Origin of the sequence: Plantactinospora mayteni (assembly GCF_016862935.1) — a bacterium.
GTDB classification, from domain to species: Bacteria; Actinomycetota; Actinomycetes; order Mycobacteriales; family Micromonosporaceae; genus Plantactinospora; species Plantactinospora mayteni.
Genome location: NZ_BONX01000020.1, coordinates 1 through 57,671, shown reverse-complemented (window position 1 = coordinate 57,671; position 57,671 = coordinate 1). Strand labels below are relative to the sequence as shown.

The following is a 57,671-nucleotide window of genomic DNA, read 5'->3' as shown; positions in this document are numbered from 1 at the left end:
TGCCTGATCGACCTGTCGAGCGGGCGCGAGGTGGCCCGGGTCGCCGCCACCGCCGTCTACTTCGCGGAGATCACCGACGACGAGATCGCCGCGTACGTCGCGACGGGTGAGCCGTTGCAGGTGGCGGGCGCGTTCACCATCGACGGGCTGGGTGGCCCGTTCGTCGACCGGCTGGACGGCGATCCCGGTACGGTGATCGGGCTCTCCCTGCCGCTGTTCCGCACCCTGCTCGGCGAACTCGACCTGCGGATCACCGACCTCTGGGCCGACCCGACGACGCCGTCCGGCATCACTCCCGAGACCGCGGCGACAGCGGCGGCCGACCCACACTGACGAGAACCGCTACCGCCCGCCGCCAACCTGGCATAGCGTCGAGCAGTGCCGACGAAGTCGATCCCGCTCACCGAAGACCTGCACGCGTACGTCCTGGCGCACGGCTCCCCGCCGGACGCCCTGGCCCGGGAGCTGATCGACGAGACGGTCGCCCTGCTGCCGGCCGACGCCGAGATGCAGATCGCCCCGGAGCAGGCCGGGCTACTCACCTTCCTGACCCGGCTGGTGAACGCCCGGCAGGCGGTCGAGGTCGGCACGTTCACCGGGCTCTCCTCGTTGGCGATCGCCCGTGGCCTACCCGCCGACGGCCGGTTGACCTGCTTCGACATCTCGGAGGAGTACACGGCGGTCGCCCGCCGTTACTGGGCGCGGGCCGGGGTCGAGGACCGGATCGAGCTGCGGATCGGCCCGGCCGCCGAAACCCTGCGGAGCCTGCCGGTGGAGCCACACCTCGACTTCGCCTTCGTCGACGCCGACAAGCCGGGCTATCCGAGCTACTGGGCCGAGTTGGTGCCGAGGATGCGTACCGGTGGGTTGATCGTGGTGGACAACGTGCTGCGGGGCGGCCGGATCCTGGCCCCGCAGACCGTGGCCGACCGGGCGATCGCCGAGTTCAACGAGGCGGTACTCGATGACGAGCGGGTCGAACTGGTGATGTTGCCGATCGCCGACGGTCTCACCCTGGCCCGCCGCCGCTGATCGTCACCAGCACCGTCACCAGTACCGTCCGGGCAGCCGGGTGGAGCCGGCCCGCAAGCCGGCTCCACCCGTACCCGATGGGGAGCTAGCGGACGCTGCGGGCGAACTCGCGCGCGGCCCAGACCACGGCGAGCGCCGTGATCACCGCCATCACCGACAGTCCCTGCCAGACGGCGTCGTTGCCGAGGTCGCCGGCGAAGAGTGCCCGCGCACCGTCGACCGCCCAGGAGAACGGGTTCCAGTCGGCGATCCCCTGCAACCAGCCGGGCGCGAAGTTCAGCGGCAGCAGGATGCCGGAGAGCAGCAGGACCGGTTGGGCGATCGTGTTCATCAGCGGCGCCAGCGCGTCCTCGCTCTTCACCACCAGCGCGATCCCGTAGGACAGTGCCGAGGTCATCAGCGCGATCAGGGCCAGCATCAGGTATGCGAGCAGCAGGTCTCCGATGAAGACCGAGAGCCCGAAGGCCAGCGCCAGCACGGTGATGATGATCGCCTGGGCGATCAGGGACACCACGTCCCGCAGCGAGCGGCCGAGCAGCAGGGCGAGTCGGCTGACCGGGGTGACCCGGGACCGTTCGATCACCCCGGCCCGCAGCTCGGCGATCAGACCGAAGCCCTGGAAGAGCCCGCCGAAGATGGCGAGCAGCACCAGCAGGCCGGGTACGAAGATCCGGTACGCCTCGGCGTTGCTCGACGCCTGTAGCGCGGGCTTGAGCAGCGGGGCGAAGAGCAGCAGGTACATCACCGGCTGGAAGATGCCGACGAAGAGCCAGACGGGCTGGCGGACCAGCAGCAGGAACTGCCGCTGGAAGATCAACCATGTGTCGCGGGCGAATTTCATTCCACGTCTCCTGTTGGGGGTGCGGCGAGCGCGTAAGACTCGCGCGGCGAGCGGTCAGGACTCGCGCAGCGAGCGGCCGGTCTTGGTGAGGAACACGTCGTCGAGGCTGGGCCGGTGCAGCTCGATCGAGCTGAGCGCGATGCCGGCGCCGTCGAGCGCGCGGAGGATCTGGGGCATGTCCCGGGCCCCGTCGTTGACATAGAGCCGGAGCGCACCCTCGTCGGAGGTCTCCAGTTTGGTGACGTACGACTCGGTCTCCAGCACCTTGCCGGCGTCCTCGGCCGACCCCTCGATGGCGACCAGCACCACGTCGCCGGAGATCTCCCGCTTCAACTCCGCCGGAGTCCCCTCGGCGACCACCTCGCCGTGGTCCATGATGGCGATCCGGTCGCAGAGCGCGTCCGCCTCGTCGAGGTAGTGCGTGGTGATGAAGACGGTCATGCCCTCGGCGCGCAGCCGGCGGATCTCGTCCCACATGTGCGCCCGGCTCTGCGGGTCGAGGCCGGTGGTCGGCTCGTCCAGGAAGACGATCTTCGGCTCGTGGATGATGCCGAGCGCGATGTCGACCCGGCGCCGCTGACCGCCGGAGTACGTCTTGCACTTGCGGTCGGCGTACTCGGTGAGCTGGAACGCGTCCAGGGCGCGTACTGCCCGCCGCTGCGCCTCGGCCTTGCCGAGGCCGTACATCCGGGCGTGCAGTACCAGCTCCTCGCGGGCGGTGGACTCGTCCCAGGTGCTGCCGCCCTGGGCCACGTAACCGATCCGCCGCCGCACCTCAGCCGGATTGGTCCGCAGGTCGACGCCGGCGATGTTGGCCTCGCCACCGTCCGGTTCGATGAGTGTGGCGAGCATCCGCAGCGTGGTGGTCTTGCCCGCGCCGTTCGGGCCGAGGAAGCCGAAGATCTCCCCCTCGGCCACCACGAGGTCGACCCCGCGGACCGCGTCGACCGACTTCTTCTCTCTGCCCTGTCGGGAGCGGAACGACTTCCGCAACCCCTTCGTCTCGATCATGCCTGCTCCTGGTCAGCCGGACCGGCATCCCCGCCGGTCCCATCCCCCGGGGCACGCCAGAAGGCGCCCACCGCAACGCTTCCGGAAGGCTAACGCGATATAGCGCATCTAGTCAACGTTGATTATTACGCGTTGCTCGACGGCCATCCGCCGTGCACCGGTGGCTGCCCGGCGGCAGGCTCGGAGCCGGCCAACGGGTCGGCGTCGACGGACGGGGTGGTGTCGACGGGTGGCGACGGTGACCTGGCTGGGGCGGATCTCGCCGACGAATGTCCGCCGTACCAGGTGGCCTCGGCGGCCAACTCCCCGAACCGGGCCCATTCGACGTTCTCGGCGTACTCCTCCGGCAGGTACGACACCCCGGCGTCGATCAGGTCGGCGATCCGCTCGCACCAGCCGATCTCCCCCTCCGCCCGGGCGATCGACAACTGCCACATCCAGGCGACATGTACCGGCTTGCCCTCCTTCATCCAGCCGGACTCCACCGCCGCCCGCAGGCTGTCGTTGACCGCCCGCAGCAGTCGGGCCCGATTACGCAGCGCCGCCGACGCCTCGTCCCGGGGCAGCGCGGGCAGGAAGGAGAAGGCCGCGAAGAACGGGTCGACGACCTCGCCGAGGCTCCACCAGTTGCCCCTGAGCAGGCCCTGGAACTCGTCCTCACCCTTCGGCGTGATCCCGTACGTGACCCGGGCCGGACGGGATCCGACCTGCTCGGTGGCCACCTCCCGTAACAACCCCTCCTCGGTCAGCTTGCGCAGCGCGTGGTAGATCGAACCGGGCTGGACGTTCGCCCACTTGTCCGCACTCCAGCTCAGCAGCTCGCGACGTACGTCATAGCCGTGCACCGGTTGCATCCACCGGACCAGGCCGAGAATCATCATTCGGGTAGCCGACACACCCAGAAGAGTAATAGCCAAAATTGACTAGTGACCAACGCCCTCCGGTGGCAGGGCCGAGCAGTCGGGGTGACCGGTCCGCAGCCGGACCTGTGACCGGGAGCGACACCGCCGACGGCAGCGACCCGGAGGCGGGCCCCGAGCCGAGCCGCAGGCAAACGTTTGACAATGTCCCCTGGCAACGTCCCTGGCAGCCACCTTGGCGACCGGCGACGGTGGGGAGCGAATCGAGGAGGAGCAGCCGCGTGCGAAAGGTACTGATCGCCAACCGGGGCGAGATCGCGGTCCGGGTCGTCCGCGCCTGCCGGGACGCCGGACTGGCCAGCGTCGCCGTCTACGCCGACTCCGACCGGGACGCGCCGCACGCCACCCTCGCCGACGAGGCGTACGCGCTGGGTGGCGAGACCGCCACCGAGACGTACCTGCGGATCGACAAGCTGCTCGACGTGGCCGCCCGGTCGGGCGCTGACGCCGTACACCCGGGTTACGGGTTTCTCTCCGAGAACGCGGACTTCGCGGCGGCGGTGATCGACGCCGGCCTGACCTGGATCGGGCCGACGCCGCAGGCGATCCGCGACCTCGGTGACAAGGTCACCGCCCGGCATCTCGCGCAGCGGGCCGGCGCTCCCCTGGTGCCCGGCACCTCCGAGCCGGTGAGCGGGCCGGACGAGGTGCTTGCCTTCGCGGCCGAACACGGCCTGCCGGTGGCGATCAAGGCGGCGTTCGGCGGCGGGGGCCGGGGGCTCAAGGTGGCCCGGACGATGGCGGAGATCCCGGCGCTCTTCGAGTCGGCCACCCGGGAGGCGCTGGCCGCGTTCGGCCGGGGCGAGTGCTTCGTCGAGCGCTACCTGGACCGGCCCCGGCACGTCGAGGCGCAGGTCCTCGCCGACCAGCACGGCAACGTCGTGGTGGTCGGCACCCGGGACTGCTCGCTGCAACGCCGGCACCAGAAGCTCGTCGAGGAGGCGCCGGCCCCGTTCCTGACCGACGAGCAGCGGTCGGCGATCCACGCCAGCGCGAAGGCGATCTGCCGGGAGGCCGACTACCACGGTGCCGGCACGGTGGAATACCTGGTCGGCGCGGACGGCACCGTCTCCTTCCTGGAGGTGAACACACGGCTCCAGGTGGAGCACCCGGTGACCGAGGAGACCGCCGGCATCGACCTGGTCCGGGAGCAGTTCCGGATCGCGTCCGGCGAGAAGCTCCGGTTCGACACCGATCCCGTCCCACGCGGGCACTCGATCGAGTTCCGGATCAACGGGGAGGACCCGGGCCGGAACTTCCTGCCGGCACCGGGCACGGTGACCGCGCTGCGACTCCCCACCGGACCCGGCGTACGGGTGGACGCCGGCATCGCCGCCGGGGACGTGGTCGGCGGCAACTTCGACTCGCTGCTCGCAAAGGTGATCGTGACCGGGGAGACCCGTACCGAGGCGCTGGAACGCGCCCGTCGGGCCCTCGACGAGATGGTGGTGGACGGGATGGCCACCGCGCTGCCGTTCCACCGGCTCGTCGTCCGGGACCCGGCGTTCACCTCGGCGCCGTTCGCCGTGCACACCAGGTGGATCGAGACCGAGTTCGACAACACCGTACCGGCGTTCACCGGCGCCGCAGCGGCCGACGAGCCGGTCGGCGCCCGGGAGACCGTCGTGGTCGAGGTGGCCGGCAAGCGGCTGGAGGTGAGCCTCCCCGCCGGCTTCGGCGCGGGTACGGCCCCGGCCGCCGGCCCGGGTACCTCCGGTGCCGCCGCCCGGCGTCCGGCCCGTCGCACCAGCGGATCCGGTACGGCGGGCGGGGCCGCCGTAGGTGGAGACGCGCTGACCGCCCCGATGCAGGGCACCATCGTCAAGATCGCGGTTGCCGACGGCGACACGGTTGCCGAGGGCGACCTGATCGTCGTCATCGAGGCGATGAAGATGGAGCAGCCGCTGCACGCGCACAAGGCCGGTGTGGTGGGCCAACTGGCCGCCGAGGTCGGCGGAGTCCTCACCGCCGGCGCCGTCATCTGCGTCATCAACTGACCGACGTCTGCCTCATCACGTGACGGACGTCCAGGCGACCGGAGGTCGGTGAGCGGCGGGACTGTCGGGCCGGGTGGATCGTCCTCCGGCATGATGGCCAGGTGCGGTTCATCACCGGTGGGAAGCCCAGCCAGGACCTGACCTACAACGACGTCTTCCTGGCCCCGGTCCGGTCGGCCGTGGAGTCCCGGCTCGACGTCGACCTGGCCAGCAGCGACGGGACCGGCACCACGATCCCGATCGTGGTCTCCAACATGACGGCGGTGGCGGGCCGGCGGATGGCCGAGACGGTGGCCCGGCGCGGAGGGCTCACCGTACTGCCGCAGGACATCCCGATCGAGGTGGTCGCCGAGGTGATCGGCTGGGTCAAGCAGCGGCATCTGGTGCACGACACCGCGATCAGGCTCGGCCCGACCGACACCGTCGGAGACGCCATCCACCTGCTGCCGAAGCGCTCGCACGGCGCGGTGATCGTGGTCGACCCGGACGGCCGGCCGGTCGGCGTGGTGACCGAGGCCGACACGGTCGGGGTGGATCGGTTCGCGCAGTTGCGGCATGTGATGTCCACCGAACTGCACACCGTACCCGCCGAGGCCGATCCCCGGACCGGGTTCGACCGGCTGTCCCGGGGGCGCCGCCGGCTCGCCCCGGTGGTCGACGTCGAGGGCCGGCTGGTCGGGATACTGACCCGCCGGGGTGCGCTGCGGGCCACGCTGTACCGGCCGGCGCTGGACGGCAAGGGCCGGCTGCGGATCGCCGCCGCGATCGGCATCAACGGCGACGTCGCCGGCAAGGCCGCCGCGCTCTTCGAGGCCGGGGTGGACACCCTGGTGGTGGACACCGCGCACGGCCACCAGGAGCGGATGCTCCGGGCCCTGCGGGCGGTACGCCGCCTCGATCCGCCGGTACCGGTGGCCGCCGGCAACGTGGTCACCGCGGCCGGGGTACGGGATCTGGTCGAGGCGGGTGCGGACATCGTCAAGGTCGGGGTGGGGCCGGGGGCGATGTGCACCACCCGGATGATGACCGGGGTGGGCCGGCCGCAGTTCTCCGCGGTACTCGACTGTGCGGGCGCCGCCCGCGAGTTGGGCCGGCACGTCTGGGCCGACGGCGGGGTACGTCACCCGCGCGACGTCGCCCTGGCCCTGGCCGCCGGGGCGTCGAACGTGATGATCGGCACCTGGTTCGCCGGCACCTACGAGTCACCCGGTGACCTCTACACCGATGCCGACGGCCGGCGCTACAAGGAGAGCTTCGGCATGGCCTCGGCGCGGGCGGTCAGTGCGCGTACCGCCGAGGACAGCCCGTACGACCAGGCCCGGAAGGCGGTCTTCGAGGAGGGCATCTCCAGCGCGCGGATGTACCTCGACCCGGACCGGCCCGGCGTGGAGGACCTGATCGACGAGATCGTCGCCGGGGTACGCAGCGCGTGCACGTACGCGGGTGCGGCCGATCTCGCCGAGTTCCACGCCAACGCGGTGGTCGGGGTGCAGAGCGCCGCCGGCTACACCGAGGGGATGCCGCTGCCCACCAACTGGTGAGGTGACGGCAAACGCCACCACGTCATGTGAGGTGGCGGAACCCCCGGCGGCGGCTCAACCGGGTGACGCGAAGAGTCGACCGATCACCAGCCTGGCGGCGGCCTCCGGGTCGTCGCCGACCTGGTCGGGCCGGAGCGCCCCGCCGAGCCACAGGGTGGCGAAGCCGTGCACGATCGACCAGGCGGCCAGCTCGGTCCGGGCCGCCTCCGGGCCGACCGGTGCGGCCGGCAGTCCGGCCACTCCGGCCCGGAGTGCCGCCCGGGCCCGCTGCTGGGCGGCGGCGAGCCCGGCGTCGTCGCGGTGGAAGAGTTCCGGCCGGAACATCACCTCGAAGTGCGCCCGGTGCCGTACCGCGAACGTGACGTAGCCGACGCCGAGTTCGAGCAGGCTGCCGCCGGACTCCTGGCGGACCCGGGCCAGCGTGTCGGCGAGCGTCTCGAAGCCCTCGGTGGCGAACGCGGTGAGCAGCCCGGCCTTGTCGCCGAAGTGGTGTGCCGGGGCGGCGTGCGAGACGCCGGCCCGACGGGCCAGGTCGCGCAGGCTGAGCCCGGCCGGGCCGGACTCCTCGATCGCCGTCGCGGCGGCGGACAGCAACGCCCGCCGCAGGTCTCCGTGATGGTACGGCCGACCGGCGGCACTCTCCTCGCTCATGGCGATCAGCATATCTTGCCATCGACAAGATACCTGCCTGCCTGACGGACCTGACCGACCTCACCAACCCGACCGACATGACCGACCTGACCGGCTCAGGGCAGGAGTTCCGCCGAACGGTCGGCCACCACCCCGGCGATCAGGCCCAACGCGTCCCCCGCCGCCATCGGGTCGACCCCCCGGCCGTCCCGCAGCCGCAGCGCCACCTGCCCGGCCGCCACCTCCCGGGCGCCCAGCACCGCCGCGTACGGGACCCGGCGCTGGGCAGCGTCCCGGATCCGGGCACCGAGTGATCCGTCGACGACCAACTCCGCCCGCAGCCCGGCGAGTACGCAGTCCCGGCGGAACGCCTCCGCCGCCGCCACCTGCGCCGGCCCGACCGGGAGTACCCGTACCTGGACCGGGGCGTACCAGGCCGGGAAGGCTCCGGCGTGCACCTCGATCAGGTACGCGAAGAGCCGCTCCATGCTGCCGACCAGGCTCCGGTGCACCATCACCGGCCGCGCCCGCCGTCCCCGGCCGTCGGTGTAGGAGAGGTCGAACCGGGCCGGTTTGTCGAAGTCGAGCTGGATGGTGGCGAGGGTCGACTCCCGACCGGCCGCGTCCCGGACCTGGATGTCGATCTTCGGCCCGTAGAACGCCGCCTCCCCGGGTGCCTCGACGTACGGCAGGCCGCCCAGTGCCGCCCGGAGCAGCTCCTCGGCGCGCTGCCACTCCTCGTCGTCGCCGACGTACTTCTCGCCCGGTCCGCGCAGCGACAGCCGGAACCCCGCCGGGCGTACCCCGAGCGCGGCATGCGCCGCCCGGGTCAACTCCAGCACCTCGGCGACCTCGGCGCCGACCTGCTCGGGTGCGCAGAAGTTGTGCGCGTCGTTGAGCGAGATCGCCCGTACCCGGCTGAGCCCGCCGAGCACCCCGGACCGCTCCGGCCGGTACATCCCGCCCAGCTCGGCGATGCGCAGCGGCAGTTCCCGGTAGGACCGGCCCCGGGCCCGGTAGACCAGGGCGTGGTGCGGGCAGAGCGCCGGCCGGAGTACGAACTCGTCGTCGGCGGAGAGCCGCAGCACCGGGAACATGTCGTCGGCGAAGTAGCCGAGGTGCCCGGAGAGTTCGAACAGTTCGCGCTTGCCCAGCGGGGGCGAGTAGACGTGCTGGTAGCCGGCCCGGCGCTCCAGCTCGCGGACGTACTCCTCGACGGCGTGCCGGGCGGCGGCGCCGGCCGGCAGCCAGACCGGCAGGCCGGCCCCGGAGAGCGGGTCGGCGTGGAACAGCTCGAGTTCGCGCCCGAGCCTGCGGTGGTCGTGCATGTCAGCTCCCAGATCCGGTACGGCCCTGCGGCGGCTCCGCCCCGGGGACCGCGCCGATCTGGTACGCACGACGAAGCCCCGGAGCGGATCGCCCCGGGGCCAGTCGACGAGTTGGTCTGCGTCAGCGCGGCACGCCGGGGTGTCCCGGCGTCGTCGTCTTCCTCATCGCGCTGCACATGCCGGCCACCGTACTGCCGCCGGCCACCCGAGCGCACGCGGTTTCCACCCGGCCACGATCTGCTCGCCCGGCTCGGCCTCAGCGCAGTCGGGTGATGGTCACCTCGACGCCCTGCCCGGTGTTGGCCGGGCCCGCGTAGACGCCCTTGAGCGGCGGTACGTCGCCGTACTCCCGGCCCCGGCCGACCACCACGTGCCGCTCGCCGACCGGTATCCCGTTGGTGGGGTCGAAGGCCGTCCACCGGCCGACCCACCACTCCACCCAGGCGTGGCTCTGCCCGACCACGCTGTCCCCGATCGTGGCGTCGGGTGCCGGGTGCAGGTAGCCGGAGACGTACCGGGCCGGGATGCCGATGGTGCGCAGCAGCCCCACCACCAGGTGGCTGATGTCCTGGCAGACCCCCTTGCGCTGCCGCCAGGCATGTACGGCGTCGGTCTGCACGCCGGTGGTGCCGGAGGCGTACGCGACCTCGTCCCTGACCTGCTCGCAGAGCGCCAAGGCGGCGGCGTGCGGGGTCGGCCGGGCGGCCCGGACGGACTCGGCCAGCCCGGTCAGTTCCTCGTCCAGCGCGGTACGCGGGGTGGGCAGCAACAGTTCGTACCAGCGGTCCGCGCACTCCGGCCCGCGCAGGTCGGCCCAGCCCACCCCGTCGGTCGCCGTCAACTGGTCACCCGGGCCCAGCGTCTCCACCGTGGAGATGGCGGTGACCCGCAGCGTGTCGTGTGCGCTGTGCACGTCGAAGGCGGTCACCACGGTCCCCCAGTAGTCCTCGTACCGGTAGGTCCGGGCCGACGGCCACACCTCCACCCGCGCCTCCAGCACCGCCTGGCGGGCCTCGTTGCGCGGCGACATCCGCGCCTCGTTGTACGACGAGGCGACCGCGCCGGCATAGCTGAAGCCGGTCTGGTGCCGGATCTTCAACCGCCAACTGCCGACCGTCATCGCGTTCCCTCCCCGGCCCGCCGCACTGTTCCGTCGGTCCGCCCAAGCCCGAGCCCGAGCCCGATCACGCCACCGAGCCCGACCCCGATCACGCCACCGCCTCCGGCAGCCAGGCCACCGCCGAGGTCTGCCGGAAGTAGCGCCGGGAGACCGCGTCGTTCACCTGCGAGCAGGTGCGTTCCAGTCCGGCCAGCACCACGGCGAGGTCGCCGATCAGCTCGTCGGCGGCCCGGAACTCCAGGCCGGTCCGGGCCCGGCCGATGATCCGCTGCGCGTCGGTGGAGACCCCGGTCCGGCCGGGCTGCCCGGGACCGCCGGAGGGTTCCAGCTCGCGCAGGCACGCCTCGGCCCGGGAGAGCGCGGCGAAGACGGAGCGGGGAAAGAGCCGGTCGAGCAGCAGGAACTCGGCCGCGTACCGGTCGTCGAGCGAGCCACGATAGGTGCGCAGGAACGTCTCCCAGGCGCCGCAGGAGCGCAGCAGGGTCAGCCAGGACGGGATGCTGCCACCGGCCCGTACGTGCGTGGAGAGCAGTCGGGCGGTCATGTCGACCCGTTCGACGCTGCGGCCGAGTACCAGGAAGAGCCAGCCCTCGTCCCGGCTCATGGTGGCGTCGGTCAGCCCGGCCATCACCGCACAGCGCTCCCGGACCCACCGGAAGAACGCGTGTACGCCCTGCTGCTCGGCCCGGCGCCGGACCGCCGGCAGGCCATGCCAGGTCGAGTTGAGGCACTCCCACATGTCCGCCGAGATGGTCTCCCGGGCGCCTCGGGCGTTCTCCCGGGCGGCGGCCAGGGCACCGACCACGGAACTCGGGTTCTCCTCGTCGAGGCCGAGCACCCCGACCACCCGGTTGGCGGTGACCGGCTGCTCCAGCGGCCCGACCCCCATCACGGTGAGCAGGGAGCGGCAGGCGGTCGCCTCGTCCACCCACGGGTCGGCGACCATCCGGTGCAGGTGTACGTCGAGGATCCGGGCGGTGTCCTCGGCCCGCTCGACGTACCGGCCGATCCAGTAGAGCGACTCGGCGATCCGGCTCAGCACCGCGACCGCCCCGCTCCGGCCGCGGCCTCCCGGGCGGACTGCTGCTGTTGCTGCTGCTGCACGCTGACCAGTCCGGCGTCCGGTCCCGGGTCCGGACTACGCGGCACCGGCACGGTCGACGACACCGACGCGGCCGGGTCGGCCGGGTCGACTCCCGGGGTATCGATGCCGGAGGTGAGGTCCACCGGGCTGAGCCCGGACGGTGGCTCGGCGAGTATCCAGGTGTCCTTCGACCCGCCGCCCTGGCTGGAGTTGACCACCAGGGCGCCCTCCGGCAGCGCCACCCGGGTCAGCCCGCCCGGCAGCACCGTGACCCGCTGCCCGTCGTTGACCGCGAACGGCCGCAGGTCGACGTGCCGGGCCCGCAGCCGGTTGCCGACCAGGGTCGGCACCATGGAGAGCGCCACCTCGCGCTGGGCGATCCAGCCCCGTGGGTCGACGCTGATCCGGCGCCGCAGCTCGGCCAACTCCTCGTCGGTCGCCTGTGAGCCGATCACGATGCCCGCCCCGCCGGAGCCGTCGACCGGCTTCAGCACGAGTTCGTCGAGCCGGTCGAGGACGTGGTCGCGCACGTCCGGGTCCTCCAGCCGGTACGTCTCCACATTGGACAGGATCGGCTGCTCGGCCAGGTAGTAGCGGATCAGCTCGGGGACGTACGAGTAGAGCAGCTTGTCGTCCGCGACCCCGTTGCCGACCGCGTTGGCGATGGTGACCCGGCCGGCCCGGGCCGCGTTCAGCAGCCCGGCCACCCCGAGCACCGAGTCGGCCCGGAAGTGCACCGGGTCGAGGAACTCGTCGTCGATCCGCCGGTAGATGACGTCGACCCGCTGCTCACCGGCGGTGGTCCGCATGGCGACCTCGTTACCCACGCAGACGAGATCCCGACCCTCGACCAGCTCGACCCCCATCTCGCGGGCCAGCAGGGCGTGCTCGAAGTAGGCCGAGTTGTGCACGCCGGGGGTCAACACCACCACCGTGGGGTCGGTGATCCCGACCGGCGCCGCCGCGCGCAGGGCCCGCAACAACTGCCCCGGGTACGACTCCACCGGCTGGATCCGGGTCGCGGCGAAGACCTCCGGCAGTACGTGCGCCATCGCCCGGCGGTTCTCCATCACGTAGCTGACCCCGGACGGGACCCGGACGTTGTCCTCCAGCACCCGGAAGTCGCCCCGCTCGTCGCGGACCAGGTCGACTCCGGCGACGTGGATGCGTACCCCGTTGTGCGGGACGATCCCGGCGGCCTCGCGGTGGAAGTGCGCGCTGGTCACCACGACCCGACGCGGTACCACCCCATCGGCCAGCACCTGGCCGGCGCCGTAGATGTCGGCGAGGAACGCCTCCAGTGCCCGTACCCGCTGGGCGACTCCGGCCTCGACCACCCGCCACTCGCCGGCCGCGATGATCCGGGGCACGATGTCCAGCGGGAACGGCCGCTCGACGCCTTTGAGGGCGAAGGTGATCCCCTGGTCGAGGAAGGCCCGGGCGAGCACGTCGGCCCGGACCCGGAGTTCGACGCTGGACAGCGGTTGCAGGGTGGCGTGCAGCGCCTCGTACACGTCCCGTGGCATCCCGGGCGCGCCGAACATCTCGTCCCAGCCGGGGCCGAGGCGGTAGTCCTCGAACAAGTCCGCCATGACCTGACGTTACGCCGATCTCGTTGCGCCCGCGTAACACGGCGACACGACATGATCACCAGATCCCGACCGGACTCCAGGCCAACGGGGCCACCCGGACGCGGTACGGATAAGGTTGATCTCAGATCTGTCGATGCCATCACCGGTCGGTGGGCGTCGGCCCGCCCGGGTCGGGGTGCTGCCGGTCGGCGTTCCGGCCGAGGGCGACCAGTCGGAGCGTCTGCTCCCGCCGGCGCAACCCGACGAAGCCGAGGGCGAGCGCCACCAGCGGTACGAGGGCCAGCAGCACCCACTGGACCGGCGCCAGATAGACCGGATGTCCCATGTGCTGGTTGGAGTACTCCCAGCCGGCCAGCCCCAGCCGGACGGTGAGCAGTACGGCGGCGACCGGCGCCAGCAGCACCAGCAGGCGCCGCCGGACCGTCGCCGGAACACCCCAGACCGCGACGGCGACCACCAGCACGCCGACCGGCAGCAGGAGCGAAACCGCCCACTGGGCAACGGGATCGATCGGCCCGGGATAGCCCAGACGGTCGAGCAGTGCGGTGGTGGCCAGCATCAGCGCGGCGGTGCCACCGATCGTCAGCAGCCGGATCCGGCCGAGCACCGCCAGGGCCGCCCGGCGCGGCGCCGGCACGGTCAGCGCAGAGCACGCCGAGCAGTGTCTGGGCCGCCCCCTGGAGTACCGTCACCGGCTCTGTCTGGTAGCGGGCCGGAAGTGCGACGACTTCCAGCAGTACGGCCGGCCAGGCGAGGAATGGGGCCAGCCGGCGCGGGCCGATCGCCGCCGCCAGTACGGTCAGCGTCCAGAGCCCGGCCCGGATCCACAGTGCCCGGTCGGGATACCAGAGCGGAAGCTCCGGTGCCGGCCAGACCGACGCCCAGGCCACCTGCCGGAGCAGCGGGAGCACGTGCAGGCAGCAGAGCAGGATCGCCATCAGCAGGCCGGCGGTGGCCGCCGCTTCGGACCAACTCCGGTCGACCACGGCCCGGGCGGCGTACCCGAACCGGGTCCGGACGGCGGCCAGGGCGAGGTTCGCCGCGTCCGCCGGCGCCGGCCAGCGCTGACCGGGACGGGAGTCGGCGAGCAGCACCCCGAGCAGTTCCTCCTCGTACGTCCGGCGGTGTTCCCACGGATACCAGGCCAGCAGTCGCCGGTAGCGGCGCTCCAGGTCGGCGTGGTGTCGCGACTCCTCGCCGGTCATGCCGCGCCTCCCTCGGGGAGGACGACGCCACTGTTGCGCAGCCGCGCCGAGGCGGCCGTCGCGTTCCGGCGCAGTCGGACCACCTCGTCGGCGAGTCGCTGGGCACCGAGACCGGTGATCCGGTAGTAGCGCCGCAGCCGCGACTGCACGATCTCCTCCCGGTCCACCTCGACCAACCCCTCGGCGCGGAGCCGGTCGAGCACCGCGTAGAGGGTGCCGGCGCGCAGGTTCACCCGGCCTTCGGAGATCCCGCGTACGTCTTCGAGCACGCCGTAGCCGTGCTGCGGCTGCTCGGCGAGCGCGGTGAGGATGAGGAACGTCGGTTCCCGGAGCGCCTCTGTCATGACGAGAGCATATACCGATTACAGGTATATGACTGCCCCGAGCGTCCGACAGGTTCAATGCCGTGGTTCACCGATGCGGAAGGGCTCGCCTCATTAAGAGGGCCGCCGGCGCGGGACCCGCCGGCGGCCCGGTGGCGAACCGCTTCGACCACCGGGAACGGGGGACCCGACGGGATACGGTTCGCGCGCCGACAACGGTACGCCGACAGTCCGCGTACCACCGCCCCGCGTAGCTATCCGTACCACCGCGCGAAGCCGCCCCGAAGCACGCAGGGAGTACTACTCCAACCCGTGCAGCATCAACTGCCTGGCCGCCTCGGTGATCGACCCGGACAGCGACGGGTAGATGGTGAAGGTCATCGCCAACTGGTCGACGGTGAGATTGTTCTCCACCGCCATCGTGATCGGCAGGATCAGCTCGCTGGCGTTCGGCGCCACCACCACCCCGCCGACCACCTGCCCGCTGGCCGGCCGGCAGAACAGCTTCACGAAACCGTCCCGCACGTCCGCCATCTTGGCCCGGGCGTTGCCGGCCAGCGGCAGCATCACCTGGCGGGCCGGGACCTTGCCGGAGTCCACCTCGTTCTGCGACACCCCGACCGTGGCCAACTCGGGATCGGTGAAGACGTTGGCGGCGACGGTACGCAGCCGCAGCGGCGAGACCGCCTCGCCGAGCGCGTGCCACATGGCGATCCGGCCCTGCATGGCGGCCACACTGGCCAGCGGCAGTACCCCGGTGCAGTCACCGGCGGCGTAGATGCCGGGCACGTTGGTCCGGGAGACCCGGTCGGTGTTGACGTAGCCGCCCGGTGCCACCGTCACGCCGTACTCGGCCAGGCCGAGGTCGGCGGTGTTGGGGACCGAGCCGACCGCCATCAGCGCGTGCGAGCCGTTCACCACCCGGCCGTCGGCGAGTTCCACCTCGACCCCGTCGCCGGAGCGGCGGACCGCGTTCGCCCGGCTGTTGTTGAGGATCTCCATCCCCCGGGACCGGAAGACCTGCTCGATCGCCATCGCGGCGTCGGGGTCCTCGTGCGGCATCACCCGGTCGCGGCTGGAGACCAGGGTCACCTCGACCCCCATCGCCAGGTACGCGCTGGCGAACTCCGCGCCGGTGACGCCGGAGCCGACCACGATCAGCCGTTCCGGCAGTACGGGCAGGTCGTACACCTGGCGCCAGTCCAGGATCCGCTCACCGTCCGGGACCGCGCTGGGCAGTACCCTCGGGGTGGCTCCGGTGGCGATCAGCACGGTCGAGGCGTCCATCGAGTACGTGGAGTCACCGTCGGACGGGGTCACGAGTACCCGGTGGGTGTGACCGAGCGTGTCCTCGCCGAGCCGGGCCCGGCCGGAGACATAGGTCACGCCGGCCTTGATCAGTTTTGCCTGGATGTCGGCGGACTGGGCGAGCGCGAGCCGCTTGACCCGGCCGTAGACGGTCGGGGCGTCGACGGTGATCGCCTCCAGCCCGTCCGAGTGCACCCCGAACTCCTCGGTGTCCCGATATCCGGTCACCACCTCGGAACTGGCGATGAAAGTCTTCGACGGTACGCAGTCGTGCAGTACGCACGCCCCGCCCGCCCCGTCGGTCTCGACCACCGTCACGTCGGCGTCCAACTGGGCGGCGACCAGCGCCGCCTCGTAGCCGGCCGGCCCCCCGCCGATGATCACAATCCGGCTCACAGTGCTCGCCCTCCGTCGCTGCTTCCCGTGACAATCTTGTTCAGAACCCGTCCGACACGCACGGTCGTATTCTCCCCCACCCCTCCACCGGGCTATCGTCATCGCCGTGCGTCATTACGCCGCGTACGGCTCAAACCTCGATCCCGCCCGGATGCGTGCCTACTGCCCGCACTCACCCATGGTGGGTACCGGCTGGCTGGAAGGCTGGCGGCTCACCTTCGCCGGTGAGGGGGTGATCGGCTGGGAGGGCGCGGTCACCACCATCGTGGAGTCGCCCGGCGATCGGGTCTTCGTCGCACTCTACGACGTGCACTCCTGGGACGCCGCCCAACTCGACGAGGTCGAGGGGGTGGCCTCCGGCACGTACCGGAAGCTGCACGTCCGGGTGGTCACCCTGGACGGCGAGATCACCGCCTGGGTGTACGTCTTCGCCGGCTACGAGGGCGGCCTGCCGACCGCCTGGTACCTGTCGGAGATCGCCAACGCGGCGGAGAAGGCCGGCGCCCCCGACGACTACGTCGCCGAACTGCGCTCCCGCCCCACCGGCACCGCCTCGGCCTGACCCGTCCCGGGTCGGCCACCCCGGCACCGCTCGGCCCGTCCCGGGTCGGGTCGCTTCCGGTCGGGTCGGATCGGATCGGATCGGCTACTCCGGGACCGGGCAGGGGATCTCCACGGTCACCAGTGTCGGGCCGCCGACCGGGCTGTGCACGGTGAGCGTCCCGTCGAACGCGCCCAGCCGGCGCCGTACGCCGCGCAGCCCGCTGCCCCGGTCCGGGTCGGCGCCGCCCCGACCGTCGTCGGCGACCGTGACCCGCAGCGCCGTACCGGTGTGCGTGATGGCGATCTCGACCGTGCTCGCCCCGCCGTGCCGGCTGGCGTTGGCCAGCGCCTCCAGCGCGCAGAAGTACGCCGCCGACTCCACCGGCGGGTCGAGCCGGCCGGGCAGTTCCCCGGTCACCCGTACCGGGACCGGGCTGTCCAGCGCCACCGCCCGGAGCGCGTCCGGCAGGCCCCGCTCGGCGAGTACCGGTGGATGGATGCCCCGGACCAGGTCCCGCAGTTCGGTCAGCGCGGTCGCCGAGGCCGCCCGGGCCTGGGCCACCATCGCCTGCGCGGCCGGCGGATCCTCCTCGATCAGCCGCTCCACCCCGGCCAGGCTGAGCCCGACCGCGATCAGCCGGGCCTGTGCCCCGTCGTGCAGGTCCCGTTCGATCCGGCGCAGCTCGGCCGCCTGGGTGTCGACGGCGTCGGCCCGGGTCTCGGTGAGCTGCCGTACCCGCAGCGCCAGTCCGGCCGACCGGGTGGGGGTGAGCAGCAGCCGGTCGTACCGGAGGCGGAGCCGGAGCAGGGCCGGGGCGAGCAGCACGCCGAGGCCGGCCAGTGCCAGGCCGAGCAGTGCGCTGGTCCAGCCGGGTATCCCGGCGAGATCGGGCGCGACGTGCGTGACGCCGTACCAGATGTACCAGGGGGTGACCCACTCCCCGGTGAACAGGCCCAGCGGCACCGCCCAGGGCGCCCACCACAGTGGCTGCCCGACCAGCCCGAACAGGCCGATCGAGACGAGCGCGGCGGGGATCAGCCCGAGCACCCCGACCAGCGGGTTGGTGGCCATCCAGAGCTGGTCCCGCCAGAACGCCGGATCGCTGAAGAGCCACCCGTACTCCTGCACCCGGACCGCGGTGGCCCGGTCGGCGTACAGCGTGCGCCCGACCCGGTAGCGGCCGTCCTCCTCCGGCCGGGGCGGCTCGGGAAACGGCCGGTACGGCTCCGGGATCGCCACCCCGGCCCAGGTGCGGGCGTACCGGCGGTAGCGGCTCACCAGCGGCCGGGTCAGCCTCGACACCTGCGGCGACAGCCCGCCCCAGCCCACCAGCAGGGTCACCAGGTTGAGCAGGAAACCGCCGAACGCCGCGAAGCCGAGGCCGACCAGCCCGGCACCGTTCCAGGCGGTGCCCGACCGCCGGTTCGTCCAGCCGGCCAGCCCGGACCGGTGCCACCAGGACCGCTCGGGCGACTGGAGCAGCAACCGGGTCCACCGGGCGTGCAGCCGCAGCGTCAGCGGTGCGACCGCGAAACCGAGCACGACCAGCGCCAGCCCGACCGGCAGCGCCAGCGCCAGCGGCGGCGAGCCGACGACCGGGGCCGTCCCGTCGGCCAGCCCGAGCCCGCCGAGCCCGATCCCGGCACCGGCCAGCACCGGCGGGACCAGGGTGCCGAGACCGCCGGCGAACGGCGTCAGGTGCAGCCAGGCCCACTCGCGGAGCAGCGCCGGGTCGTCGCCGCGCCAGGACAGCTCCATCAGGTACGCCGGCAGCCGGGGCGAGCGGTAGAGCTCGTTCTCGTGGACGTACCAGCCGTCGGCCCGGCGCTGCGGCACCGGCGGTCCCGGGCGGTGCTCGACCGGTATCGGGATCCCGCCCCAACGCCCGGCCAGCCGCCGACCCAGATCGGCCAGCCGCTTGGCGGCCCGGGCCGCCGGCAGGTACGGCACCACCAGGGTCGCCGCCATCACCAGCAGTACGGACATCAGCAGGCCGAGCAGGCCCAGCCCGGTCTGGGCGAGGTTACGGACGAACGCGAGACCGTACCGGCGCGACATGCGTCCAGTCTGGCCGCCCGGCGCCCTCCGGCGGACTGTTGCCAGACGCCCGGCCGGGGTGTAGTTACCTGCACCCCGGCCGGGCAGGTGGACGCATTCCGGCCGCCCGCCGGAGTTCCTAGCGTTCTTCCCATGACAGTCATCGAGGTCAGCAACCTACAGAAGCGGTACGGCGACCAGGTCGCGGTCCGGGACGTCTCCTTCGAGGTACGGGCCGGAGAGATCTTCGGGATCGTCGGACCCAACGGCTCCGGCAAGACCACCACGGTCGAGTGCCTGACCGGGCTGCGCCGGGCCGACGGCGGGATGATCCGGGTACTCGGGCTGGACCCGGCCCGGGACCGCGCCGAGCTGCGCCGCCAGGTCGGCATCCAGCTCCAGGAGAGTCACCTGCCGGACCGGCTGAAGGTCTGGGAGGCGCTGGACCTCTACAGCTCGTTCTATCCGGAGCCGGCGGACTGGCGGGCACTGATGGCCGAGCTGGGACTGACCGCGAAGCGGAACACGGTGTTCGCCAAACTCTCCGGCGGGCAGAAGCAGCGGCTCTCCGTCGCGCTCGCCCTGGTCGGCAACCCCCGGATCGCGGTACTCGACGAGTTGACCACCGGGCTCGACCCGCAGGCCCGCCGGGACACCTGGCAGCTCGTCCGGGAGGTCCGGGACCGGGGCGTGACGGTCGTCCTGGTCACCCACTTCATGGACGAGGCCGAGCGGCTCTGCGACCGGCTGGCCGTGGTCCGGGCCGGTGAGGTGGTCGCGATCGACACCCCGGCCGAACTGGTGGCCCGGGCCGACGTGCCCGGCGTCGCGCGGCCCACCCTGGAGGACGCCGTCCTCGCCCTGACCGGCCCGACCGCCAGCACCCCGAACTGACCCCCCCGGCGTTGCCGCCACTGACCTCCGGCGTAGCCGCCACTGCCCCCCGGCATAGCCGCTGCCGACCCCGGCGTGCCCGCTACTGATCTCCGGCGTACCGCCCGAATCGAAGGATCGAGGAACCCTGATGAACGCCGCTACCCTGCCCGAAACCGTCGAGTCCGGCGCGGCCGGCCGGAGGCGCCGAGGCCGTACCGCCGGCCGGAGCACCGCCAGGCTGGTCGTCACCGAGGCGAAGCTCTTCGTCCGGGACCCGCTGGGCTCCTTCTTCGCGGTGATCTTTCCCGCCGCACTACTCCTGGTCCTCGGCAGCGCCATGCCGGGCTTCGACGAGCCGAGCGCCGACATCGGCGGCCGGAAGCCGGTCGAGTTCTACCTGCCGATCATCCTGGCCATGGCGATCGGCACCGTCGCCCTGGTCAGCCTGCTGAACGTGCTCGCCGCCGACCGCGAGAAGGGTGTACTGCGCCGGCTCTCCACCACCCCGGTCTCGCCGGTCCGGCTGCTGGTGGCGCAGTTGGCGGTCAACGTGGCCGCGCTGCTCGTCGGCTCCGCACTGGCACTGCTCGGCGGTTGGCTGGTCTTCGGGATCGAGGCCCGGCCGAACGTACCCGGACTGCTGGCCGCCTTCGTACTCGGCTCGGCCTCGATGGTGGCGCTGGCCCTGCTGCTCGCCGCCTTCACCCCGACGAGCCGGGCCGCGATGGGCATCGGCAGCCTGGTCTACTACCCGATGCTCTTCGCGGCCGGAGTCTGGACCCCCGGCCCGATGATGCCGGAGGCGGTACGCCGGGTCGCCGACTTCACCCCGCTCGGCGCCGCATCCCAGGCGCTCCAGGACACCTGGACCGGCGACTGGCCGCAGCCGCTGCACCTGGCGGTGCTGGTGGGCTGCACCGCGCTCTTCGGAGCCCTGGCCGCGAAGCTGTTCCGCTGGTCCTGATCCCCGGGACGGGCTGCGGTTCAGCACCGAAGCCACAGCCGCGGCCCTCGCCCTGGAGGTGCTGGCCCGGGCCGACGGGATCGACCCGGTGCGCGCCGTGGTTCCGCCACAGTTGGCCGGAACCACGGCGGCAGTGCGCGACCGCCCGGACAGGGCGGGCTGGTCAGTCCAGGTTGGGCGGTGACATCCGGACGCTGGTCGCCGCGGCGCCGAGCAGGTTGACCAGTTCCACCCGCTCCGCCGCTTCGAGTACCCCGTACGCCTGGGCCACGATCCGGTCGGTCACCGACTCGACCCAGAGCCGCCGCCGGACCAGCGGCCCCACCGGCGGGTACGGCGGCGACCAGCCGTACGTCACCGCACCGGACTCGCCCTCGGGACCGGCGAGGATGATCTCCATCGCCGTCATGCCGGCCGCGCGTACCGCCATCAGGCTGGCGCCGGAGTAGTACTCGTAGAGCAGGTGCAGCAGTACGGCCGCCCGGGCGGCCGGGGCGGCGTCCGCCGGTACCGGCATGCCCCGCCAGGCCGCGAAGAGCGGCATCCCGGTGGCGTCGGCCGCCGCCACGACCGGCTCGACCAACTCGACCAGCCGGGCGAGTGGCGGGAAGCCGGCCAGGTAGTCGATTCCCCAGCGGCAGCACTCGGCCCGGCTGACCTCGGCCACCGCACTCGGGGTGGCCACCCGGGCGGCGGCCTCCCAGCCGTCGGCGACCGCGTCCGGCGAGAGGATGCCGATCGCGGCGGCCACGGTCTCGGTCCGTACGTCGCCGAGAACCGCACCGCGACCGGTCACCAGGAACGCCCAGCCCGAGATGCCCATCTGACGCGCCCGGCGCAACGTGCGGGGACACTCGATGAAGCCGCTGCCCAACTTCTGCACGGCCGGCCTGGCCGCGCCGGCGGCCTGCTCGGGGGTCAACGACACTGCCTTCCGGTCTGCGTTCCGGGTTCCGCCCGCGTCACCCGGTTGAGTCTGCCTCGCGGACCGGCATTTCGGCAGTCCCGACGGCCAGCCGCGCCGGAACGACCCGCCGGGCGCGGAACGACCCGCTGGGCACGGAGGGCTGCCGCTGGCGTGGACCGGCCGGCCGTACGCCCGTGGCGGGGCCGGCACCGGGTCAGGGCGTGTCGTCGCCGTCCTCCGCCGTCGCCTCGACGGCCGCCTGCACCTCGCCGGCCCGGCGCCGGGCGGCGACCGCGCCCCGCTCGGCGGCTCTGCGGGCCAGTTTGCGCCGCCCGGACTCCTGTTCGGCGGCGGTCCGCCGCCGCTCCAGTTCGGCAAGTTCGGACTCGATCGCGGTCAGCGCCGTGGCGGCGTCCCGCTCGGCCGCCACCGCCGCCGCCAACTCCGCCTCGGCCCGCTCCTGCCGGCTACGCGCCTCGGCCAGCGCCCGGTCCAGGGTACGACGACGGGCGGCCCGGGCGGACTCCTCGGCCCGGGCGGCCCGGGCTGCCGCCCGGGCGGCGGTCGAGGTGCCCTGCTGCCCCGCCGTGGCACCCGCTCGGGCCGCCCCGCCTCCGGTACGCCGATCCCGCGCCCGACCCGCCGCGCCGGTCCGGGCCTCCCGGCCCGCCGCCGTGGACTCCTCGACGGCCTCCTCCACCAGCTCGTCGACGGCGTCCTCGGCCAGTTCGTCGGTCTCCGGGCCGCCGACGATCAGTCGGAGCTGCGGCCGGGGTACCTCGCCGAAGCCGGCGTAGCTCGTCGCCCGGACCAGCCGGCCGGACCGGGCCTGCTCGGCGACCTCGACGTCGGCCAGCGCGGCGTTCAACGTCGCCTCCACCTCGGCCAGCGGCAGCTTCCCGGCGGCCAGTCGGGGATCCTCCTCCTCAGCGAGCGCCCGGGCCTGGCCGACCAGCGCGCCCACCACGCCCCGCCGCTGGGCGGAGAGTTCCCGGAGGCGGTCGCCGCGCAGCTCCCGCTGTGCGCCACGAAGCGCGGCGGAGAGTTCGACCAGCTCGGCCATCAGCTCCGGGCGGCGCAGGGCCAGCAGGTTCACCAGCCAGGCCGCCACGGTCGGCTTGCGCAGCTTGGCGATCTCCCGCGCGGCGGTCGGGTCACCGGCGGCCCGGGCTGCGGCGACCGCCTCGGCGCGGGCCGCGACGAAGCCGTCCGGCGGGGCGGCGTAGAGCCGCTCCACGAGGTCACGGGGCAGACCGGGCATGCTCTCGATTCTCCGGTTCGGTCGGGGCGGTCCGGGTCACCAGGTCGGGCGTGGTCAGTCGGCTCGGACGACGCTCCGAACTCGACCGTACGCAGCACGCCGGCACACCCGTACGGACGCGTGGCCGTACCTGGTCAGTCGCATCGAGACTCCTCGGTCACCGAATCGTGATGTCTTCAGCGCAGTCTGCCGGAACCGGTGTTACTTCGCGGCGCGTCTGACGGAACGCCTCTACGGGGGGTCGGACAAAACGGAGGGGACGATGAGCGGACGAAACAGGACCGTGCGCGGACGAAGCGGAATCATGGTCGGGCCGGGGCGGCACCGCCTGGCCGGGCTGCTGGGTGCGGTGGCACTGGCCGCCGCGCTGGCGCTGGCCGGCTGCGCTTCCGACGGCGGGGACAACGCCTCCGGCACCTCGGCGGCGGACGCTCCGGCCGAGCAGGCACAGCCCGGCGCGGCCGAGGCGCCGCAGGCCGGAGGCGGGGCACCACAGGCCGGCCAGCCGGCGAAGGAACCGGCGACCGACCTGGCAGTCGGCCAGCGGGCGATCATCTACACCGGCTCCGTCACGGTACGGGTGGACGACGTCGAGGCGGCGGCGGCCCGGGCGGTGGGCATCGTGGCCGGGGCCGGTGGCTTCGTCGGCGGCGACAACCGGAGCAGCGACGAGTCCCGTTCCGAGGCGACCCTGCAACTGCGGGTCCCGGCCGACCGGTTCGCCGCCGTGGTGGACGAGGTCGCCCGGCTCGGTAAGCAGTTGCGCCGGGACGTGAAGACCGACGACGTCACCGAGGAGACCCTCGACCTGGACGCCCGGATCGCCACCCAGAAGGCGAGGGTGGAGAGCGGCCGGCGGCTGCTGGCCCAGGCCAAGTCCCTGTCGGATCTGGTGATGCTGGAGAGCGAGCTGGCCAAGCGGGAGGCGGATCTCGCCTCGCTGGAGGCGAAGAAGCGCCGGCTGGCCGACCTGACCGCACTCTCCACGGTCACCGCCGTACTGCTCGGGCCGAACGCCCAGGTGCCGGAGGACGACGAGCCGTCGACCGGGTTCCTGGCCGGGCTGGAGGGCGGCTGGAAGGCGTTCGTCGCGTCGCTGCGGATCCTGCTGACCGTACTGGGCGCACTGCTGCCCTGGGCCGTCGGGCTGGGCCTGCCGGCGTTCGCGGTGGTCTGGCTGGTCCGCCGGCTCCGCGGCCGACGCTCCCGGCCGACTCCGCCGACCCCGCCGGCTCCGCCCCGGACCCCGCCCACGGTCCCCGCCCAGGCGCCGGCCCCGCCCGGCTGAGCCGACCTCCCGGGTACGCCGGGTGCCGCGACTCCGGGCACCCGGCGTACCCCGGTCATCGACTGGGCCGCCCTGCTGTCCAAGCGGACGCCAAGCGCCACGGGGACGGAGGTGCTCAGCCGGCCAGCGCCTTGAGTGCGGTCTGCACCAGTAGCCGTACGCCGACCCTGATCGCCCGCTCGTCCACGTCGAAGGTCGCCCGGTGCAGGTCGACGTTGGCCGCCGCCCGCCCGACGCCGAGCCGGGCCAGCGCACCCGGTACGTGCTCCAGATACCAGGAGAAGTCCTCGCCACCCATGCTCTGCGGGGTCTCGGCGATCCCGGCCGGGCCGGCCGAGGCCACCGTCGCGGCGGTCAGCACCCGGATCGCCCCGGCATCGTTGACCACCGGCGGACGCCCACGCAGGTATTCGACGTCCACGGTGGCGCCGGTCGGGGCGATCACGTCCCGCACCACCTGGGCGACGATCTTCGGCGCCTGCTCCCAGGTGTCCCGGTCCAGCACCCGGAGCGTACCGGCCGCCATCGCCTCGTTCGGGATGACGTTGTACTGCGTACCGGCCGATGCCTGGCCGAAGACCAGCAGCAGTCCGCTGTTCGCCGGCACCCGGCGGTTGACCAGCGCCGGTACCTCGGTGACCAGCCGGCCCAGCGCGTCGACCAGGTCCACGGTCAGGTGCGGCCGGGCGGTGTGCCCGCCCGGCCCGGTCAGCCGGACTGTGATGTTGTCCGCCGCCGCGGTGATCGGGCCGACCCGCAGGCCGACCTGGCCGACCGGCAGGTTCGGGTCGCAGTGCAGCGCGAAGATCTGGGTCACGTCGGTCAGCCCATCGGCCTCGATGACCTCCAGCGAACCGCAGGGCAGGATCTCCTCGGCCGGCTGGAAGATCAACCGGACCCGCCCGTCCAGCTCGCCCCGCCGGGCGAGCTGGGCCAGCAGCAGGCCGACCCCGAGCACGACGGTGGTGTGCACGTCGTGCCCGCAGGCGTGGCAGGCGCCGTCCACGGTGGACCGGTAGGGAACGTCCTTGACGTCGGTCAGCGGCAGTGCGTCGAGATCGGCCCGGAGCGCAACCACCGGCCCGGACGGCCGCCCGTCGATGTCACAGATCACCCCGTTGCCCTTCGGCAGCAGACGCGGCTCCAGACCGGCCAGCGCCAGTTCCCGGGCGATCAGCGCGGCGGTGTCGAACTCCTGGCCGGACAGTTCCGGGTGGGCGTGCAGGAACCGGCGGGTGGCGATCAGATCGGGCAACCGGGCGTCGAGCAGCCGGTCTAGTCCGAAGGGCAGGGGCTCGGCCCCGGGCGGCGTCTCGGATTCCGACGACGCCGGCTGGCTGCCGGTCGGCAGTTGCAACGCACTCGTCACGTCGAATTCTCGATCACTGTGGATGGGATGGGACTCGGACAGCCTAGACCGCCGACGGTGACGCTGCGCAACCTCGTTCTGGTAGTGATCAGACAGCACAGCGTCACGAAAGCCCTGGTAGGAGCGCTCGGCAACGTACGGAACGCTGCCTATCCCGCCATCAGACCCCGCCATCTGTGCCACACCTCCTACAACGCGTGACGGTTTCACCGGTCACGATCTAGCTCGGCAGCAACGCCACCTGTCCGGTTTGTCGAGTTATCCGACAGCCCTCGGGTAGGCGACGGTGCAGCACCACCGGGTGGGGTGGCGGGGGTCCCCAGAGTGACAGTCGGGGTCAAACGGGCCGCGCACAGGCTGTCCGTCATCGCACCGACCGGGCCTGGTCACCTCCCGATACCCGAAAAACCGCGCCGGCACTCCACGGACCGCCGATCATCCGACAGCGGGCCCCGCCGAGCCGGCGGAGGAGTTCTCTATCAAAGACGTTCGGCAGCGGGCGGAGGTTGCAGCGGCGGGCGTCCCTGGATCGGCGGGTCAGAACCGGTCGCTCGGCCGGTACGTCCCCCACACCTCGCGCAGCACGCCGCAGACCTCGCCGACGGTGGCCCGGGCCCGCAGCGCCTCCTTCATCGGATAGAGCACGTTCTCGGTACCCGAGGCGACCGTGCGCAGGTCGGCGAGGGCGTGCTCGACGGCGGCGCTGTCCCGGTCGGCCCGCAGCCGGGCCAGCCGCTCGCGCTGGGCCGCCTCGATCGCCGGGTCGACCCGGAGCGGCTGGTAGGGCTCCTCCTCGTCGACCGTGAACCGGTTGACCCCGACCACCACCCGGTCGCCGGACTCGATCTCCTGCGCCACCCGGTACGCCGACGACTCGATCTCGCGTTTCTGGAAGCCCGCCTCGATCGCCTCCACCGCCGAGCCGTACTCGGCGACCCGGCCCATCAGCTCCCGCACCCCCGACTCGATCTCGTCCGTCATCGACTCCACCACGTACGAGCCGGCGAACGGGTCGACGGTGGCGGTCAGGTCGGTCTCGTGCGCCAGCACCTGCTGGGTACGCAGCGCCAGCCGGGCCGCCTTCTCGGTGGGCAGCGCGATCGCCTCGTCGAAGCTGTTGGTGTGCAGCGACTGGGTGCCGCCGAGCACCGCGGCGAGGCCCTGCACGGCGACCCGTACCAGGTTCACCTCCGGCTGCTGGGCGGTGAGCTGCACCCCGGCGGTCTGGGTGTGGAAGCGCAGCATCAGCGACTTCGGGTTCCGCGCGCCGAACTCGTCCCGCATCAGGTGGGCCCAGATCCGCCGGGCGGCCCGGAACTTCGCCACCTCCTCCAGCAGGGTGGTCCGGGCCACGAAGAAGAAGGAGAGCCGGGGCGCGAAGTCGTCCACGGCGAGCCCGGCGGCGAGCGCGGCGCGGACGTAGGAGATGCCGTTGGCCAGGGTGAAGGCGATCTCCTGCACCGGGGTCGCCCCGGCCTCCGCCATGTGGTAACCGGAGATCGAGATGGTGTTCCACCTCGGCACTTCCTTGCGGCAGTAGCCGAAGGTGTCGGCCACCAGCCGCAGCGAGGGCTTCGGCGGGAAGATGTACGTCCCCCGGGCGATGTACTCCTTCAGGATGTCGTTCTGGATCGTCCCGTTCAGCGCCGGGCCGGCCACCCCGGACTCCTCGGCCACCAGTTGATAGAGCAGCAGCAGCACCGAACCGGGGGCGTTGATGGTCATCGAGGTGGAGACCTGGTCCAGCGGGATGCCGGCGAAGAGGGTCCGCATGTCCTCGACCGAGTCGATCGCCACGCCGACCTTGCCGACCTCGCCGTGCGCGACCGGGTGGTCGGAGTCGTAGCCCATCTGGGTGGGCAGGTCGAAGGCGACCGAGAGCCCCATGGTGCCGGCGGCGAGGAGCTGGTGGTAGCGCGCGTTGGACTCGGCGGCGGTGCCGAAGCCGGCGTACTGGCGCATGGTCCACGGCCGCGAGGTGTACATCGTCGGGTAGACGCCCCGGGCGTACGGGAACTCGCCGGGCGCACCGAGCCGGGCGGCCAGACCTCCCGGTACGTCGTCGGCGTCGTAGACCGCCCTGATCGGGAAACCCGACTCGCTCGACCGACCTTCACTCATGACCGGCATGGTAGATCCGACCCCTTGAGGCGGGCTCTCCCGGACCGAACCGGCAGGTGGCCGGGAGCGTGCGGGGCGGCTCGGCGCACCCTCCGACCCAGGTGAGCGGACCGGCACGCGCCGTCGACAAATGCGAACACTGGGTGAGGGAGTCAACACGTACGGTCTAGTTATCGGGACTTCCGGCGGTTGTCTTTCCCTTCTGCGGTCGGAACCCGCAATATAGGGGGGTTCTGTCCTGTGCCCCCTCGATCTCTTCGGTGGCTTTTCTGTGACTCAGATCCCGACGTGGAGTGGCGGACCGGCCAATCCCACCAACGGACGTGCGGCACCCGGCATCACCATCGGCGGTCGATACTCGTTGCGGGCGGCGGTCGGCCACGGCGGCATGGGCACGGTGTGGCGCGCGGCCGACACCCTGCTGCGCCGCGACGTGGCGGTGAAGGAGGTCGTGCTCCCGCCGGGGCTGGCCCCCAGCGACCGCGACGCGATGTACGAACGCACCCTCCGCGAGGCGCGGGCCGCGGCGGCCCTCCAGCACCCGGCGGTGGTGCAGGTCTACGACGTGGTCACCGAGGGCGGGCGGCCGTGGATCGTGATGGAGCTGCTCGACGCGCGCAGCCTCGCCGACATGGTGATCGAGGACGGCCCGCTCGCGCCGCGCGCGGTCGCCAAGATCGGCATCGCCCTGCTCGGCGCGCTGGAGGTGGCGCACGCGATCGGGGTGCTGCACCGCGACGTCAAGCCGGCCAACGTGCTGATCTCCTCCGACGGCCGGTGCGTACTCACCGACTTCGGGGTGGCCCGGATGCCGACCGACGTCCAGCTCACCACCCCGGGCATGGTGCTCGGCTCGCCGCACTTCATCTCGCCCGAGCGGGCCATGGGCCAGGACTTCGGCCCGCCCAGCGACCTCTTCTCGCTCGGCGTGACCCTCTACACGGCGGTGGAGGGGCGGCCACCGTTCGACAAGGGCGACCCGATCGAGACCATGCACGCGGTGGTGGAGGACCCGCCCGCGCCGCCGGTCCGGTCCGGGGCGCTGACCCGGGTACTGCTCGGCCTGCTGGAGAAGGACCCGGCCCGCCGGCTCGACGTGACCGCCTCCCGCACCATGCTCCGCGAACTGCTGGCCGGCCCACTGGCCAGCAACGCCGCCGGGCACATGGTCACCGACCCGTACGCGGTGGTGCCGAGCCAGCGCTCGCCGTGGCAGCAGCCGTCCCCCGGCACTCCCCAGTCACCGGCGCCGGCCGGAGCCCAGTCGGGCCAGCCCGGCCGCCCGCCGGCCAACAGTGAGATCGGCGGCCGGGCCATGCTCGCCCCCGACGAGTCCCCGACTGACCGGATCGCCCGGAACTCCCGCGAGGCCGCCGCCTCGAACCGGCCCCCGGCGGCCGGCGCGAACCCGCTGGACACCCCGACCGGGGCGATGCCCGGCTCGGCCGGCCGGCGCGGCGGGCCGCTCGACACGCCGACCGGCGCGATGTCCGGGCACGGCGGTCGGGGCGGCACGGTGCACACGGCCAGCGGCGGCGGCCTGGGCCGCGGCCTGTCCGGTGCCCGCCAGACCGGCGACTCGGTGCTGCGGACGGTCCAGGGCTGGCCGCGCAAGGTCCAGCTCGCCGTGGCCGGCGGGGTGGCTGCGGTGCTGCTGATCGGCATCGTCGCGTTCTCGCTCGGCGGCGGCGAGGACCCGGCCGACACACCCGCACCGCAGGCCGGGCCGACCAGCCAGGCGCCGGTCCAGGCGGCCTTCGCCACCCAGTCGCACAGCGCGAAGGGCGTCGCGGTCAACGTCCCGAAGGGCTGGAAGAAGAGCGGGGCCGGGGTCTACACCGAGTACACCGACCCGGAGGACGCCGGCCGCCGGATCCGGATCCTGGTCGAGAGCGGCAAGAACCCGATGGGCTTCATCAAGGTCGCCGAGGGCAACCTGAAGAAGGGCAGCAGCACCTGTAAGAAGCCGTACACCCAGGTGGCGCTCCAGGAGGTCGAGGTCGCCGGCAAGCCCGCCGCCGAGCTGGAATACACCTGCGGTGAGGGCTCGGGCAAGCGGCACGGGGTGTGGCGGGCGGTCACCGAGGACGGCAAGGCGTACTCGTTCTTCCTGACCACTCCGGACGAGCGGTTCGAGGAGAGCAGGCCGATCTTCGACGAGATGGTCAAGTCGTTCCGGCTCACCAGCGCCGGCTGACGCGTTTCCACCCGGCCCCGCCCCGGCGTACACCACGCCGGGCGGGGCCGGGCTGCGTCCGGGGGTGGCCGGCGTGCTATCACAGTCCGATGGTGGCGAAACCGAACCAGCGGGACGACGTGAACCCCGACGAGTCCCCCGACGCGCTGGCCGGGCTACGCGCCCGGGCCCAGGCGTGGCTCGACGACGATCCCGACCCGACGACCCGGGACGAGTTGCGCGGCGTACTCGACCGGCTGCCGGCGAGCCGGGCCGAGCTGGCCGACCGGTTCGCCGGGCCGCTCACCTTCGGCACCGCCGGGCTGCGGGGACCGCTGCGGGCCGGCCCGAACGGGATGAACCTGGCCGTGGTCACCGCGGCGGCGGCCGGGCTGGTCGGCTGGCTCGCCGCCCGCGACACGTCCGGCCCGCTGGTGATCGGGTACGACGCCCGGCACGGCTCGAAGGAGTTCGCCGAGCGGACCGCCCAGGTGGCCACCGGCGCGGGCCGGCCGGCCCTGCTGCTGCCCCGACCGCTGCCCACCCCGGTACTGGCGTACGCGGTCCGGGCCCTCGGCGCGGTCGCCGGGGTGATGGTCACCGCCAGCCACAACCCGCCGCAGGACAACGGCTACAAGGTCTACCTGGGTGCCTCGACCGGCGGTCCCCGGGGCGCGGGTGCGCAGATCGTGCCCCCGGTCGACACCGAGATCGAGGCGGCGATCCGGGCGGTCGGGCCGCTGGCGGCGGTCCCGCTGGGCGAGCCCGGCAGGGTACTCGGCGACGACGTGGTGGCCGGCTACGTCCGGGCCACCGCCGGAGTGATCGCCCCGGACGGGCCGCGCGGGCTGACCGTGGCGTACACCCCGCTGCACGGGGTGGGTGCCGCCGTACTCACCTCGGTCTTCGCCCGGGCCGGGTTCGCCGTACCGGGGATCGTGGCCGAGCAGGCCGAACCGGATCCGAACTTTCCCACCGTCCCGTTCCCGAACCCGGAGGAGCCGGGCGCGACCGACCGGTTGGTCGCGCTGGCCCGGGAGATCGGCGCGGACATCGCGCTCGCGAACGACCCGGACGCCGACCGGTGTGCCGTGGCGATCCCCGACGCGGTACGCGGCTGGCGGATGCTGCACGGCGACGAGGTGGGCGTACTCCTCGCCGACCACCTGATCCGGCAGGGCCGGACCGGCCTGTACGCCAGCACCATCGTCTCGTCGTCCCTGCTCAGGGTGTTGTGCGAGGCGCGTGGCCTGCCGTACGGCGAGACGCTGACCGGGTTCAAGTGGATCGTCCGGGCCGAATCCGGCGACGCCGAACTGACCTACGGCTACGAGGAGGCCCTCGGCTACTGCGTCGCCCCCGACCAGGTACGCGACAAGGACGGGATCAGCGCCGCGCTCACCTTCGCCGAGTTGGCGGCGACGCTGAAGGCGCGGGGGCGGACCGTCGCCGACCGGCTGGACGAGTTGGCCGCCGAGTTCGGTGTGTACCTGACCGACCAGCTCTCGGTCCGGGTCGACGACCTGCGCGAGATCGAGAACGCGATGACCTACATCCGGACCAAGACCCCGAAGACGCTGCTCGACGAGCCGGTGACCTCGGTACGGGACCTGAGCCCGGCGGCGGACGTACTGGTCCTGCGTACCGAGTGTGCCCGGGTGGTGGTCCGGCCGTCCGGGACCGAGCCGAAGCTGAAGGCGTACCTGGAGGTGGTGGAACCGGTGGTCGACGGCGACGTACCGGCGGCCCGGGAGCGGGCCGCCGCCTCGGTACGCGCGCTGCGCACCGAGACCGCCGCGGCCCTCGGCATCTGGTAGGCCACCGACCGCCGGCCCGGGACGGGCCGGCGGTCAGGTCAGGTCCGGCTGCCCAGCGCGGCGTCGATGGCCCGGGAGAGCGCGGCGATCACCAGCGCCACCGAGGGGCGGATGGTGGACTCCTCCAGGCTCACGTCGTCGGTGAACCCCGCACCCCGGGCGATCTCGGTCAGCCGCTTCCGGGCGTCCTCGGCGGCCGGCCCGGTCAGCCCGAGACTGGGCTGTACCCGGATCGCCGCCATCACCGCGGCGAGCGCCGCGGTCCGCTCGTCCGGTACGGCCTCCCCGGTCAGCGCGTCCACCAGCCGGCGCCGGATCTCCGCCTCGACCGACGGGTCGAGCACCGGATACCGGTGGATGTGGATGTAGCCGAGTTCGGTCTCGTCGACGTCGCTGATCACGCCCCGAGTGCAGAGGCCGGTCAGGATCCGGTCGCGCAGCCCGTGCCGGAGCCGCTGCACCCAGGAGGCCGGCGTGTGCGGGGTGTCCGCCGCGATCCGGGCGAGCACGTCGTCGGCGATCGGGTCGCCGATCGGCGTGGCGTCGGTGGCCACGATCGAACCGTCGGAGAAGGCGACCCGGCCGGCGAGCGCGAGGTCGACCAGCACGGCGGCGGCCATGCCCAGGTCGAGTCCGATCCGGGAGCCGGTCGCCTTGCCGGATATATCGTCGTAGCCGAGTAGCAGCAACTCCTCGGCCAGCCCAACACCAGTCATGGCCCGGAACGGTAGCCGCTCCGCGCCAGCCGCGCATGCGTCCCGGCCGGACCCGCCGGCCGGTTCCGGGAATCGGCGCCGCTGCCGTGGAACCGGCAACGGTGCCAGGCAGTCAGGACCGGTTCGGTGGAATCAGAACCGGGGCATGCCGCCGAACTGCCGGTCGCCGGCGTCACCGAGCCCCGGCACGATGAACATCCGGTCGTTGAGCCGCTCGTCGATCGCGGCGGTGACCAGCCGCAGCGGCAGCCCGGAGCGGTCCAGCCGCTCGATGCCGGCCGGCGCGGCGAGTACGCAGAGCACGGTGATGTCGGTGCAGCCCCGGTCGGCGAGCAGCCGGCAGCAGTGCTCCAGCGAGCCACCGGTGGCGAGCATCGGGTCGAGTACCAGTACCGGGCGGCCGGTCAGGTCGGTCGGCAGCGACTCCATGTAGGCGCGCGGCTCGTAGGTGTGCTCGTCCCGGGCCAGCCCGACGAAACCCATGGACGACTCGGGCAGCAGGCCGAGCGCCGAGTCGGCCATGCCCAGCCCGGCGCGGAGCACCGGTACCAGTAGGGGTGGGTTGGCCAGCCGGATGCCCTGGGTGGGTGCCACCGGCGTCTCGATCGGGAACTGTTCGACCGGCAGCGAGCGCGCGGCCTCGTACACCAGCATGGTGGTGAGTTCGTGCAGCGCGGCGCGGAACGACGCCGAGTCGGTCCGGCCGTCGCGCATCACGGTCAGCCGCGTCTGGGCCACGGGATGGTCAACCACGAGTACGTCCACGGTCGCTCAACCTACCGGTAACCTCGGGTGCACCCTTCTCCTGGTCACCGGTCCCCGCCGCACCGGGCGCGGAGCGGCTATGGCCAAGATCACAGGCTGGGGCCGGTGCGTAGACTTCCCGCCATGACGGCGACAACGGCGTCGGCGCGGTCCGACCTCTCCGAGGTGGGGCGCTCCGAGGCGACCCTACGGACCTTCCTGCACGGCCTGCCCGGCGTCGACCAGGTGGGCGCGGAGCAGCGGACGGCGATGCTCGGCACCCGCTCGATCAAGACCACCGCCAAGGCGTGGGCGATCGACCTGGCGATCCGGATGGTCGACCTGACCACGCTGGAGGGCGCCGACACGCCCGGCAAGGTACGCGCGCTGGCCGCCAAGGCGCTCCGCCCGGACCCGGCCGACCCGTCGTGCCCGCCGGTCGCCGCCGTCTGCGTCTATCCGACGATGGTCCCGGTGGCCGCCGCCGCGCTCTGGGGCACGACCACTCGATCGGCCGGGGACGCGGGTCGGGTACACCTGGCCAGCGTGGCCACGGCGTTCCCGTCCGGGCAGGCGCCGCTGGAGATCCGGCTCGCGGACACCCGCTCGGCGGTGGCCGGCGGGGCGGACGAGATCGACATGGTGATCAACCGGGGCGCCTTCCTCTCCGGCCGCTACCGGGAGGTCTACGACGAGATCGTGGCGGTGAAGGCGGCCAGCGGGGACGCCCACCTCAAGGTCATCCTGGAGACCGGCGAGTTGGTCACCTACGACAACGTCCGGCGGGCCTCCTGGCTGGCGATGCTGGCCGGCGCCGACTTCATCAAGACCTCGACCGGCAAGGTGCCGGTGGCCGCGACCCTGCCGGTCACGTTGGTGATGCTGGAGGCGGTCCGGGACTTCCGGGATGCCACCGGCCGGCAGGTCGGGGTCAAGCCGGCGGGCGGGATCCGGACCACCAAGGACGCGATCAAATACCTGGTACTGGTGAACGAGACCGCGGGCCCGGACTGGCTGCACCCGGACTGGTTCCGGTTCGGCGCCTCCAGCCTGCTCAACGACCTGCTGATGCAGCGCACCAAGCTGAGCACCGGCGTCTACTCCGGCCCCGACTACTTCACCCTGGACTGATCTGATGTTCGAATACGCCCCCGCGCCGGAGTCGCGCGCCGTGGTGGACCTGAAGCCGTCGTACGGGCTGTTCGTCGACGGCGAGTTCGTCGAGCCCGCCGACGGCGGCACGATCAAGTCGATCAACCCCGCCTCCGAGGAGGTACTGGCCGAGGTCGCCGAGGCCGGCCCGGCCGACGTGGACCGGGCGGTACGGGCGGCCCGCCGGGCGTACGACGAGGTCTGGGGGCCGATGCCGGGCCGGGACCGGGCCAAGTACCTGTTCCGGATCGCCCGGATCATCCAGGAGCGGGCCCGCGAGCTGGCCGTACTGGAGTCGCTGGACAACGGCAAGCCGATCCGGGAGTCCCGGGACGTCGACGTCCCGCTGGTCGCCGCGCACTTCTTCTACTACGCCGGCTGGGCCGACAAGCTCGGCCACGCGGGCTTCGGCCCGGACCCGCGCCCGCTCGGGGTGGCCGGTCAGGTCATCCCGTGGAACTTCCCGCTGCTGATGCTGGCCTGGAAGATCGCCCCGGCGCTGGCCGCCGGCAACACCGTCGTACTCAAGCCGGCCGAGACCACCCCGCTGAGCGCGCTGCTCTTCGCGGAGATCTGTCAGCAGGCCGACCTGCCGCCCGGCGTCGTCAACATCCTCACCGGGGCCGGCGAGACCGGCCGGGCGCTGGTCGAGCACGACGGGATCGACAAGGTGGCCTTCACCGGCTCCACCGAGGTCGGCCGGCAGATCGCCCGCTCGGTGGCCGGCACCCGCAAGAAGCTCACCCTGGAACTCGGCGGCAAGGCGGCGAACATCGTCTTCGACGACGCACCGGTCGACCAGGCCGTCGAGGGCATCGTCAACGGCATCTTCTTCAACCAGGGCCACGTCTGCTGCGCCGGCTCCCGGCTGCTGGTCCAGGAATCGGTGTACGACGAGGTGCTCGCCTCGCTCAAACGTCGGATGGCCCGGCTGCGGGTCGGTGACCCGCTGGACAAGAACACCGACATCGGCGCGATCAACTCGGCGGCACAGCTCGACCGGATCCGGACGCTGGCCGAGATCGGGTCCTCGGAGGGGGCCGAGCGCTGGTCCCCGCCGTGCGAGTTGCCGGACCGGGGTTTCTGGTTCGCCCCGACCGTCTTCACCGGGGTCAGCCAGGCGCACCGGATCGCCCGGGAGGAGATCTTCGGGCCGGTGCTCTCGGTGCTCACCTTCCGGACCCCGGCCGAGGCGGTGGAGAAGGCGAACAACACTCCGTACGGACTCTCGGCCGGGATCTGGACCGACAAGGGTTCCCGGATCCTCTGGATGGCCGATCGGCTGCGCGCCGGAGTGGTCTGGGCCAACACGTTCAACAAGTTCGACCCCACCTCGCCGTTCGGCGGGTTCAAGGAGTCGGGCTACGGCCGGGAGGGCGGCCGGCAGGGGCTGGAGGCGTACCTCGATGTCTGATTCCACCGGCCGGGTTGCCGTACGCAAGACGTACAAGCTCTTCATCGGCGGGAAGTTCCCGCGCAGCGAGTCGGGGCGGTCGTATCCGGTGCAGAACTCCAACGTGGCACTCGCCTCCCGCAAGGACGTCCGGGACGCCGTACTCGCGGCGCGGGCGGCGGTCAAGGGCTGGTCCGGCGCGACCGCGTACAACCGGGGGCAGATCCTCTACCGGGTCGCCGAGATGTTGGAGGGTCGGCGGGACCAGTTCGTCGGTCTCGGTGTGCCGGACGACGAGGTGGACGAGGCGATCGACCGCTGGGTCTGGTACGCCGGCTGGGCCGACAAGCTGACCCAGGTGTACGGCAACGCCAACCCGGTCGCCGGGCCGTACTTCAACCTCTCCGCACCCGAGCCGACCGGGGTGGTCGGGGTGCTCGCCCCGGCCGAGCCGGCGCTGCTCGGGCTGGTCAGCGTGCTGGCTCCGGCGATCGTCACCGGAAACACGGTGGTGGTGCTGGTGGCCGAGGCGAGCCCGCTGCCCGCGATCACCCTCTCCGAGGTGCTGGCCACCTCCGACCTGCCCGGCGGGGTGGTCAACCTGCTCACCGGCCGGCCCGCCGAGACCGCGTCCTGGCTGGCCGGGCACATGGACGTGAACGCGCTCGACCTGACCGGGGTCGCCGACCCGGAACTCGCCGCCGAGTGGGAGCGGGCCGCCGCCGGCAACCTGAAGCGGGTACTCCGGCCGGCCGCCGGACCGGTCGACTGGAGCGCCGATCCCGGCGTCGGCCGGATGACCGCGTTCCTGGAGACCAAGACGGTCTGGCACCCGAAGGGCGTCTGACGTCCGGCCGGGGCCGCGATCGTTGCTCCGCCCGGATCGGGCGGTCGGCAACTATACGACAGTGGGTAGTAGAATTGCCGCGTGACGCGACTCGGTGATCTCGAACGTGCGGTGATGGACGTGCTCTGGGACCGGAGTACCGGTGCCGGGGCGACCGTCCGCGAGGTGGCCGAGGCGCTGCGGGACCGTGAGCTGGCGTACACCACGGTGATGACCGTGCTCGACCGGCTGGCCGGCAAGGGCATGGTCGAACGCGAGCGGGAGGGACGGGCCTGGCGCTACCGGCCGGCCGCCAGCCGCGAGGCGCACATCGCCCGGCTGATGCTCGACGCCCTGGACCTGGCCGGCAGCCGGGACGCCGCGCTGGTCCGGTTCGCCCGGTCGGTGACCGGGACCGAGGCCGACGTGCTGCGCGCGGCGCTCGCCGAGGAGGCCGACGACACCCTGGCGGCGACCGACCGGCCGCCCGCCGCGAAACGGCAGGTCTGAGCCGATGCTCTACGCCGCGCACTTCGCGCTCGCCGTGCTGGCCTGTTATCTCGCCGCCCAGGTGCTGAGCCGTTCCGGCAAGCTGGGCGCGGGGTGGGCGTGGCACAGTCCCCGGGTCGCGATCGTCTGCTGGCAGTTCGTCGGGCTGGCTCTCGGGCTCTCCGCGATCGGTCTGCCGATCTCGCTCGGGCTCGCCCCGTACGGCCAGGGCACCGGCTCCGCGCTGCGGTCGCTCGCCGGTGACCTCTTCGGCGGCGGAGACCTGCCGCCCGGCCTGGGGCTGACCCACCTCGGCCTGGTCGGCATCGGCCTGGGCGTGGCGGTGGTGCTGCTCGGCTCGACGGCGCGAAGCCTGCTCGGCGCGCTGCGTGCCCAGCGCCGGCACCGGGACCTGCTGACCCTGGTGGCCCGGGACGACCCGGCCGCGCCCGGCGCGCTGGTACTCGACCACCCCAGCGCAGCCGCCTACTGCCTGCCAGGGGTACGCCCGCAGGTGGTGGTCAGCGCCGGCACCCTGAGCCTGCTCGATCGGGCACAGCTCGCGGCCGTACTCAGCCACGAGCGGGCGCACGCCGACGAGCGGCACGACCTGGTACTGCTCCCCTTCACCGCGCTCTGCCGGGCCCTCCCCGGCGTCCGCTGGGTACGCGCGGCACACGACGCGGTGGCCCTGCTGGTGGAGATGCGGGCCGACGACAAGGCCCGACGCCTGCACGCCGACGGCCCGCTCGCCGCCGCGCTGCTACGGTTCGCCAGCGTCGGTGCCCGGGTCACCCCGGCCGGTGCGCTCGGCGTCGCGGACGGCGAACTCGACGCCCGGGTACAACGTCTGCTGACCGCGCGCCGACCGGGCCGGCTGCCCGGCGCGACCGCGCTGGCGCTGGCGACGGTCCTGGTCACGCTGCCGGTGTCGCTGTTCCTGCACTGACCCACCGGGCAACTACTACGTCACGTAGTAAGCTGGTCCTGTCACGGAAGCTGCCCGAAGAGATGCGTGGGACATGGGTCTTGGATCGTCGCCGGCCACACCGGCCGGACACCGGCAATCCGGGGCACCGGTGAGCCGCCGCCGCCCGTTCGACCCCCGGCTGCTGCGCCGAGTGCCCGGCGCGCGGCGTCAACTCGGAGTGCTCGGCGCGCTCGGCGTCGCCGCCGCCGGACTGGTGATCGCCCAGGCCACCACGCTCGCCATGGTGCTGGCCGAGGCGGCCGGCGGGCGCCTCGACCGGGCCGCGCTGGCCGGCTTCCTGGCCAGTGTGGCCGGCCGGGCGGCCCTGCTCTGGGCGCAGGGCACGGTGGCGGCCCGGGCCGCCGCCACGGTCAAGGCCACGCTCCGCGCCGACCTGCTCGACGCCGTCGGCCGGCGCGGACCGGGCTGGCTGTCCGGGCAGCGTACGGGCCAGCTCGCCACCCTGGCCGGGCGCGGGCTCGACGCGCTCGACGCGTACTTCACCGGCTATCTGCCGCAGCTCGTGCTCAGCGTCACGGTGCCGCTGGCCGTACTGGCCCGGCTGGTCTTCGCCGACTGGAGTTCCGCCCTGGTCATCGCGGTGACCCTGCCGCTGGTCCCGATCTTCGGAGCACTGCTCGGCTGGCAGGCCCAGGCCGCCACCGAACGCCAGTGGCGCCGGCTGGCGCTGCTCGGCGGCCACTTCCTGGACATGCTGCGCGGGCTGCCCACCCTGCACCTGTTCGGCCGGGCCCCCGCCCAGGTGACCGTGGTACGCCGGATGGCCGACCGGCACCGCTCGGCCACCATGAAGACGCTGCGGATCGCGTTCCTCTCCGCGCTGGTACTCGAACTGGTCGCCACCCTCTCGGTCGCCCTGGTCGCGGTGCCGATCGGCCTCCGGCTGCTCGGCGGCGGCCTCGCCCTGCAGACGGCGCTGCTGGTACTGCTGCTCGCCCCCGAGGCGTTCCTGCCGCTGCGCGCCGCCGGCAGCCAGTTCCACGCCAGCCAGGAGGGACTGACCGCACTGGACGACGCGCTGACCCTGCTCGGCCCCGAGCCGCCCGCCCCCACCGCCGGATCGCCGCACGCCCACAGGAAGAGGTCGACGATCACGGTGCCGGCCACCCCCAGTCCCTCCGGCGGGCCGACCACCCCCACCGCCGACCGGACAACCGCTCCCACCGCCGAACAGCGGACCGCCCGCACCGCTGGCCAGGCCCCCACCGGCACCGCCGACCCGCCGCGCGCCCGGGCCACCGACCGGCCGGCCGCCGCCCCCGTGACCGGGGACCCGGACGACCGGGACCGCGGACACCGGCCCGAGCCGGGTCGGCACGGCGAGATCGGGTTCGAGTCGGTGACGGTCGAATACCAGCGCACCACCGCGCTGCGGGACGTCACCCTCACCATCCGGCCCGGTGAGCGGATCGCCGTGGTCGGGCCGAGCGGCGCCGGCAAGAGCACCCTGCTGCACCTGCTGCTCGGATTCGTCGGCCCCAGCAGCGGGCGGATCATTGTCGACGGTACGGACCTCGCGGCGCTGGACCTGGCGTGGTGGCGCCGGCACCTGGCCTGGGTACCGCAGCGGGCCCACCTGTTCGGTACCTCCCTCGCCGACAACATCCGGCTCGGCGTACCGGACGCGCCCGTCGCGGCGGTTCGGGACGCGGTACGCGCCGCCGACCTGGCCGAGGTGGTCGCCGGGCTCCCGGACGGTCTCGACACCCCGCTCGGCGAGCGCGGCCACGGGCTGTCCAGCGGGCAGCGGCAGCGGGTCGCGCTGGCCCGGGCCTTCCTCCGGGACGCCCCGATCGTGCTGCTCGACGAGCCCACCGCCCGACTCGACGCCGGTTCGGAGGCGGCCGTACTCGCCGCCACCCGACGGCTGGTCGCCGGGCGTACGGCCCTGCTGGTGGCACACCGCCCGACCCTGCTGGCCGGGGCGGACCGGGTACTCCGGGTCGAGGACGGACGGGTGACCGAGCAGGAGCCCGTCGCGGCACTGCCCCGGGAGGTGGTGGCGTGAGGCTGCGACCCGAACGTACCGTCTGGCGGCTGGCCCGCCCGTACCTCGGTCGGCTGCTCGGCGCCGGCCTGCTCGCCGCCGGCACCGAACTCGCCGGGCTCGCCCTGCTGGCGACCGCGACCTGGCTGCTGGTCAGCGCCGCCGACCGGCCGCCGCTGGACACCCTCACCGTGGCGATCGTCGCGGTGCGGGCCCTGGCGATCGGCCGGGGCGTGCTGCGGTACACCGAGCGGCTGGCCGGGCACGACGCCGCGCTGCGGGTCGTCACCGAGGTCCGGACCCGGGTCTTCGCCGCGCTGGCGGCCCGGCGCACCGCCGCGCCGCAGCGCTCCGGCGACCTGCTCAGCCGGCTCGTCTCGGACGTCGAGGCGGTGCAGGACCTGCTGCTCCGGGTACTGGTCCCCGGCGCCGCCGCCGTGCTCGTCGGCCTGCTCGCCGTGCTCGGCGCGTCCGCCGTCGCCCCGGTCGCCGGGCTGGCCCTGGCCGGCGGACTGCTGCTGGCCGGAGTCGTGCTTCCGGCGCTGGCGGCGGTGCTCACCCGGCGTACCGCCGCCCGGGTGGCGCCGTTGCGCGGCGCGCTCGCCGGGGACGCGGTGGACCTGACGGCCGGCGCCGCCGACCTGGCCGCCTTCGGTGCCACCCGGGCGGCACTGGACCGGGCCGACGCCCGGGCCCGCGAACTCGCCGGGCTGGAACGCCGGACGGCGGCGGTGGGCTGGGCCGTGGACGGTCTCGGCGTACTGCTGTCCGGTGCGACCAGCGCCGCCGTGCTGACCGTGGCACTGCGGGCGGGCGTCGACGGCGTACTCGTCGGGGTTCTCGCGGTCGGCACGCTCGCCGCCGTCGAAGCGGCCCTGGCGCTGGTCGGCGCGGCCCGGCACTGGGCCCGGCTGCGCACCGGCCTGACCCGGGTCGCCGACCTGCTGGCCGCCCCCGAGGGCACCCCGGAGACGCCGACCGGCACTTTCGCAAGGTCGCCCGGCACGCCAGAGACGTCGACCGGCGAGCCGGCGCCGAGCGGGGAGCCCGGGGACGGCTCCGGGGCGGAGGAGGTGGCCCGGCGGTGGCACTGCCGGGTCGAGGAGGTGAGCCTCCGATACCGCCGGCCGGGCCCACCCGCGCTCGACGGGGTGAGCCTCGACCTGCCGGCGGGGAGCCGGGTCGCCGTGGTCGGTCCGAGCGGCGCCGGCAAGAGCAGCCTGCTCGGCGTACTGACCGGGATGGTCCGGCCAGACCACGGCCGGGTCGTACTGAACGGCGTCGACCTGCCCGACCTGCCCGTCGACCGGTTGCCCGGGATCGTCGGCGGACTGCTCGCCGAGGCACACGTCTTCCACGCCACGGTCCGGGAGAACCTCCTGCTCGGCCGGGCCGGGGCAACCGACGACGACCTGGCCGGCGCGGTCTCGGCGGCCGGCCTGCTCGACTGGGTACGACAGCAGCCCGCCGGCTGGGACACAATCGTCGGCGAGGACGGCGGTCAACTCTCCGGTGGGCAACGCCAACGGCTGCTGCTGGCCCGAGCCCTGCTCGCCGCCCCGGCCGGGATCCTGGTGCTGGACGAGCCGACCGAGGGTCTCGACCCCGGCGCCGCCGACGCGGTGCTCGCCTCCGCGACCGCACACGCCGGCCCGAACCGCACGGTGCTACTCGTCACGCACCGACTATCCGGTTTAGACCGGTACGACGAGATCGTCGTCCTCGACGAGGGGCGGATCGCCGACCGGGGCAGCCACGCCGAACTGGCCGGCCGACCCGGCTGGTATCGGGACCAGTGGCTACGCCAGACCGACGCCGAACGCGACTATCTGGCGATCAGCACCTGAACCCGGCACCTGAACCCGGCACCTGAGCCCCAACGCCGAAGTCCCGCCGGCCAGCACGACTGGCCGGTCAGGCGGGCGCGCCGGGGGTGGGCGCTCCGCCGAGGAACTGCCCCACCGTCGAGCTGAACTCCTGCCAACTGGTCCGCTCGCCCGCCAGGGCACGCAGCCCGGCACCGGTCAGCTCGTAGGTCCGGCGCTCGCGGCCGTTGACGGTGCTCCAGGCACTGCTGACGTAGCCGGCCCGCTCCAGCCGGCGCAGCGCCGGGTAGATGGTCCCGGTGGGCAGATCGAGCACGCCGCCGCTGCGGGCCCGGAGCGCCTCGATGATGGCGTAACCGTGCAGCGCGCCCCGCTCCAGCACCGCGAGCAGCAGCGCATCGAGATGGCCGTGCAGCGCCTGGGCGTTCATAGGTAGCAAGCCTACTAATATATGCGGCGAACTCCAACGGGGTGCCGGCATCCACGCCCGCCGCCGGCCTACTAGGGTGTGTGCGCAGAGTCACCGATCCGCCGGCACCCTCGCCGGGTCGGGTGCCCATATCGAGCGCACACGGAGGTCAGCGTGGCCCGCCAGTCGTCCCACCGGCCCGACACCGACGAGCCCGGCAACGAGCCCGCCGGAAGCGACGGGGCTGTCGACCCCGGGCAGATCGACGCCGGCTCCTCGGAAGCCAGCGACGACGACGCCGGCACCGACGATGCCCCGGCGACGTCCGGCAGCACTCCGGACCGGTCGCTCTGGGAAGAGGTCCGGATCGACCCGGTCGAGATCGCCCTCCCCTCGGGCGCCGGTTTCACCCTGCGGACCTACCGCCCGGCGGGTGAGCTGACCCCGACCGACATCGAGGACCGGGAGCAGGACGACCTCTTCGCCAGCCGGTCGCGGCAGGCCGAGGACGACGAGGAGGACGACGACGACGAAACCGTCGTGATCCTCGACGAGGAGGTCGCCGACCAGTTCGCCGAGGCCGACAAGGAGGAGGCGGAGCGGGACGGCAAGACCAAGGCCGCCGACTCCGACGCCGAGAAGGACGAGGAAGAAGAGGTCGAGGAGGAGGACGAGGGCGAGGAGGTACCGGCCTTCCTCACCCACCGGGGCAAGCTGCTGCTGTTCAAGAATCCTGAGGCACTTGTCACATTCGTCAAGTCCGGCGCACCGCACGATCTCGCCGACCTGGACACCTGGGACCAGCTCGTCGAGCGGATCACGCCGGCCGACGTCGCCCCGCTCGACGAGGACTCCTACGAGCTCGACCTCGTGGTGGAGAACCTCCGTGGCGGGCACGACGTCTGGGACTCGACGCTGCTCATCGAGGCCGGTGAGGTTTCCCGCGACCTGGCCTACGCGCTTCGGCTCCCGGCCGTACTCGATATGCTTTCTGCCGGCTCCAGCCTGGACGACCTCGACGAGGCCCTCCGGGCGACCGTAGCCGGCGGTCTCGGCGGATTCCGGGGTCGGCGGCGACTCAAGAAAATCGGGGCACAAACCGCAAGTCTCGGGTGGCGCACGATTATCGGCAAGATCTCTGCCGCCGTGGACTGGCGCGACTGACCCCTTACCAGGGAGCATCAGTCTTTGGCACACCACTTGTGTCTCGGGAGGAGGACGACGCCGTGGCGCTCGTGCGGGTGTACTGCGGTCTGGCCTCTGCGGATGCCACGGGCCGGTCGGCTTCGGCCGGCGCGACGCTGACCTCCGCAGTCGTCGACGACGCAGGCAGGCTGCTCCACGTCTGCGAGATCACCGATGACCCGGCTGGCTACGCCCAGCTCGGCGCGGTGCTCGTCGAGCGGAGCAGCGGGCCGAGCGGCGTGGCCGTCGCGGCGGACAGCGACGACCACATGGTCACCTCGCTGCTGAGCGCGGCCGGGCGTCCACTGGTCATCGCCGACGACGACTCCGTCGACGACTTCGCCGAACGGTTCGCCGACGACGAGTCGGCGGATGAGCGGGAGTCCGCCCCGGCCGAGCGGCGTGCCGTCGGGCTCGCCCGGGCGTTGCAGGCCGGCGCCCTCTCCGCGGCCACCCTGCCGCCGCCGCGTGAACTCGTCAGCTTCAAGCCGGTACTCGCCGCGCACGCCGCGCTCGCCAACGGCCGGCACGCCGCCGCCGTGGCCCTGCGCGAGGTGCTGCGCGAGCTCTACCCGGCCGCGCTGCGGGCGTACCCGGATCCGGCCGAGCCGGTCTCCCTGGCCGTACTGGAGGCACTGCCCGAGCCGGGCATGATCGGCGGCACCAGTGCGCGCGGCCGGGACACCTCGGTCGCCACCGACGCCATCGCCGCGCACCTCGCCGCGGACGGCGTCGCCGAGGCCGACGTCATCACCGACGCGGTCACCGCGCTCCGGGTCGCCATCGCGGAGACCCCTCGTCGGGGCGCCGCCAACAAGGCCCTCACCTCCGCCGCGGCGGAGACCGTACGACAGGCCGTGGCAGCCGTACGCGCCTGCGACGCCGGCTGCGACGCGCTGGTCGCCACCCTGACCGCCCGGGTCGGCACGGCGCCGGCCCCGAGCCGGCGGACCGGGCGGCGCAGCGCTGGCGAGGCACCGACACCGGCCGGCACCGGACTGCCCGGTCCGGCCCGCGAGCCGGTACCCAGCTCGGGGCGGCGCACCCGGCACCAGCCGGCGGCGGCCAGCACCGCGCCCGCCAGCCCTCAGCCGATGGGGCCACCGCCGGTCGCGCCGGCACCGGTCGCGCCGCCGCCGATGGCGCCGCCACCGGTCACCCCCTCCTCCGCGCCGCCGCTGTCGCCGGCCGCCACGCTCTCGATGCCGGTCGTGCCGGTCTCCGGGCCGCCCCGCGAAGCCCGCTCGGCCGCGCCCTCCTCCGCGCCGCCGGCATACCAGGGCGACACGATGGCGAACCGGCCGGTCTCCGCACCGCCACCCCCGCCACCCGGGATGACCCCGATGCCACCGCCGCAGCGTGGGCCGATCCCGCCCGCCGAGGCCGGCGAACCCTTCCGGGCCACCCTGACCACCGCCGCCATCAACAGCGCCCGCAACGAGCGGCGGCCGACGCCGATCACGCCCCGGCCGAAGACCAACGGGGACAGCACGGCACGTCCCGGCAGCACCATCTCCGCCGCCGGCCTGACCGTGTCGGTGCCGGCGACACGGCCCGAGCCGCCGCCACCGCCCGGTTCCCGGGCCAACTGGCCGCTGGTCAACCCCGGCGAGGAGCAGGACGACCGGGCGACCGGGTCGGGATACCCGGGATACCCGGGCGGGCCGTCCGGCGAGCGGGACGCGCCGGTCAGCCCGGCGCCCTCCGACGGCCGGGTCACCCCGCCGTGGCAGGCGGACGACCTGCCCCCGGAGCCGCCCACGCTGCGCCTCGTCGAGCCGCCGCCGCTGGCCGACCGGCCCCTGCACAACGGGCTTCCCGCCGACAACCCTCCGCTGCGCCTGGTGGACCGGGGAGAGCCGGCCGCCCAGGCCGGGTCGGCTCTGCCGCGCCGCATTGTCGAGCCGAGCGCGCCGCCGGTCTCCGACGAGGGTGACGGCGACCTGCTGATCTTCGCCGCGGCCAGGTCCGCCTGGTTCACCGGTCACTCCGAGGAGGACGAGGTGGAGTGGGCGTCGACGGCCGACAGTGGCTGGCAGGCCGCCCAGCAGGCGTCCCGCCCCTCGGTCGGCGCCTCGACCAACGCCGGCCTGCCCAAGCGGGTGCCGCAGGCCAACCTGGTACCCGGCTCGCCGCTGCGGGACGACCGGCCGCTGCGGATCGTCCGTGACGCGGCCCGGATCGCCGAGCACACCACCGGCTACTTCCGGGGCTGGCGGCGTGGCCAGGAGATCGGTGGCTACGCCGTGGGTGGCCGCCCGGGCCGGGAGGCCGCCGGAGGCTGGGACTTCAGCCGTGATCCGGACGAGCGGGCCGGCAACCTCGACTACGAATACCGCTCCGCCAGCTATCGCTCCTGACGGAGCGGATACACCACTCCACCGAGAACCCACACCGGCACCCGTCATCGGACGGCCGGTGTGGGTTTTCCGCGTCAACGGGGCTGCGCGTACTTGGCCGGACACGCTCCGCTCGCTCGGTCAGCCGGTCGACGCCACCGCTCGGACTGTCCGGTCAGGACCCGTCGGCTGACCGGACAGTCAGCCTCAGACCTACGTCGACCTGGTGTTTCTTGCCACTCTGTGCAGAGTTGACGGCGCCCAGAAGTGCCCGCCAACATACCCCGGGACCGTAGGCGACACCTACGACCAGTGCAGGAAGGGTGACGACGATGGCCGGACCGGCAGCAGTCGAGGCGTGGACGCTGAGTCGGCGAGGTCTCCTGGGGGCAGCCGCCACCACCCTGCTCGCCGCGTGTGGACGCGACGACGGGGGCCCGGTCGGTCCGCCCGGGCCCGGTTCGCGCGAACTCGTCATCGGCGCCAGCCTCGAACTCACCGGCCCCGGCCAGGTACTGGGCGTACTCCAGGAACGGGCGCTCCAGATCACCACCGACAAGCTCAACGAGCAGGGCGTACCGGTCGGCAACCTGCGCCGCACCATCCGACTGGTGGTCCGGGACAACGCCAGCGAACCGCGGCTCGCCGCCCAGCACGCGACCGAACTGGCCACCCGGGAGAACGTGCACGCGCTGATCGGCGGCTGCCTCGCCGAGACCTCACTGGCGATCATCCCGATCGCGCAGCAGCAACAGGTGCCGTTCATCTCGTTCGCCGCCGCCGACAACCTCACCGTGCCGCTGGCGCAGCGGACGTACATCTTCAAGCTCACGCCGGACGCCCGGGACGTGGCACGCGCGCTGGCCCGGCTGATTAGCTCGCAGGGCCTCAAACAGGTCGGTCTGCTAGCGACACCGGGGGCGCACGGAGATTCCGGCGTACGGGCCATCACAGCCGCCCTGAAGGCGTCGGACATCGACCTCGTCAAGGCGATCCGGCTGCCCCGGGCCGAGAACGCCGACTACCGCTCGACGGTCCGCAAGGTGACCCAGTCCGATCCGGACGCGGTGGTCGTCTGGGGCACCGCCCCGTTCTCCGGTACGGCGGCTCGGGCGCTGCGGCAGACCGGCTACCAGGGCCGGATCTTCTTCGACGCCGGCGCGGTCGCCGAGGACACCCTCTCGGAGGAGAACGCACCGGCGGTCGAGGGCGCGTACGTCGTGCACCCCGGCTCGCTGAACAGCTCGTCCCTGACCAACACCAGCACGGCCGGGCTGGACCGGCGGGACTTCGTCTACCGCTACATCCACCTGCACGGCTCGTTCAGCGGCTTCGCACCGTACGCCTCGGACGCGGTGCGCCTGGTCGTCAACGCGGCCCGGCTCGGCAAGAGCGTCGACCGGGGTCGGCTACGCGCCTATCTGGGCAACCAGATCACCGAGGGGATCGCCGGGGCGTACTCGTTCGCGCCGATCCGGCACGGCGGGATGGAGCCGGACTCGCTCGGCGTCTTCACCGTGGTTTCCGGCGCCTGGATCCGGGTCTCCTGACCTTCACTTCCCGCGCCGACCGCTCCGCCGGGCGGGCCAACCGTCCTGTCCCGGCTGAGGCGGGCAGTCTGTCCCGGCTGAGGCCGTGGCAGTCAGAACCGGGACGGGGAGCCTCGACGGGATCGGCTCACGGCGGGCGCGGCGGGCGGCGTACACCGCCGTCGTCGACCATCCGGCGCCGCGACGCCAGCGCGACAGTGGACGGATGCCGCGACATTGGACGATGCCGCGGCGGGGCGTCGGCCCAGCGGACGGCGAAGAGCGCGTTCCGCGCCGTCGCCGCCGGGACGCGGGCAGCCGGTTACCCGGTGTGGGCCGGGCGGCCTCGTCGGGCGTGCCGACACCGGCCTACGGCCGGTCCACTCCCGACGGGCGACGTGCTCGCCGGTCAGGCCGGGGTGACGGCGCGCGAGCGCCGCATGGTGAGCACGTACTCGACCAGCGAGATCAGCACGTGCTTGGTCGACTCCCGGTTCCGGGCGTCACACGCGACGACCGGCACGTCACTCGAGATCGCCAGCGCGTCCCGCACGTCCTGCGGGTCGTGGTACTGCATACCGTCGAAGCAGTTGATCGCTACGAGGTACGGCAGTCGCCGGTGCTCGAAGAAGTCGATGGCCGCGAAGCAGTCGGCCAGTCGGCGGGTGTCCACCAGGACCACCGCACCGATCGCCCCTCGCACCAGTTCGTCCCACATGAACCAGAACCGCGTCTGGCCCGGGGTGCCGAACAGGTAGAGGATCAGATCCCGGTCGATCGAGATCCGACCGAAGTCCATGGCGACCGTGGTGGTCGTCTTGCCCGGCACCTGGCGGGTGTCATCGACACCCACACCAGCCGACGTCATGATCGCCTCGGTGGTCAGCGGAGTGATCTCCGAGACCGAGCCGACCAGTGTTGTCTTGCCGACGCCAAAGCCACCGGCGATGACGATCTTCGCCGATGTCACGCGCCCGGCCGTTGGGCGGTGCGACATGTCAGAGCCTGCGAAGTCCACTCAGCACCCTCTCCAGCAGTTCAGTGCCCACCGCGTCGTTTGAGTCGTCCAGAATTGTCGGTTCGTGCACCGCCACCAGGCCATCGGCGGCCATGTCGGCGATGAGGACCCGAGCCACTCCGAGCGGTAACTGCAACCGCGCCGCGATCTCCGCGAGCGATTGCAGCCGACCATCACACAGCGCGGCGATGTATTGATGCTCCCGGCCCTGGCCGCCATTGCCGTTACCAGCGGACCGACCGCGCACCGTCGTCTCGACGAGCGCCTCCAGGGCGATGTCGAGCCTCGGCCTGGTACGACCACGGGTAACGGCATATGGCCTCACCAGCGCGCCCGTCGGCTCGTCGCGTTCGGCCATCATCGCCGTTCACCCCCTTCTCGTCGTACCCGAGACTCAAAGCCTGGAGCTCGTCATTGTTCCATTGTCGTCGCACCGGCCAGCGAAGCACACCGGCCGGGTACCACCTAGCTCAGCATCCCCGCGGCGGCCCGGGGTGGCGGCGTCAACGCGTCACCCACCCGGTCGACGAGCAGTGCCATCTCATAACCCACCTGCCCGACGTCGGAACTCCGGGCGGCGAGCACGGCGAACGACGAGCCGTCCGAGATGGACATCAGGAACAGGAAACCATTGTCCATCTCGACCACAGTCTGTAGAACTGCCCCACCCTCGAAGCAGCGCGCCGCCCCCTGGGTGAGGCTGACCAGGCCGGACGCGATCGCGGCGAGCTGATCCGCCCGGTCGCGCGGGAGGTCCCGTGACGACGCGAGGAGCAGGCCGTCCGCGGAGACGGCGATCGCGTGGGCGACGCCGGGCACACGATCGGCGAAGTTGGCCAACAGCCAACCGAGATCCTGCGTAGATGTCATCCTTCATGCTCCTTCTGGCCGCTCGCGGTCGCGGGGCCCACCTCGGGCTGCGGGGATTGCCCTGCCGGAGTCGCCTCCGGGTTCGTCGACTGGTCGTCCGTCGGGTGCGTGCGGCCACGCTGCACCCCACGGTGGTACGCGGACAACAGCCCGCGTACCGCCTCCGGCGTACGACGCTGCACCGAGGTGGTCGGCTTCTCCACGGCTCCGGGCACCAACTGGGCCATCGGCACCCGCTTGGGCAGTCCGGTCTGGGTGGTCTGGCTACCCGTGGTGGCGGTTGCCGTAGCCGCCATGGCTGCCCGCCAACCGTCGTCGGCAGCCGTACGCCAGCCGCCCTCGCCCGGTCGACCGGTGCCGTTGGTGATCGGCCCGCTCCCCGGCTGCTGACCACCGGGCCTCGGGCTGTGCATCGTTGCCGCGTTGCCTGTCGGTACGGATCCGGCCTGGGCCACGTCGGGAACGGCGGTGTCCACCGCGACGGCCTGGCCGGGCGCCGGGGAAGCCGTACCGGCTCCCTGCGGCTGCCCACCGGTCTCCTCGGGCTTCCGGCGGGTGCGGAACCAGGCCGACTCCAACTCGCGGAAGATCGGCAGTTCCATGGTCTCGTCGGCGAACTTCGGCCGGGCCTCCGTGCTGGCCGCGGCGTCCGTCGCCGGGGGCCGAGCCATCCGGGGCAGCTCGGCGGTCATGTCCAGGGCCGCCGCCAGGCGCTCTGGAACGGGCGGCGCGGCGGCCTCCCGGTCCGGCGCGTTCACCGGCGGCCAGGCCGGCGGCGCGTTGACCGCCGGAGCCGGCGGCTGCGTGGCCGGCGACGGGGTCAGGCCGAACGGCGGCGCGGATACCGGCGGTTGCCCGGCCGGCGGAGCCGAGACCGGCGGTACCGGCGGCGCGGAGACCGGCGGCAGCGCGGTCAGCCCGTTCGGCTGCGGATCAGGGGTGGCCGGACGCTGCCGGGGGATGAACCCGGACATCGTCTCGGTCGGCGAGAGGCCGCCCGGATCCTGCTCGGTGGCCCGCCGCTGCGGCAGCGGCTCGATGTCGTGCCCGTTCGGGATCCGCGGCGTGAACGGGTCGTTTCCGTTGCGTCCCGCCCGGGCACCGGTCAGGTCGGACCAGGCCGGCATGTCCCTGGGCTGGCTCGGGGCGCTGCTCTGCCCGCCGCCGTTCGCCGCCGGCTCGTACGGCCGGCCGAGCGGCGCGCCGTCGCGGTTGCGGTCGCCGCCGAAACCCGGACTGCCGCCGCCGAAACTCGGGGAACGATCGCCACCGAAACTCGGGCTGCGGTCGCCACCGAAGGCCGGGGCGCGGTCGCCGCCGCCGAAGCCCGGTGCCGGCGCCGTGGCCGGACCGCTCTCCAGGGCGAGCGGGGCGCCCATCGCCGGACGGGCGGTCGGTTCCGGCGCGAGCGGGAAGCCGCCCGGCTGCTGCCGGCCGGAGAGTGCCCGGGGGATCAGCATCGAGGTGGGCAGCGTGACGTCGGCGACGGTGCCCCGGTCGGGGCCGGGCCGCAGATCGACCTTCACACCGTGCCGGGACGCCAGCCGGGCGACCACGACCAGACCCATCATCCGGGAGACGGTCACGTCGACGGCGGGCGGCGTGGCGAGCCGTTCGTTGAGGTCCTGTAGCTGCTCGGCGCTGATGCCGATGCCCCGGTCCTCGACGAAGAGCGTCGCCCGGTCACCCACCCGGCGGGCCTCCACCATCACCTGTGAGTCCGGCGGGGAGAAGGCCGTGGCGTTGTCGAACAGCTCGGCGACCAGGTGCACCAGGTCGTTGACGGCGCCGGCCTGGACCTCGATGTCCCGGTCGACCATGCCGAACTCGATCCGGGTGTAGTGCTCGACCTCGGACTGCGCGGCCCGGAGCACGTCGATCAGGGCCGCCGGCTCGCGCTGCACCCGGGTCGAGTCGGCGCCCGCGAGCACCAACAGGTTCTCGTCGTTGCGGCGCATCCGGGTGGCCAGGTGGTCGAGCTGGAAGAGCTCGGCCAGCCGGTCCGGATCCTCCTCGCCCCGCTCCAGCCGGTCCAGGTGACCGATGAGCCGGTCGACCAGGATCTGCGAACGGCGGGCGAGGTTGACGAACATCGTCGCGACCGAGGCCCGCAGGGCGGCCTGCTCGGCGGCGGTACGGACAGCCTCCAGGTGGACGGCGTTGAACGCCTCGGTGACCTGGCCGAACTCGTCCTTGCTGCGTACCGGTAGTGGTTCGGCGATCTGGTTGGCCACCTGTACCGGTGACATCTGCGCCGTCACCTGCGGGTCACGCAGTCGGGACACCGCGTGCGGCAGCCCGTACTGGGCGATGGAGAGCGCGCCGTGCCGCAGTTCGCGCAGCGAGCGGGCCATCGAGCGGGCGACCAGGTAGGCGAAGAGCACCGCCAGCAGCAGCATGCTGAGCAGCAGACCGGTCTCCAGGAACACCTGCCGCTGCACGTCGTTGCGGAGCGCGCTCGCCTCGGTGAGTACGTCGGAGTCGAGCCGGCCCTCGACCGCGCGGATCAGCCGGGCGTTGCCGACCATCGCGGAGTCCCAGTCGTCGGCGTCGAACGGAGCGTCGGACATGCTCTCGTTCGTCCGGCCCCGGATCCAGCCGCCGTAGCTGTCGACCTCACGCACGTCGGCGCCGGTGACCGTCTCGTCGTAGAACGCGGACTCGGGGCCGGTGGCGATCGCCTTGAAGGTCTGTAGCGCCTGCTGCTGACCGGTCTCGGTGGCGATGTAGTCGGTCTGCAACGCGGCGGTCAACCGGCCGTCGATCAGGGCGCGGTGCACCACGACCCGCCGCATCGACAGGAACTCCTTGCCGCGCGCGTTGGCGGCGGCGGCCCGCATCCGGTCGCTCAGCGAGGAGTCGCCGGCGAGCTGCGAGGCCAGGTCCCGGATGTTCAGCAGGTCGTTGATCAGACCCTCGTACGACTGCGCCGCGTCGGTCAGCTTGAGCTTGGAGTTGATGACCTGGCTGCGGATCCCCGGTAGGTCGGCCAGGCCCTGGTCGATCTGGGCCAGCAGCGCGTCGAAGTTGCCCGGCAGCTCGTCGAGCTGCGCCCGGCGCTCCGAGTAGGGGCCCTTGGCCTTGTCGACCTCGGGGTGCACCTTGCCGTACGCGTCGCGGGCCGCCTTCCGAGCGGCCTCGTTGCGCGAGCCGAGCAAGAGTACGGCGCCCGCCCGCTCGTCCTGTAGGTCGTGCACCAGTTCACCGGAGGTCTGGGCGAGCGTGGCCAGGTTGTGCGCCCGGTTCGCGTCGTCCAACGTCTGCATGTGGTCGACGATGCTGGTCGTGCCGACCACGACGACCGCGATGGTCGGCGCGATCATGATCAGACCCAGCTTCGACCAGATCGGCATGTCGCGCAGCCGGCCGGCGACCGGCCAGCGGAGACGCGACAGGAACGGGCTTGATGTCTTCGGCCGCTTGCTCACGTCACCGCCTTCCCATCCAGTACCCGGCCAATGGCCCAGGGCACCGCTGATCGACCGACCCGGGCGGGTCGGACCTCCGAGATTCCATCACGCCGCAACTCAAGAAGAAAGCCCAGGTTGTCACCGACTGGAAGCGCATCGGGATGTCCCCGCGATTTGACAGCAGTCTGTCTTTCTGGTGTCACCCAGGGTAGTCACGCATCCTGTCCACGCTCCACTGCCCTCGACCGTCCAGAAACTGGCTGGCCACCGCTCGGCCCGAAACTCGGGACCCGCACCCGCAACGTATCGAACGTTGCCGGCACGGGGAAACCCTACGCCCTCGCCCACGGTGCCCGCGTTCGGCTCCGGCGCACCGCGAGCCTGGCACTCGCACGGCGCGGTGAACCATTGCCCGACCGGTCCGCTCCGGCAAGGTCGAAGTGCCGGATTACGCGGTCCGTGCGGACCACCGAATGGCCGCCCGGACAGCCGGACTGACCGGCCCGGCAGTTTTCCCGACCAAAAGAGATAGCAGACCGGAAATCGTGCGACAACGTCCCCACTCGGCGGCCGATCCCCCGCCGCTTCGGTGCGACCGACCCGTCAGGGCAGCAGCTTGGCGTACGCCGGCTTGATCACCTCGTTGATGATGGCGAGCCGCTCGTCGAACGGGATGAAGGCGCTCTTCATCGCGTTGATGGTGAACCACTGCAACTCGGGGTAGCCGTAGTCGAACGCCTCGACCAGCAGCGCCATCTCCCGGGACATCGAGGTGCCGCTCATCAGCCGGTTGTCGGTGTTGACGGTGACCCGGAACCGCAGGTCCCGCAGCAGCCCGATCGGGTGCTCCGCGATGGACGGCGCGGCACCGGTCTGCACGTTGGACGACGGGCACAGTTCGAGCGGGATCCGCTTGTCCCGGACGTACGCGGCCAGCCGGCCGAGCACCGGCCGGGCGTCCCCCGGGGTGATGTCGTCGACGATCCGTACCCCGTGCCCCAGCCGGTCGGCGCCGCACCACTGGATCGCCTGCCAGATCGAGGGCAGCCCGAACGCCTCACCGGCGTGGATGGTGAAGTGGAAGTTCTCCCGTTGCAGGTATTCGAAGGCGTCCAGGTGCCGGGTGGGCGGGAAGCCCGCCTCCGCACCGGCGATGTCGAAGCCCACCACTCCGGTGTCCCGGTGCCGGACGGCCAACTCGGCGATCTCCTGCGACCGGGCGGCGTGCCGCATCGCGGTCAGCAGCGTGCCGATCCGGATCGGGTGCCCGTTCGCCGCCGCCTCGGCGGCGCCCTCGGCGAAGCCGGCCAGCACCGCCTCCACCACGCCGTCGAGGTCGAGGCCCCGCTCCAGGTGCTGCTCCGGGGCGAACCGGACCTCCGCGTAGACCACGCCGTCCGCGGCCAGGTCCAGGGCGCACTCGGCCGCCACCCGGCGCAGCCCCTCGACCGTCTGCATCACCGCCACGGTGTGCGCGAAGGTCTCCAGGTAGCGCTCCAGCGACCCCGAGTCGGCCGCCTCGACGAACCACCGGCCGAGTTCCTCCGGGTCGGTGCTGGGTAACGGATGCCCCACCGCCTCGGCGAGGTCGACCACCGTCGCCGGGCGGAGCCCGCCGTCCAGGTGGTCGTGCAGCAGCGCCTTGGGAACCCGGACGATGTCGTCGTAGCCGATTGCCGCCATGCACCGACCCTAGTGGCCCGGGCGGGTCGCGCGGCGACGGCACCACGGGGCACCGCCGGCCCCGGCCCGGGCGCGCACTATCGTGACGAGGTGCCACCCGAGGTCCTGCGGCGGCTGCGCTGCCCGGTCTGCGGCCGGCCACTGGCCGCCGTACCGCCGGCCGCCGTGGTCGCGCTGCGCTGCCCGGCGGGACACAGCTTCGACCTGGCCCGCCAGGGGTACGTCAACCTGACCGCCGGTCGGGTCACGCACTCCGGGGACAGCCCGGCGATGGTGGCCGCCCGGGACGAGTTCCTCGGTGCCGGCCACTACGACCTGATCTCGACCGCGCTCGCCGATCTCGCCTGGGCGGTCGCCGGGTCGGCACCGGGGACGTACCCGGAACTGGTGGTGGACGCCGGCGCCGGCACCGGCCGGCACCTCGGCGCGGTACTCGACGCCCTGCCCGCCGCCGTCGGGCTGGCCCTCGACGTCTCCAAGCCGGCGCTGCGCCGGGCCGCCCGGGCCCACCCCCGGGCCGGTGCCGCGCTCTGCGACACCTGGCGCGGGCTGCCGCTGGCCGACGGCGAAGTCGGGCTGCTGTTGAACGTCTTCGCCCCGCGCAACGGACCGGAGTTCCGCCGGGTGCTGCGGAGCGACGGCGCGCTGCTGGTGGTCACGCCTACCGCCGAACATCTCGGCGAACTGGTCGACCGGCTCGGCCTGCTCCGGGTCGACCCGGCCAAGGAGACCCGGGTCGCCGGCAGCCTGGCCGAGCACTTCACCCCGGGCGCGACGGCGGTACACCGGGCCACCCTCCGGCTCGACCGGACCGCGATCCGCACCCTGGTCGGGATGGGCCCGAGCGCCTGGCACGCCGACCCCGACCGGCTCGACCGGCGGATCGACGAACTCCCGGAACCGGCCACGGTGACCGTCGCGGTCCAGGTGACCGCGCACCACCCCCGCTGACCGCCGGCCGGTCAGGTGGAGAGGTCGACCTCCTCCCACCCGGCGGGCGGGTCGTGGAACGGTCCCCGGAACACCACCGCCCACTCCAGCGCCCACCGCCGCTGGCCGATCGCGTTGCTGTCGATCATCCCGGGCAGTTGCAGCCCCTCCTGCTCGGCCTCCAGGTAGCCCCAGTCGAGGCAGTAGTAGAAGTCGAGTACCGCGGCCACCTCCGCCGCGTCCCGGGGCGCCGCCAGGGTGCGGGAGCGCCACTGGCCGAAGGTCTCCCCCGCCGCCAGGTGGGGCAACTGCTCCATCAGCCGCTCGTCGCTGGGTTCCGTCGGGTCGAGGTGCCGGCTCAGCCCGAGTACCCAGGCCAGCGCGAAGATCGCGTCGTGGTGCAGTACGAACGAACGGTGGTCGCCCCGGCTGCCCATCACGAACTGCCACTCCGGCGGGGTCACCTGTTCCACCAGGTGCGAGCCGAGCAGCCAGCTCATCCCGGCCTGCGGCGGCATGCCGAAGCACCGCGCCAGTACCAGGTGCAGTACGGCCGTCCGGGCCTCGATCTCGGCGGTGGGCCGCAGCTCGACCGCGTCACCCGGCTCCCACACCAGCGGAAACTGCGCCGGCGGCACGGGCAGTCCCAACCGCTGCAACTCGGTCACGTTGGCGGCCCGAACCGCCTGCGGGTCGGGAGCGGATACGGTCACAGCCTTGTTTCCCGTCACGTCGGAGTCGCCTCGGGCGCGCACGGCACCCACGGCACCGGATGCGGCGCGGACCCGGTCGTCGAGCCGACTCAGCACCCCGTGCTACCCCCAGGCGACGCAGAATAGCCGGTCAGCAGCGCCGACACCATGGGCGCCCGGCGTGGCAGCCGCACCGGCCGGCCGTCGAAGAGGACCTCGCCACCCGCCCGGAAACCGCACCTGGCCCGGTGGGGCCGACCCGCCACCCCGCACCCCGCCGATACGCGGCGGATATCCGTTCCACCCACGCGGCGAGCCGAGATCGCCGGTGCCGTCGAACGCCCTCCCGGACGGCTAACCGATCCGGTCGATGACCAGGGCCGGCAGGGTCGGCGGCCCGGCCGAGACCGACACCGCCCCGGCCGCGACGGCCCGAGCCGCCGGAATCCGGCCCGCGTCGTCGGCCCGCAGTTCGTAGAGCGGTTCACCGGCCCGTACCGGATCTCCCGGCTTCCGGTGCAGCAGCACTCCGGCCCCGGCGCTGACCGGGTCCTCCTTGCGGGCCCGTCCCGCGCCGAGCCGCCACGCCGCGATCCCGATCCCGTACGCGTCGACGGCGGCGACGTAACCGTCCCGGTCGGCCCGGACGACCTCCACCTCCGGGGCGACCGGCAACGGGCCGTCCGGGTCCCCACCCTGGGCCCGGATCATCGCCCGCCAGACGTCCATGGCCCGGCCGTCCCGCAGCGCCCGCTCCGGGTCGGCGTCCGGCAGCCCGGCCGCCACCAGCATCTCCCGGGCCAACCGGACGGTCAGCTCCACCACGTCGGCCGGCCCGCCCCCGGCCAGTACCTCGACCGACTCAGCCACCTCGACCGCGTTCCCGACGGCCAGCCCCAGCGGCGTCGACATGTCGGTCAACAGGGCGACGGTCCGCACCCCGTGCGCGCCACCCAACTCCACCATGGTCTCGGCGAGTTCCCGGGCGTCCGCCTCCGACTTCATGAACGCGCCCGAGCCGACCTTCACATCCAGCACCAGCGCCCCGGTACCCTCGGCGATCTTCTTGCTCATGATCGAGCTGGCGATCAGCGGGATGGCCTCCACCGTGCCGGTCACGTCGCGCAGCGCGTACAGCTTGCGGTCGGCCGGCGCCAGCCGCTCACCCGCCGCGCAGATCACCGCGCCGACCTCACCCAACTGGGCGATGAACTCGTCGTTGCCGAGCCCGGCCCGCCACCCCGGAATCGACTCCAGCTTGTCCAGCGTCCCGCCCGTGTGCCCCAGCCCTCGGCCGGAGAGCTGCGGTACGGCGGCACCACACGCCGCCACCAGCGGAGTGAGCGGCAACGTGATCTTGTCGCCGACCCCACCCGTGGAGTGCTTGTCCACGGTCGGCCGGCGTACCCCGGAAAGGTCCAGCCGTTCCCCGCTGGCGATCATCGCGGCCGTCCAACGGGCGATCTCGCCCGGCGTCATGCCCCGGAGCAGGATCGCCATGGCCAGCGCCGACATCTGCTCGTCGGCCACCCGCCCCCGGGTGTACGCGTCGACCACCCAGTCGATCTGCTCGTCGGACAGCACCCCACCGTCCCGCTTCACCCGGATCACGTCGACCGCCGCGAACGCACTCACCGCTGATTCCCTCTTCCTCATACTCACGCACACCCAAGGCGGATCACGCCACCAGCCGACCTGCCACCGCCGCACAGCCATCGCGGATCACGCCACCACCCGGCCCAGTCACCCACCCACCCGCGCCACCCGACGGCGAGCGCCCACCGAGGGCCGGGG

General features: G+C 72.9%; 46 protein-coding genes and 1 pseudogene (1 of these 47 running past the window's edge). 21 read left to right on the top strand and 26 right to left on the bottom strand.

Annotated features, from left to right (window positions below):
- Both Pma05_RS15875 and Pma05_RS15870 read left to right on the top strand, forming a co-directional pair.
- Positions 1 to 333, top strand: partial view of a Maf family protein gene (locus Pma05_RS15875; RefSeq protein ID WP_203858188.1) — the 3' end only. Its footprint begins 393 nt before the window's first position; 333 of the gene's 726 nt are visible here — the last part of the coding sequence; its start codon lies beyond the left edge, outside the window; its stop codon occupies positions 331 to 333.
- A gap of 45 nt (positions 334 to 378) precedes the next feature.
- Positions 379 to 1,032 carry an O-methyltransferase gene (locus Pma05_RS15870; RefSeq protein WP_203858187.1) on the top strand — a complete coding sequence of 218 codons (654 nt, stop codon included), beginning with the start codon at positions 379 to 381 and terminating at the stop codon, positions 1,030 to 1,032.
- Positions 1,033 to 1,117: 85 nt separating this feature from the next.
- Here the strand turns inward: Pma05_RS15870 and Pma05_RS15865 are convergent, their stop codons facing one another.
- The 3 genes from Pma05_RS15865 to Pma05_RS15855 form a co-directional block, all read right to left on the bottom strand.
- On the bottom strand, positions 1,118 to 1,873 hold the full coding sequence (locus Pma05_RS15865; RefSeq protein ID WP_203858186.1) for an ABC transporter permease: 756 nt from the start codon (positions 1,871 to 1,873) through the stop codon (positions 1,118 to 1,120).
- Positions 1,874 to 1,927: 54 nt separating this feature from the next.
- Complete coding sequence (locus tag Pma05_RS15860; protein WP_203858185.1) at positions 1,928 to 2,884, bottom strand: ATP-binding cassette domain-containing protein; 957 nt, start codon at positions 2,882 to 2,884, stop codon at positions 1,928 to 1,930.
- 125 nt (positions 2,885 to 3,009) lie between these two features.
- Positions 3,010 to 3,780 (bottom strand): PadR family transcriptional regulator, encoded by a 771-nt coding sequence (locus Pma05_RS15855; protein WP_239312446.1) that lies wholly within the window; start codon positions 3,778 to 3,780, stop codon positions 3,010 to 3,012.
- Positions 3,781 to 4,025: 245 nt separating this feature from the next.
- Here Pma05_RS15855 and Pma05_RS15850 point away from each other — a divergent pair, with 245 nt between their 5' ends.
- Together Pma05_RS15850 and Pma05_RS15845 are read left to right on the top strand one after the other, a co-directional pair.
- Positions 4,026 to 5,801, top strand: coding sequence for an acetyl/propionyl/methylcrotonyl-CoA carboxylase subunit alpha (locus Pma05_RS15850; RefSeq protein ID WP_203858184.1), 1,776 nt, complete (start codon positions 4,026 to 4,028; stop codon positions 5,799 to 5,801).
- A gap of 101 nt (positions 5,802 to 5,902) precedes the next feature.
- Positions 5,903 to 7,342 (top strand): GuaB1 family IMP dehydrogenase-related protein, encoded by a 1,440-nt coding sequence (locus Pma05_RS15845; RefSeq protein WP_203858183.1) that lies wholly within the window; start codon positions 5,903 to 5,905, stop codon positions 7,340 to 7,342.
- Positions 7,343 to 7,396: 54 nt separating this feature from the next.
- Here the strand turns inward: Pma05_RS15845 and Pma05_RS15840 are convergent, their stop codons facing one another.
- The 8 genes from Pma05_RS15840 to Pma05_RS15805 all read right to left on the bottom strand — a co-directional run bounded on the left by Pma05_RS15840 (position 7,397) and on the right by Pma05_RS15805 (position 16,328).
- Positions 7,397 to 7,993 (bottom strand): TetR/AcrR family transcriptional regulator, encoded by a 597-nt coding sequence (locus tag Pma05_RS15840; protein WP_203858182.1) that lies wholly within the window; start codon positions 7,991 to 7,993, stop codon positions 7,397 to 7,399.
- A gap of 95 nt (positions 7,994 to 8,088) precedes the next feature.
- A complete protein-coding gene (gene thrS, locus Pma05_RS15835; protein ID WP_203858181.1) occupies positions 8,089 to 9,300 on the bottom strand; it encodes a threonine--tRNA ligase in 1,212 nt (403 codons plus the stop codon).
- A 256-nt stretch (positions 9,301 to 9,556) separates the two neighbouring features.
- Positions 9,557 to 10,420, bottom strand: a complete 864-nt coding sequence (locus Pma05_RS15830; RefSeq protein ID WP_203858180.1) for a transglutaminase family protein — start codon at positions 10,418 to 10,420, stop codon at positions 9,557 to 9,559.
- Between the two features lie 88 nt (positions 10,421 to 10,508).
- Positions 10,509 to 11,462, bottom strand: a complete 954-nt coding sequence (locus Pma05_RS15825; RefSeq protein ID WP_203858179.1) for an alpha-E domain-containing protein — start codon at positions 11,460 to 11,462, stop codon at positions 10,509 to 10,511.
- The gene (locus Pma05_RS15820; RefSeq protein WP_203858178.1) at positions 11,456 to 13,096 is read right to left on the bottom strand and encodes a circularly permuted type 2 ATP-grasp protein; all 1,641 of its coding nucleotides are present in this window, start codon (positions 13,094 to 13,096) and stop codon (positions 11,456 to 11,458) included. The genes Pma05_RS15825 and Pma05_RS15820 overlap by 7 nt, the downstream gene beginning before the upstream one ends.
- 139 nt (positions 13,097 to 13,235) lie before the next feature.
- Positions 13,236 to 13,733, bottom strand: a complete 498-nt coding sequence (locus tag Pma05_RS15815; RefSeq protein ID WP_203858177.1) for a hypothetical protein — start codon at positions 13,731 to 13,733, stop codon at positions 13,236 to 13,238.
- Positions 13,734 to 14,297: 564 nt separating this feature from the next.
- Positions 14,298 to 14,645, bottom strand: coding sequence for a PadR family transcriptional regulator (locus Pma05_RS15810; RefSeq protein ID WP_203858176.1), 348 nt, complete (start codon positions 14,643 to 14,645; stop codon positions 14,298 to 14,300).
- Between the two features lie 279 nt (positions 14,646 to 14,924).
- Positions 14,925 to 16,328 (bottom strand): NAD(P)H-quinone dehydrogenase, encoded by a 1,404-nt coding sequence (locus Pma05_RS15805; protein WP_203858175.1) that lies wholly within the window; start codon positions 16,326 to 16,328, stop codon positions 14,925 to 14,927.
- Between the two features lie 106 nt (positions 16,329 to 16,434).
- Here Pma05_RS15805 and Pma05_RS15800 point away from each other — a divergent pair, with 106 nt between their 5' ends.
- Positions 16,435 to 16,890, top strand: a complete 456-nt coding sequence (locus Pma05_RS15800; protein ID WP_101369614.1) for a gamma-glutamylcyclotransferase — start codon at positions 16,435 to 16,437, stop codon at positions 16,888 to 16,890.
- A gap of 84 nt (positions 16,891 to 16,974) precedes the next feature.
- Here the strand turns inward: Pma05_RS15800 and Pma05_RS43465 are convergent, their stop codons facing one another.
- Positions 16,975 to 18,930 carry a sensor histidine kinase gene (locus tag Pma05_RS43465; RefSeq protein ID WP_203858174.1) on the bottom strand — a complete coding sequence of 652 codons (1,956 nt, stop codon included), beginning with the start codon at positions 18,928 to 18,930 and terminating at the stop codon, positions 16,975 to 16,977.
- Between the two features lie 132 nt (positions 18,931 to 19,062).
- Between Pma05_RS43465 and Pma05_RS15790 the strand changes: the two are divergent.
- Together Pma05_RS15790 and Pma05_RS15785 are read left to right on the top strand one after the other, a co-directional pair.
- A pseudogene (locus Pma05_RS15790) lies at positions 19,063 to 19,719 on the top strand (ABC transporter ATP-binding protein); the annotation flags it as partial.
- A gap of 214 nt (positions 19,720 to 19,933) precedes the next feature.
- Positions 19,934 to 20,749 (top strand): ABC transporter permease, encoded by an 816-nt coding sequence (locus tag Pma05_RS15785; protein WP_203858172.1) that lies wholly within the window; start codon positions 19,934 to 19,936, stop codon positions 20,747 to 20,749.
- A 163-nt stretch (positions 20,750 to 20,912) separates the two neighbouring features.
- On the opposite strand, the gene Pma05_RS15780 is transcribed toward Pma05_RS15785, so the two are convergent.
- Together Pma05_RS15780 and Pma05_RS15775 are read right to left on the bottom strand one after the other, a co-directional pair.
- Positions 20,913 to 21,671 (bottom strand): SCO6745 family protein, encoded by a 759-nt coding sequence (locus Pma05_RS15780; RefSeq protein ID WP_203858171.1) that lies wholly within the window; start codon positions 21,669 to 21,671, stop codon positions 20,913 to 20,915.
- 199 nt (positions 21,672 to 21,870) lie between these two features.
- Positions 21,871 to 22,917, bottom strand: coding sequence for a coiled-coil domain-containing protein (locus Pma05_RS15775; RefSeq protein ID WP_203858170.1), 1,047 nt, complete (start codon positions 22,915 to 22,917; stop codon positions 21,871 to 21,873).
- Positions 22,918 to 23,179: 262 nt separating this feature from the next.
- On the opposite strand from Pma05_RS15775, the gene Pma05_RS15770 reads away from it, so the two are divergent.
- The gene (locus Pma05_RS15770; RefSeq protein ID WP_239312444.1) at positions 23,180 to 24,205 is read left to right on the top strand and encodes a DUF4349 domain-containing protein; all 1,026 of its coding nucleotides are present in this window, start codon (positions 23,180 to 23,182) and stop codon (positions 24,203 to 24,205) included.
- 115 nt (positions 24,206 to 24,320) lie between these two features.
- On the opposite strand, the gene Pma05_RS15765 is transcribed toward Pma05_RS15770, so the two are convergent.
- A complete protein-coding gene (locus Pma05_RS15765; RefSeq protein ID WP_203858169.1) occupies positions 24,321 to 25,574 on the bottom strand; it encodes an amidohydrolase in 1,254 nt (417 codons plus the stop codon).
- A 537-nt stretch (positions 25,575 to 26,111) separates the two neighbouring features.
- Positions 26,112 to 27,695: an acyl-CoA mutase large subunit family protein gene (locus Pma05_RS15760; protein WP_203858168.1), complete on the bottom strand. Its 1,584-nt coding sequence runs from the start codon at positions 27,693 to 27,695 to the stop codon at positions 26,112 to 26,114.
- Positions 27,696 to 27,966: 271 nt separating this feature from the next.
- Between Pma05_RS15760 and Pma05_RS15755 the strand changes: the two genes are divergently transcribed.
- Both Pma05_RS15755 and Pma05_RS15750 read left to right on the top strand, forming a co-directional pair.
- On the top strand, positions 27,967 to 29,892 hold the full coding sequence (locus tag Pma05_RS15755; RefSeq protein WP_203858167.1) for a serine/threonine-protein kinase: 1,926 nt from the start codon (positions 27,967 to 27,969) through the stop codon (positions 29,890 to 29,892).
- 89 nt (positions 29,893 to 29,981) lie between these two features.
- Positions 29,982 to 31,688, top strand: coding sequence for a phospho-sugar mutase (locus Pma05_RS15750; protein WP_203858166.1), 1,707 nt, complete (start codon positions 29,982 to 29,984; stop codon positions 31,686 to 31,688).
- A 38-nt stretch (positions 31,689 to 31,726) separates the two neighbouring features.
- On the opposite strand, the gene Pma05_RS15745 is transcribed toward Pma05_RS15750, so the two are convergent.
- Entirely contained in the window at positions 31,727 to 32,404 is a 678-nt protein-coding gene (locus tag Pma05_RS15745; protein WP_203858165.1) for a GOLPH3/VPS74 family protein, read from the bottom strand.
- A 132-nt stretch (positions 32,405 to 32,536) separates the two neighbouring features.
- Positions 32,537 to 33,169, bottom strand: coding sequence for a uracil phosphoribosyltransferase (gene upp / locus Pma05_RS15740; protein WP_203858164.1), 633 nt, complete (start codon positions 33,167 to 33,169; stop codon positions 32,537 to 32,539).
- Positions 33,170 to 33,292: 123 nt separating this feature from the next.
- On the opposite strand from upp, the gene deoC reads away from it, so the two are divergent.
- The 7 genes from deoC to cydC all read left to right on the top strand — a co-directional run bounded on the left by deoC (position 33,293) and on the right by cydC (position 41,833).
- Positions 33,293 to 34,279: a deoxyribose-phosphate aldolase gene (deoC, locus tag Pma05_RS15735; RefSeq protein ID WP_203858163.1), complete on the top strand. Its 987-nt coding sequence runs from the start codon at positions 33,293 to 33,295 to the stop codon at positions 34,277 to 34,279.
- Between the two features lie 4 nt (positions 34,280 to 34,283).
- A complete protein-coding gene (locus Pma05_RS15730) occupies positions 34,284 to 35,714 on the top strand; it encodes an aldehyde dehydrogenase family protein (RefSeq protein WP_203858162.1) in 1,431 nt (476 codons plus the stop codon).
- A complete protein-coding gene (locus Pma05_RS15725; protein WP_203858161.1) occupies positions 35,707 to 36,540 on the top strand; it encodes an aldehyde dehydrogenase family protein in 834 nt (277 codons plus the stop codon). Before Pma05_RS15730 ends, Pma05_RS15725 begins: the two co-directional genes overlap by 8 nt.
- Positions 36,541 to 36,621: 81 nt before the next feature.
- Complete coding sequence (locus tag Pma05_RS15720; RefSeq protein WP_203858160.1) at positions 36,622 to 37,029, top strand: BlaI/MecI/CopY family transcriptional regulator; 408 nt, start codon at positions 36,622 to 36,624, stop codon at positions 37,027 to 37,029.
- Positions 37,030 to 37,033: 4 nt separating this feature from the next.
- Positions 37,034 to 37,957 (top strand): M56 family metallopeptidase, encoded by a 924-nt coding sequence (locus tag Pma05_RS15715; protein ID WP_203858159.1) that lies wholly within the window; start codon positions 37,034 to 37,036, stop codon positions 37,955 to 37,957.
- A 73-nt stretch (positions 37,958 to 38,030) separates the two neighbouring features.
- Complete coding sequence (gene cydD / locus Pma05_RS15710) at positions 38,031 to 40,007, top strand: thiol reductant ABC exporter subunit CydD (RefSeq protein WP_372441483.1); 1,977 nt, start codon at positions 38,031 to 38,033, stop codon at positions 40,005 to 40,007.
- On the top strand, positions 40,004 to 41,833 hold the full coding sequence (gene cydC, locus Pma05_RS15705; protein ID WP_203858157.1) for a thiol reductant ABC exporter subunit CydC: 1,830 nt from the start codon (positions 40,004 to 40,006) through the stop codon (positions 41,831 to 41,833). The genes cydD and cydC overlap by 4 nt, the downstream gene beginning before the upstream one ends.
- Positions 41,834 to 41,900: 67 nt before the next feature.
- Here the strand turns inward: cydC and Pma05_RS15700 are convergent, their stop codons facing one another.
- Positions 41,901 to 42,242, bottom strand: a complete 342-nt coding sequence (locus tag Pma05_RS15700) for a PadR family transcriptional regulator (protein ID WP_203858156.1) — start codon at positions 42,240 to 42,242, stop codon at positions 41,901 to 41,903.
- A 153-nt stretch (positions 42,243 to 42,395) separates the two neighbouring features.
- On the opposite strand from Pma05_RS15700, the gene Pma05_RS15695 reads away from it, so the two are divergent.
- The 3 genes from Pma05_RS15695 (at position 42,396) to Pma05_RS15685 (ending at position 47,295) form a co-directional block, all read left to right on the top strand.
- Positions 42,396 to 43,385 carry a SatS C-terminal domain-containing protein gene (locus tag Pma05_RS15695; RefSeq protein ID WP_239312442.1) on the top strand — a complete coding sequence of 330 codons (990 nt, stop codon included), beginning with the start codon at positions 42,396 to 42,398 and terminating at the stop codon, positions 43,383 to 43,385.
- A gap of 38 nt (positions 43,386 to 43,423) precedes the next feature.
- Positions 43,424 to 45,766, top strand: coding sequence for a serine/threonine-protein kinase (locus Pma05_RS15690; protein WP_203858155.1), 2,343 nt, complete (start codon positions 43,424 to 43,426; stop codon positions 45,764 to 45,766).
- 311 nt (positions 45,767 to 46,077) lie between these two features.
- On the top strand, positions 46,078 to 47,295 hold the full coding sequence (locus Pma05_RS15685; RefSeq protein WP_203858154.1) for an ABC transporter substrate-binding protein: 1,218 nt from the start codon (positions 46,078 to 46,080) through the stop codon (positions 47,293 to 47,295).
- 388 nt (positions 47,296 to 47,683) lie between these two features.
- Here Pma05_RS15685 and Pma05_RS15680 read toward each other — a convergent pair whose 3' ends face one another.
- The 5 genes from Pma05_RS15680 to Pma05_RS15660 all read right to left on the bottom strand — a co-directional run bounded on the left by Pma05_RS15680 (position 47,684) and on the right by Pma05_RS15660 (position 54,255).
- Positions 47,684 to 48,271, bottom strand: a complete 588-nt coding sequence (locus tag Pma05_RS15680) for a GTP-binding protein (protein WP_203858153.1) — start codon at positions 48,269 to 48,271, stop codon at positions 47,684 to 47,686.
- Position 48,272: 1 nt separating this feature from the next.
- The gene (locus Pma05_RS15675; RefSeq protein WP_203858203.1) at positions 48,273 to 48,650 is read right to left on the bottom strand and encodes a DUF742 domain-containing protein; all 378 of its coding nucleotides are present in this window, start codon (positions 48,648 to 48,650) and stop codon (positions 48,273 to 48,275) included.
- 107 nt (positions 48,651 to 48,757) lie between these two features.
- Entirely contained in the window at positions 48,758 to 49,162 is a 405-nt protein-coding gene (locus Pma05_RS15670) for a roadblock/LC7 domain-containing protein (RefSeq protein ID WP_101369591.1), read from the bottom strand.
- On the bottom strand, positions 49,159 to 52,590 hold the full coding sequence (locus tag Pma05_RS15665) for a sensor histidine kinase (RefSeq protein ID WP_203858152.1): 3,432 nt from the start codon (positions 52,588 to 52,590) through the stop codon (positions 49,159 to 49,161). The genes Pma05_RS15670 and Pma05_RS15665 overlap by 4 nt, the downstream gene beginning before the upstream one ends.
- A 585-nt stretch (positions 52,591 to 53,175) precedes the next feature.
- Positions 53,176 to 54,255 (bottom strand): adenosine deaminase, encoded by a 1,080-nt coding sequence (locus Pma05_RS15660; protein ID WP_203858151.1) that lies wholly within the window; start codon positions 54,253 to 54,255, stop codon positions 53,176 to 53,178.
- A gap of 90 nt (positions 54,256 to 54,345) precedes the next feature.
- On the opposite strand from Pma05_RS15660, the gene Pma05_RS15655 reads away from it, so the two are divergent.
- The gene (locus tag Pma05_RS15655; protein ID WP_203858150.1) at positions 54,346 to 55,206 is read left to right on the top strand and encodes a putative RNA methyltransferase; all 861 of its coding nucleotides are present in this window, start codon (positions 54,346 to 54,348) and stop codon (positions 55,204 to 55,206) included.
- 11 nt (positions 55,207 to 55,217) lie between these two features.
- Here the strand turns inward: Pma05_RS15655 and Pma05_RS15650 are convergent, their stop codons facing one another.
- Together Pma05_RS15650 and Pma05_RS15645 are read right to left on the bottom strand one after the other, a co-directional pair.
- Positions 55,218 to 55,898, bottom strand: a complete 681-nt coding sequence (locus Pma05_RS15650) for a DUF4272 domain-containing protein (RefSeq protein WP_203858149.1) — start codon at positions 55,896 to 55,898, stop codon at positions 55,218 to 55,220.
- A 333-nt stretch (positions 55,899 to 56,231) separates the two neighbouring features.
- Positions 56,232 to 57,512: a thymidine phosphorylase gene (locus Pma05_RS15645; protein ID WP_203858148.1), complete on the bottom strand. Its 1,281-nt coding sequence runs from the start codon at positions 57,510 to 57,512 to the stop codon at positions 56,232 to 56,234.
- Positions 57,513 to 57,671: the final 159 nt, after the last annotated feature.

Bases quoted from the DNA above. Each gene is read 5' to 3' on its own strand.
- Pma05_RS15865 (WP_203858186.1), bottom strand. From the start codon at position 1,873: ATGAAATTCGCCCGCGACACATGGTTGATCTTCCAGCGGCAGTTCCTG.
- Pma05_RS15860 (WP_203858185.1), bottom strand. From the start codon at position 2,884: ATGATCGAGACGAAGGGGTTGCGGAAGTCGTTCCGCTCCCGACAGGGC.
- Pma05_RS15840 (WP_203858182.1), bottom strand. From the start codon at position 7,993: ATGAGCGAGGAGAGTGCCGCCGGTCGGCCGTACCATCACGGAGACCTG.
- thrS (WP_203858181.1), bottom strand. From the start codon at position 9,300: ATGCACGACCACCGCAGGCTCGGGCGCGAACTCGAGCTGTTCCACGCC.
- Pma05_RS15830 (WP_203858180.1), bottom strand. From the start codon at position 10,420: ATGACGGTCGGCAGTTGGCGGTTGAAGATCCGGCACCAGACCGGCTTC.
- Pma05_RS15820 (WP_203858178.1), bottom strand. From the start codon at position 13,096: ATGGCGGACTTGTTCGAGGACTACCGCCTCGGCCCCGGCTGGGACGAG.
- Pma05_RS15810 (WP_203858176.1), bottom strand. From the start codon at position 14,645: ATGACAGAGGCGCTCCGGGAACCGACGTTCCTCATCCTCACCGCGCTC.
- Pma05_RS43465 (WP_203858174.1), bottom strand. From the start codon at position 18,930: ATGTCGCGCCGGTACGGTCTCGCGTTCGTCCGTAACCTCGCCCAGACC.
- Pma05_RS15785 (WP_203858172.1), top strand. From the start codon at position 19,934: ATGAACGCCGCTACCCTGCCCGAAACCGTCGAGTCCGGCGCGGCCGGC.
- Pma05_RS15775 (WP_203858170.1), bottom strand. From the start codon at position 22,917: ATGCCCGGTCTGCCCCGTGACCTCGTGGAGCGGCTCTACGCCGCCCCG.
- Pma05_RS15770 (WP_239312444.1), top strand. From the start codon at position 23,180: ATGAGCGGACGAAACAGGACCGTGCGCGGACGAAGCGGAATCATGGTC.
- Pma05_RS15760 (WP_203858168.1), bottom strand. From the start codon at position 27,695: ATGAGTGAAGGTCGGTCGAGCGAGTCGGGTTTCCCGATCAGGGCGGTC.
- Pma05_RS15750 (WP_203858166.1), top strand. From the start codon at position 29,982: ATGGTGGCGAAACCGAACCAGCGGGACGACGTGAACCCCGACGAGTCC.
- Pma05_RS15745 (WP_203858165.1), bottom strand. From the start codon at position 32,404: ATGACTGGTGTTGGGCTGGCCGAGGAGTTGCTGCTACTCGGCTACGAC.
- deoC (WP_203858163.1), top strand. From the start codon at position 33,293: ATGACGGCGACAACGGCGTCGGCGCGGTCCGACCTCTCCGAGGTGGGG.
- Pma05_RS15730 (WP_203858162.1), top strand. From the start codon at position 34,284: ATGTTCGAATACGCCCCCGCGCCGGAGTCGCGCGCCGTGGTGGACCTG.
- Pma05_RS15725 (WP_203858161.1), top strand. From the start codon at position 35,707: ATGTCTGATTCCACCGGCCGGGTTGCCGTACGCAAGACGTACAAGCTC.
- Pma05_RS15715 (WP_203858159.1), top strand. From the start codon at position 37,034: ATGCTCTACGCCGCGCACTTCGCGCTCGCCGTGCTGGCCTGTTATCTC.
- cydD (WP_372441483.1), top strand. From the start codon at position 38,031: ATGGGTCTTGGATCGTCGCCGGCCACACCGGCCGGACACCGGCAATCC.
- Pma05_RS15700 (WP_203858156.1), bottom strand. From the start codon at position 42,242: ATGAACGCCCAGGCGCTGCACGGCCATCTCGATGCGCTGCTGCTCGCG.
- Pma05_RS15685 (WP_203858154.1), top strand. From the start codon at position 46,078: ATGGCCGGACCGGCAGCAGTCGAGGCGTGGACGCTGAGTCGGCGAGGT.
- Pma05_RS15680 (WP_203858153.1), bottom strand. From the start codon at position 48,271: ATGTCGCACCGCCCAACGGCCGGGCGCGTGACATCGGCGAAGATCGTC.
- Pma05_RS15675 (WP_203858203.1), bottom strand. From the start codon at position 48,650: ATGGCCGAACGCGACGAGCCGACGGGCGCGCTGGTGAGGCCATATGCC.
- Pma05_RS15670 (WP_101369591.1), bottom strand. From the start codon at position 49,162: ATGACATCTACGCAGGATCTCGGTTGGCTGTTGGCCAACTTCGCCGAT.
- Pma05_RS15660 (WP_203858151.1), bottom strand. From the start codon at position 54,255: ATGGCGGCAATCGGCTACGACGACATCGTCCGGGTTCCCAAGGCGCTG.